Below are 56,142 nucleotides of genomic sequence, written 5' to 3' on the forward strand. Positions count from 1 at the left end.
GCCCCGTGCCGCTCTCAGCCCATGCGCTCGCTGGCGTAGCTGCCGGGCGAGGCGGGGAAGACCACGGTCTTGTTGCCGTTCAGGAACACCCGGCGATGGATATGGGCGTGGATGGCGCGGGCCAGAACCTGGCTCTCCACGTCGCGGCCCAGCGAGACGTAGTCCTCGGGCGATTGCGCATGCGTTACCCGGATGATGTCCTGCTCGATGATCGGGCCCTCGTCCAGGTCGGCGGTGACGTAATGGCTGGTCGCGCCGATCAGCTTCACCCCGCGCTCGAAGGCCTGCTTGTAGGGGTTGGCGCCCTTGAAGCTGGGCAGGAAGGAATGGTGGATATTGATGATCCGCCCCGACATCTTCCTGCACAGGGCATCCGACAGCACCTGCATGTAGCGCGCCAGAACCACCAGTTCGGCGCCCGAATCCTCGACCACCTGCATCAGCTGCGCCTCGGCCTGCGGCTTGTTCTCCCTCGTGACCTTGATGCAGTGGAAGGGGATGTCGTGGTTCACCACCACCTTCTGGTAGTCCATGTGGTTCGAGATCACCGCCACGATCTCGATCGGCAGCGCCCCGATGCGCCAGCGATACAGAAGGTCGTTCAGGCAATGGCCGAAGCGGCTGACCATGATCACCACCTTCATCTTCTCGGCCTCGTCATGGATGGCATAGTCCATGTCGAAGGGCTTGGCCGGCTCGGCCAGGCCCGCGCGCAACTCCTCGAGCCCCACGCCTTCCTCGGAGACGAAGCTGACGCGCATGAAGAAGCGCCCGGTCTCGATGTCGTCGAACTGGCTGGAATCGGTGATGTTGCAGCCGTGCTCGGCCAGGAAGCCGGCCACGGTGGCGACGATGCCGCGGGTCGAGGGGCAGGCGACCGTCAGCGTGTATTTCTTCATCTGGCTCTCCACTGAAAGGGCAAGGGCCCTGATTTCCTTCTTGTGCGCATATCCGGGGAACCGTCAGGCGGTCAGCCCCCCGCCTCTGCGAAATCGGGCTCGGGCAGGCCGTTGGCCCGGCAGCAGGCGGTCAGCGTATTCGCGAGCAGGCAGGCGATGGTCATCGGCCCGACGCCGCCCGGCACCGGGGTGATGGCGCCCGCCACCGGCGCGGCGCTGTCGAAGTCCACGTCGCCGACCAGGCGCGAGCGGCCCGCCTCCTCGATGCGGTTGATGCCCACGTCGATCACCGTGGCGCCCGGCTTGATCCAGTCGCCGCGGATCATCCGCGGCCGGCCCACCGCCGCGACCAGGATGTCGGCCGTCCGGCACAGCCCGGCCAGGTCGCGGGTGCGCGAATGCGCGATGGTCACCGTGCAGCTTTCGTTCAGGAGCAGCTGCGCCATCGGCTTGCCGACGATGTTCGAGCGCCCGACCACCACCGCGTTCAGCCCGGACAGATCGCCCAGCGTGTCGCGCAACAGCATCAGGCAGCCCAGCGGCGTGCAGGGCACCATGGCCTTCTGCCCGGTCCCCAGCAGGCCCACGTTCAGGACATGGAAGCCGTCCACGTCCTTCTTCGGGTCGATGGCGTTGATCACCGCCTCGGCATCCATGTGCCGGGGCAGCGGCAGCTGCACCAGGATGCCATGGACGGCCGGATCAGCGTTGAGCCGTTCAATCAGCGCCATGAGTTCGGCCTGCGCCGTCTCGGCCGGCAGCTTGTGCTCGAAGCTCGCCATGCCGGCCTCGCGGGTCTGGATGCCCTTGTTGCGGACATAGACCTGGCTCGCCGGATCCTCGCCCACCAGCACCACCGCCAGCCCCGGCACCACCCCGTGCGCGGCCTCCAGCCCGGCAACCGCCGACGCAACGCGGCCCCGGACACCAGAAGCAAAAGCCTTGCCGTCGATGATCGTGCCGCCGTTCCTTGCAGCCATGTTCACGCCCCTTCCCCCTTCAGGCGCCCGGCGGTTTCCTCGAGCGCGTGCCAGAGCGCGCCGGCCAGCGACCGCATGCCGATCACCGCCAGCCGGTCCTCGCCCCGGCGGATCAGGAAGACCCCCATGTGATGCAGGCCGGTGCGCGTGGCCGAGCCCGGCCCGAAGGCCGCGGCGTCGATATTCACCAGCTTTTCCATCAGCGCCCGGATCGGCGCCCCGCCTCGGTCCGAGACGACCTCGAAAGCGGTCCAGCCGTCGCTCTGCTCGGTGATCGAGCAGCCCGGTGCCTCGGCCGCCAGCGCGGCGGCAAAATCGCTTTCAGCGCGGTCCTCGGCCTCGATCATCCATTGACCGGGGCCGGTCCAGAAAGCGGCAACGCCTTGGCCCGCCTGCCATGCGCCCGGTCCCGGCAGGGCCAGGCCCAGGGGCGCGGGCTGCGTCGCACCCCTGCGCAGCGCCAGCGAGGCCAGCGCCAAGCCGGCATTCTCGGTGATGGTCAGGGCACCGAAGGCGTGCCGGGCGGGGGCGTGCGCGCCCAAGGCGGTAATGGGGGTCAGGTCAGTCACGCAGGCGCCCTCCTTCCGGGTCGATGAAATGCGGCGGGACGACGCGCAGCGCCACCTTTTGCCCCTGCAGCGGATTGGCGGCGATCACCGTCTCGCCCATGCGGGTGCCGCCATCGGCCAGGAAGCCCAGCCCGATGCTTGATCCGACATGCGGCGAATGACAGGCCGAGGTGATCCAGCCCTGGTCGGTCTCGGTCCGATGCTCGGCCCCCTCGGCGAAAAGATGCATGCCGGCAAGGACGGGCTGCGCCGGATCGACCGGTTGCAGCCCCACCAGCACCCGGGTTTCGGCCGCCAGCCCCTCGCGCCGGGACATCACGGCGCCGATGCCGTCTTTCTTGCTGCTGACCATGCGGCCCAGTCCCAGCATCTGCGCCGTGGTCTGCCCGTTCAGCTCGTTGCCGGCGGCATGGCCCTTTTCGATGCGCATCACGCCAAGCGCCTCGGTGCCGTAGGGGGTGGCGCCCAGATCGGCGCCTTTCTCCATCAGCCGCTCGACCAGCGCCTGGCCATAGCGGGCCGGCACCGCGATCTCATAGGCCAGCTCGCCCGAGAAGCTGATGCGGAAGAGCCGCGCCCGAAGCCCGCCGCAAACCATCAGGCCAGCGCAGGCCATGAAGGGAAAGGCCTCGTTCGACAGGTCGAACCCGTCCACGATCCGCTCCAGCAGCCGGCGTGCATTGGGACCGGCCACGGCGATCTGCGCCCAGGCGTCGGTGGTCGAGATCAGCTGCACGTCCAGCTCGGGCCAGAGGCATTGGCGGGCGAATTCCATCTGCCGATAGACCGGCCCCGCCTGGGCGGTGGTGGTGGTGGTGACGTAATGATCCTCGGCCAGCCGGGCGCAGGTGCCGTCGTCCCAGGCCATCCCGTCCTCGCGCAGCATGAGGCCATAGCGGACCATGCCGACCTTGAGGCTTTTCATGGCATTGGCATAGATCCGGTCGAGAAACTCGCCGGCATCCGCGCCCTGCACATCCACCTTGCCAAGCGTGGTCACGTCGCAGATGCCGACGCCCGCACGGGTGGCCAGGACCTCGCGGTCCACGGTCTGGCGCCAATGCGTCTCGCCCGGGCGGGGGAAGTATTGCGCCCGCACCCAGGGTCCGACCTCGACAAAGACGGCGCCCTGCGCACGCGCCCATTCATGCGTGGGCGTCAGGCGGCGCGGGCGGAAATGCGGCCCCGTGTCGCCGCCGCCCAGCACCGACAACGACACGCCGCTGTAAGGCGGGCGAAAGATCGTCGTGCCGGTTTCCGGGATCGGCTTGCCGGTCAGTTCCGACATGACCGCCAGGGCGGTGACATTCGCGGTCTTGCCCTGGTCTGTGGCCATGCCCAGCGTGGTCCAGCGCTTCAGGTGTTCGACCGGGCGCATGTTTTCCTGATGCGCCAGCTTGATGTCCTTGACGGTCACGTCGTTCTGGAAATCGACCCAGGCGCGACCCTTGCCCGGCACGTGCCAAAGCGGGCGCAGACCGGCCGGCGCATCCTCGGCCGCCGGCAGCTCGGCGGACCGGGCCTCGATGCCAAGCTGGGCCAGCGCCTCGACCGCCGCCCCGGCGCCCGAGCGCAGCGCGGCAGCGGTGCTGCCCTGCCCCTTCGCGGCACCGGCGGCGATCAGCCCGCACGGCCCGCCCTCGCCGGGGACGAAGGCCTGCAGCGCCGCGTCCCAGACCGGGCGGCCGCGATGGTGCGAGGCCAGATGCACGTTCGGGTTCCAGCCGCCCGCGACGCCGAGCGCGCCGCAATCCAGCCATTCCCTGCGGCCGTCGCTGTCGATCTGGACCCCGCGCAGGCCCAGGCGGCCCTTGGCATCGCAGACCATGCCGTGGACCAGCCGGTAGTGGCCCTGCGCCTGCGCGTCCGAACGGCTGTCGATCACCGCCGCGACCTCGATCCCCTTGGCGGCAAGGTCCAGCGCCGTGCGGTGGCCGTCGTCGTTATTGGTAAAGATCGCCACCCGCCTGGCCGGGCTGGCCGCCCAGCGGTTGGCATAGGCGCGCATGGCGCCGGCCAGCATGATGCCGGGACGGTCGTTGTTCCGGAACGGGATATGCCGTTCGATGGCACCGGCGGCCAGCACGGCGCGGCTGGCGGTGATCCGCCAAAGCGTCTGGCGCACCTGCCGCCCCGGCTCGGGCAGGTGATCGGCGACACGCTCGACCGCGCCATAGACGCCGTGGTCGAAGGCGCCGATCACCGTGGTCCGACACAGGATGCGGACATTGGGCAGCGCCGCAAGCTCGGCCTCGGCCTGCGCGACCCATTCGGTCGCCGGGGCATCGTCCAACAGATGGCTTTCGGCAAGCAGCCGACCGCCCAGGCGGAAATCCTCGTCGGCCAGGATGACCCGCGCCCCGGCCCGGCTAGCGGTCAGCGCCGCCGAAAGACCCGCCGCGCCGCCGCCGATGACCAGCAGGTCGCAATGCAAAAAGCCCTTGTCATAGGCATCGGGATCGGGCTGCATCGACAGGCTGCCCAAGCCCGCCGCCCGGCGGATCGCCGGCTCGTAAAGCTTTTCCCAGAAGGCGCGCGGCCACATGAAGGTCTTGTAATAGAAACCCGCCGCGAAGAAGGACGAGAACAGGTCGTTCACCGCCAGCAGGTCGAAGCCCAGCGGGCCGACATGGTTCTGGCTGGCGGCCTCAAGCCCATCGTAAAGCTCGGCCACGGTGGCACGGCTGTTGGGCTCTTTCCGGGCGCCGCTGCGCAGTTCCACCAGCGCATTCGGCTCCTCGGACCCGGCCGAAAAGACGCCGCGCGGCCGGTGATACTTGAAGCTGCGGCCCATCAGCCGCACGCCGTTCGCCAACAGCGCCGAGGCCAGCGTGTCGCCGGGATGGCCGGCATAGGTCCGGCCGTCGAAGGTGAAGCGCAGGTTGCGGGCGCGGTCGATCAGCCCTCCGGTCAGCCGGGTCATGCGGCACCGCCTTTCAGCTTGACGTCGCGCGCTAGCTCGGCGCCCAGGATCTCGTGCGTGGTGGTGTCGCGGGTCACGACCAGCCAGGAGCGGTCGCCCTGCTCGTGAAACCACAGCTCGCGATGCACACCGGCAGGGTTGTCGCGCAGATAGACGTATTCGGCAAAGGCGGCCTCGGCGCCCTCGGCCATGCCGTCGGGGCGGTTCAGCAGCACGGCATCGCCCAGATAGGTGAATTCCTGTGCGTCGCGCAGGCCAAGAAGGGGATGGGGGATCAGCATGGCGACCTCAATGCAGGTTCGGTTGGGCACCCACGCCCTTTTCGTCGATGACATAGCCGCGCGTGAAACGGTCCAGGCGATAGGCGCTTGCGGTTTCGTGCGGGCGGCCGGTGGCCAGCAGATGGGCAAAGGCATAGCCGCTGGCGGGCGTCGCCTTGAAGCCGCCATAGCACCAGCCGGCATTCAGATAGAGCCCCTCGACGGGCGTGCGGTCGATGATCGGGCTGCCGTCCATGGACATGTCCATGATGCCGCCCCAGACGCGCAGCAGCCGCGCCCGGCCGATCATCGGCATCAGCGCCATGCCGCCCTCGGCCACGTCCTCGATCACCGGCAGGTTGCCGCGTTGAGCATAGGAGTTGTAGCCGTCGATGTCGCCGCCAAAGACCAACCCGCCCTTGTCGGACTGGCTGACGTAGAAATGCCCGGCGCCGAAGGTGATGACGCCCGGGATGGTGGGCTTCAGCCCCTCGGAAACGAAGGCTTGCAACACATGGCTTTCGATGGGCAGCCGCATCCCCGCCATGGCCATGACCCGGCTGGACGAGCCCGCCACCGCCACGCCGACCGTGCCGGCGGCGATATAGCCGCGCGTCGTCTCGACCCCGCTGATCCGGCCGCCGTCGATGCGAAAGCCGGTGACCTCGCAGTTCTGGATCAAGTCGACGCCGCGCATGTCGGCGCCGCGGGCATAGCCCCAGGCCACGCCGTCATGGCGCGCGGTCCCCGCCCGGCGCTGCAACAACCCACCCTTGATCGGGAAGCGGGCATTGTCGAAGTTCAGGAACGGCGCCATGGCCCGGACCTGCTCGCGGTCCAGCAACTCGGCATCCGCGCCCGCCAGCAGCATGGCGTTGCCGCGCCGGCGGAAGGCATCGCGCTGCGCATCCGTATGGCACAGGTTCAGGATGCCGCGCTGGCTGACCATGGCGTTGAAGTTGAACTCCTGCTCCAACCCCTCCCAAAGCTTCATCGAGAACTCGTAGAAGGGCTCGTTGCCCGGCAGCAGGTAGTTCGAGCGGATGATCGTGGTGTTCCGCCCGATATTGCCCGAGCCGAGCCAGCTTTTCTCCAGCACGGCGATGCGCGCGCGGCCGAATGTCTTGGCGAGGTAATAGGCCGTCGCCAGCCCATGCCCGCCGCCGCCGACGATGATGTAGTCATAGGCCGGCTGCGGCTCGGGGTTGCGCCATAGCGGCTTCCACCCCTTGTGCCCGGTCAGCGCCTCTCTGATGACCCGCAAGCCCGAGAAATGCATGGCGATAATCTCCTTCTTCGACTCGAATCTGGCACAGCCTGGCATTAGCGATGCGCCAGAAAGGGACATTGCCTTGCCTGTTTCGGACATGGATGGCAGGCTGGCGGCGAAATCCAAGGTCCACCATGCGCCCCGATTCCCGCCCCCGCCGCTACGGCTTCCTGCTGCTGCCGGATTACGCGCTGATGTCCGCCGCCTCGGCGGTCGAGCCGCTGCGCGCGGCGAACCTGCTAAGCGGCCGTCCGCTCTACGACCTGCAATTCGTCTCGATCGAGGGGGGCTTCATGCCCAGTTCGGTCGCGGGCGGGTTCGAGACCATCGCACTGGCCGAGGCCGACGAGAACCTGGACATCCTGTTCGTGGTGGCGGGGGGCGATCCGTTGGCGCAGCGCGATCCCCGGGTGCTGGCCTTCGTGCGTCGGCTGGCGCGGCGCGGGGTGGCGCTTGGCGGCATTTCGGGCGGGGCGGCGATTCTTGCTGCGGCGGGGGTGATGGCGGCGCGGCGCTTTACCATCCACTGGCAGCATCTCGATGCCATGCGCGAGACCTGGCCCGATGCGCTGATCGAGCGACGCCTGTTCGTCATCGACCGCGACCGCTTCACCTGCGCCGGGGGCATGGCGCCCTTGGACATGATGCATGCGCTGATCGCTTCGGCGCATGGAGCCGCGCTGGCGCGGGCGGTCAGCGACTGGTTCATCCATACCGGCATCCGCGAAGCCGAGGCGCCACAGCAGCTTGATCCGGCACGTAAATACGACCTTCATCATCCGGCGCTGGTTGCCATGGTCGAGCTGATGACCAGCCATATCGCCGATCCGCTGGGGCTGGAGGACCTGGGCCAGCTTTGCGACATCACTCCGCGCCATCTGGAGCGGCTGGCCCAGGCGCAGCTCGGCGAAAGCGTGATGCAGTTCTATCGCCGACTGCGGCTGGACAAGGCCCGGGAACTGCTGACGCAATCCGGCCTGCCGCTGGCCGAGATCGCGTTGGCGACCGGCTTTGCCAGCCGCAGCCATTTCAGCCGCAGCTTTCGCGCGCAGTTCGGAATCAGCCCCTCATCGCGGCGTCAGAACCATGCGCGGCCCGAGGGTCAAGCATGCTCCGCAACACCGCCGAGCAGCATATCCCAGAAGGCATCGCCTATTTCGGCCGGGCGCAGCGCGCCTTGTTCGGACGACAAGGAGGCGCGGTGCGGATCGGATAACGGGTCCGCGGGTTTTCCGTGCCGCGCTCTGCACGGATCGGGTCCCGTGCGCCCTTCCATCGCTCCGCATGACCGGCTGGCGTGATGCAACGAATGCGCCCTGGCATTTTGATGCACCAGGAAAGCCGATGCCGAACGGGATCACAGCCTTAGGAAGCCTCCATCATCTCTGCGTGGGATTGGCGCCGATGCCCATCACAGCCAACAAACAGGCGAAAAGACTTCCCCCGTCACACCGCCCGGCACCAGGACCGGGCGGCATTTCGTCGCGAGCAGGGGCCGTCAGTTGGCGGATTGCAGATAGCCTTGCCAGCGCGCCAGGAATGCATCGCGCCCAGCTGCCGCCTCGGTCTCGTCGGTGGGAAAGACCTTGATATCTTCGATGGCGGGCAGGTCGGCATGGTCGCCCACCACGATGTCGCTGCGGCTGGGACGACGGAAGGTGCTTTCCAGCAGCGCGACCTGGGTTTCCTTCGACAGGATCGCGTCCATCGTCCGCTGCGCCAGTTCGGGGTTGGGCGCGCCCTTCACCAGCGCCATGAATTCGGTCGAGGCGAAGGTGCCTTCCTCGGGATAAACCAGCGAAATCTCGGACTGGCCGCCAGCGACATAGGCATAGGCATTGGCCTCGAAGGTCAGGCCGGCCACGAATTCGCCCTGCGCGACGCCGCGCAGGATGGACGAGGCCGAGCTGTTCACGGTCACGTTCTGCGCCAGCTTCTCAAGCGCCTCGGGGCCCATCAGCTGGTCGATCCCCCACAGGATCGTATAGGCGGTCGAGCTGTTGTTCGGATCGGCGATGGCCAGCTTGCCCTTCCAGGCGGGGTCCAGGAAATCCTCCCATTTCGTCGGGGCGGGAATGTCGCCAAGCTGGTCGGTGTTCACCATCGCGACGACGACATGGCTGAAGGTCGCAGTCCACAGGTCCTCGGGGTGGTGCAGCGCCTCGGGGATCGCGTCGAGCTGGGTCGAGCGATAGGGCTCGAACATCTCGCGGAAACCGCCCAGGGTGTTTTCGCTGGAACTCCAGAACAGGTCGGCCTGCGGGGCGGCCGCCTCGGCTTCCAGCCGGCGCAGGAGCTGGCCGCTGCCGCCGGTGATGGTGCTGAGCGAGATGTTCGGCTCAAGCTGGCGCAGGCTGTCGGTCGCCGCCTCGACCGCTTGCGCGGGCGAGGGCGTATAGACGACGACCGTGCCGCCGGCGTCCTGCGCGAAGCCGACTGTCGGCAGCAGCGTGGCGGCAAGGCCGCACAGCACGACGCGGCGGGTCAATCCAGGGTTCATGTCTTTCCTCCTCTGCATATCCGGGGCGATGTTTCGATGTGACGGCTGCCGGCCCTGCCCCGGACGGGCCGGCCCTGTTTGGGTGCCTAGCGGGACGAGAACAGCTCGACCCGGAACAGCTTGGTCGCGACGAAGATCGGCACCAGGATCACCGCCAGCAGCAGCACCCCCATCGCCGAGGCCTGCGCCATCAGGTTGCTGTCGATCAGCTTGTAGATCTGGATCGGCATGGTCTCGCGCCCGCCGGAATAGACGATGATCGAGGCGCTGAGTTCGGAAACCGTCACCGCCCAGGTCAGCACCATGGCCGAGGCGATGGCCGGCACCATCAGCGGCAGCACCACCTTGAAGAAGCTGGGCACCGGCGCCACGCCCAGGCTGATCGACGCCTCCTCGATGGAATCGGGGATGTTGTAGAGCGTGGACGAGGCGCTGCGCATCGAGAAGGGCAGCCGGCGGATGACATAGGCCAGCACGACGATGGCCCCGGTTCCGGTCAGGTGCAGCCAGCCGCTGTTGAAGGACATGGCCAGCCCGATCCCGATCGCCGTGCCCGAAAGCGCCAGCGGCAGGGTGCTGAGATAGTCCAGCGCCGGGGTGAACAGGTTCTTTTTCTTGACGATCATGTAGCTGACCAGCGTGCTGATCCCGATGCCGATCAGCGTGGCGACGGCGGAATAGATCAGCGTGTTGAGGATCGGCGTGGGATTGGTCAGCAGCAGCCGCTCGAAATTCGCCAGCGTCCACTCGCCCCAGCGCATCACCGGCCCGCGCGAGACGGTGAAGGCCCCGGTGACCAGCATGATCAGCGGCATCAGCGACACGATCACCACCGCGCCCGCCGCGCCGCCGATCAGCCAGCCCTGGCGACCCGACAGCGGCACCGGCCGGGCATTGCGGCCCTGCACCACCTGATAGCGCCCGCGCGACAGGATCCAGCGCTGAAGGAACAGCACGATCACGATCAGCCCGACCGCGACGCTGGCCAGCGTGCTTTGCATCACCGGGTCGGCCCCACCCTCGGCCACGGCGGCCTGGTAGGTCATCACCGACAGAAGCCGCACCTTGCCGCCAAGGATCGACGAGGTGCCGAAATTGCCCATGACCATGGTAAAGACCAGCAGCGCGCCGGCCATGACCGAGGGCATGATGACCGGCACCAGCACCTTGAGCCGCGACCTGACCGGCGAGGTTCCAAGGCTGCGCGCGGCTTCCTCAAGCTGCACGTCGAAGCCGCGGATCGCCGCCAGCGTGCTGATATAGACATAGGCGTAATAGGTGAAGGTCAGCGAGACGATCAGCCCCGGCCAGCCGTAGAAGCTGGGCAGGATGATGTCGACGCTGCGCAGCGCGCGGGTGACGACGCCGTTGTTGCCGACCAGCATCAGCCAGGTCTGCGCGGCGATGACCTCGGGGATCACCAGCGCGATCAGGGGCAAGAGCGCCAGCGCCGACTTGCCGGGAAATTCGTAACGCGAGGCCAGATAGGCCAGCGGCACGCCCAGGCAGACCGACAGCGACGTCACCGCCGCCGCAAGGACCAGCGTGTTGCGCACGGCCTCCAGATAGCGCGGATCGGCCAAGAGTTGCGCCCAGCCATTCCTGTCGCCGCCGCCCAGGCTGCCGGTCAGGATGGTCAGCAGCGGATAGAGCAGGAACACCACCATGACCACCATCGCGGCCAGCGAGATCCACCACCATACGGTGCGGTTGCCGATCCCCCTGCTCATGACGCCAGCACCAGGGTCTTCATCGGGTCGAAGGACAGGTCGACATCGGCGCCGGGCATATAGCGGTCATGGCCGTCGCCATGGGTCTCGACCGCCAGCGCGACATCGGCGCCGATCCCGATCAGGTAATGCGTCTTGCCGCCCAGGTATTGCCGGCGGCTGACGGTGCCCTGCACGCAGTTGGCGCCGCCCGTGCCTTGCGGGGACAAGGCGATATCCTCGGGACGCGCGATCAGCACGGCCCTGGACCCGGCCAGGGGGGCCGGAACGCGCGCCGAAATCGAATGCCCGCCCAGCCCGACGGTGACCATGCCCTGCGCCGCGCCGGGTGCGTCGATCTCGACCGTATTGGCCGCGCCGACGAAATCCGCGACATAGGACGAGACCGAGTCGCGATAGATCTCGGATGGCGTGCCGACCTGTTCCAGCCGGCCGCTTTTCATCACCCCGATCCGGTCGGACATGGCCAGCGCTTCCTCCTGGTCATGGGTCACGAAGACGGTGGTGATCCCCGCCTCGCGCTGCAATTCGGTGATGGTGTCGCGCACCTGCACCCGCAGCTTGGCGTCCAGGTTCGACAGCGGCTCGTCCATCAGCAGAACCGTCGGCTGGATCACCAGCGCCCGGGCCAGCGCGACCCGCTGGCGCTGGCCGCCCGACAGCGCCGCCGGATGCCGCTGGCCCAGGTGGCCCAGTCCCACGCGCTCCAGCGCCTCGCCGACCTTGCGCCGGATGGTCGCGCCGTCCTGACCACGCGCCCGCAGCCCGTAGGCCACGTTGTCGTTCACGGTCTTGTCGGGAAACAAGGCGTAATCCTGGAACACCATGCCGATGTCGCGCCGATGCGCCGGCAGCCCGGTCACATCCTTGTCGCCGAACAGGATCCGCCCCGCCGCCGCATCGATGAAGCCCGCGATGGTGCGCAGCAGCGTGGTCTTGCCGCAACCGGACGGGCCCAGCAGGGTGAAGAACGATCCGGGCTCGATCTTCAGCGAAAGCCCGTCGATGACACGGTGATCGCCATAGGCGACGCCCAGTTTCTGGATATCAATCCCCATTCGGTCTGTCTCCTCCCCCGAAAACCGCCTAGCGCATCGCGCGCTGGACCAGATCCAGCGCGTCGCGATGCCGTGCCGGATCGCCCGCCGCCAGGATGCGCGGGCCGCTTGACAGGGTCAGCGGCTGGCCGTCCCAGTCGGTGACCACGCCGCCCGCGCCCTCGATGATCGGGGTATAGGGGGCCAGGTCGTGGATCTTGAACTGCGTGTCGATATGGACATCCGTCCGGCCCGAGGCCAGCAGCCCGAAGCTGAGGCAGGCGCCGCCATAGATGCGCCATGCCGTCGCCTCGCGCAGCGCGTCCAGCGCGGGATATTCCGAAGGGTGGAAGAAATCCGGGTTGCAGACCGACAGGATCGCGCTGCCGATGTCGGCACAGCCCCGCGTGCGGCAAGGGTTGCCGTTCAGCAGCGTCGGCCGGCCCGCGATCCCGGTCCAGCGGTTGCTGCCCGACGGGTGGTCGATGATGCCGATCACCGGCTTGCCGCGATGCATCAGCGCGATCAGCGTGCCAAAGACCGGCATCCCGGCGATGAAGGGTGCGGTGCCGTCGATGGGGTCCAGCACCCAGACGAACTCCGCATCCGGGTCCGAGGCGTCCTGCTCTTCGCCCACGACGCCATGGTCGGGATGGGCGTCAGCGATCAGCTCGCGCAACCGCATCTCGATGGCCAGGTCCATGTCGGTGACGAAGCTGCGGTCGGCCTTCATCTCGATCGCGCGGTCCTGCGCGACCACGTCCAGAAGCATTCGGCGGCTTTCATCGGCCAGGACCGCGGCAAAGCTTGCAAGCCCATCAAGGATCGCGTCATTCGATTTGTTACTGTTCGTCAACACCTTGGTTCTTTCTCCAGATAGCCTGCACCGCATGGCGGACCGTGCATCGGTCGCGCACCGATAGCCCGTCGGAGAGCAAGGCCGATCAGGCACCCGATGCGGATGCCGGCCCGGTCCCGGTCGTGCCGGGGCATCTTGCCTTTTCCCGATTTGCTTGCGCCTTGCCGCGCGCCCGCCGTCAGACTGAGATTCGATCTTCGATACGGAAATGTTGCATTTTGTAGCAAATGCGTCAATCTGTAATTTGCATGGAACAGGTCGAGGAGAGTAAGGGACAGCAGACGACGTCTGTTCAGCGATTGGAGAAGCCATGTGGCAAGAAGAGCGCCATCAGAAAATACGGGCGATGCTGGCATCGTTCGGCCAGGTCTCCATCGACCGGATCGTCGAAAGCTTCGGCGTGTCGCGTCAAACCGTTCGGCGCGATCTGATCGAGATGGAACAATCTGGAATATTGCGCCGCGTCCGCGGGGGCGCCGTCCCGGTCGAAACCGAGGACATGGAGTTCAGCGTCCGCATCACCCAGCGCCTGCAGGAAAAGCGTGCGATCTGCGTGGCGGCGCTTCAGCTTCTGAGAAGCCACCAGACCATCTTCATGGATGCCGGCTCGACCATGACGATCATGGCCGAGGTGCTGGCAGGACCGACCAGCCTGACGGATCTGACCGTCGTCACCAATTCCCTCGAGGCGGCCATGCGGCTTGCACAAAGCCCGCAAGAGAGCGGCGTCCGGGTGCAGCTCCTGCGGGGTCCGGTAAGGCGCGACCCGCTGGAGACCTGGGGCGGCGCCACGGTTGCCGACATTTACAGCTATCATGCCGATGTCGCGCTTCTCTCGCCCCTTGGGATAGATGCCTCATTGGGCGCGACCTATCATCATCTCCACGGCGCCGAGATCGCCGAGGCGATGGCCCGCCAATCGACCAAGACCGCGATCCTTGCCGATCATGCGAAAATAGGCGTGACCAGCCGGAAATGTGTCTGCCCCACGGCCGAGATCGATTACCTGGTCGTCGATGCCAAGGCACGAGCCCGTTCCGGTTTTGCCGAGCTGGAAAACACGGTCGCCCAGTTGATCGTGGCGCAAGCCTGACTGCCGGTCGTTTGCCGATGCGCTCAGCCGCGCACCCGAGCCGACTTGGGATCGTAGAGGGGGGCAAGGCTGGCCTCGGCGGGGACGATGCGGCCGGCCACGTCGATGGCATAATCCGATGCAAGCATCTCGGCCGCAGTTTCATCGGTGCGGCAGGGCACATAGCCCAGCCCGATCGCGGCGCTGAGGGCATGGCCGTAATTGCCCGAGCTCAGGAAGCCGACGATCCTGCCGTCGCGCAGGATCGGTTCGTTATGGAACAACAGCGGCTCGGGATCGCGCAACCGGAACTGGACCAGGCGGCGTTCCAGCCCGGCCTCGCGTTTCTTCAGCACCGCCTCGCGACCGATGAAATCGCCCTTGCCGGTCTTGACCGCAAAGCCCAGGCCGGCCTCCAGCACATGATCCTCGTCGGTGATGTCATGGCCGAAATGGCGATAGGCCTTTTCGATCCGGCATGAATCCATGGCGTGCAGCCCGCATAGCTTCAGGCCCACCTGCTCACCCGCCTCGGCCAGGGCTTCGAAAACATGGGCGGCCTGGTCGGTCGGGACGTAAAGCTCCCATCCCAATTCTCCGACATAGGTGACGCGATGGGCGCGGGCGAGGCCCATGCCGATCTCGATCTCGCGCGCGGTGCCGAACGGATGCGCCTCGTTCGAGAAATCCCCGGGCGAGACCAGCGACAACAACTCGCGCGAGCGCGGGCCCATCAGCGGCAGCACGACCTCGGCCGCGGTGATGTCGGTGATCGTCACCCATTCGTCGCCCAGATGCCTGCGCAGCCAGGCCAGGTCGCGCTGCAAGGTCGCACCGGGCACGACGAGAAGGAAGGCGGTTTCCGAAAGCCGCGTCACCGTCAGGTCGGACTCAATGCCGCCGCGGGCGTTCAGCATCTGGGTATAGACGATGCGGCCCGCCGGCACGTCCATGTCATTCGCGCAAAGCCGCTGCAGGAAGGAAGCCGCATCGCGCCCCTCGACCCGGATCTTGCCGAAGCTGGTCATGTCCAGCAGTCCCACGCCCTCGCGCATGGCCATATGCTCGGCGCGCTGGTTGTCGAACCAGTTCTGGCGCTTCCAGCCATAGCGGTATTCGCGTTCTTGCCCGTCCGCGGCGAACCAGTTAGCGCGTTCCCAGCCCGCCACCTCGCCAAAGACCGCGCAGCGCGCCTTGAGGTGTTCGTGCAGGGGCGAACGGCGGATGCCGCGCGAGGTCGCCATCTGCCGATAAGGGAAATGGTCGGCATAAAGCAGGCCGAGCGTCTCGCTGACCCGTTCCTTCAGATAGCGGCGATTGCGCTGGAAGGGCTGGGCGCGGCGGATATCGACCTCCCACAAGTCGAAGGGCGGCTCGCCGTCCTCCATCCATTGCGCCAGCGCCATGCCGGCCCCGCCGGACGACACGATGCCGATGGAATTGTAGCCCGCCGCGACCCAGTAGCCCCTTAGCTCGGGCGCCTCGCCCAGGTAATAGCGGTCGTCGGGGGTAAAGCTTTCCGGGCCGTTGAAGAAGGTGTGGATGCCCGCCTGGCCCAGCAGCGGCATCCGTGCCACGGCTTTCTCCAGGATCGGCTCGAAATGGTCGAAATCCTCGGGCAACTGGTCGAAGCAGAAATCCTCGGGGATGCCCGCCATGCCCCAGGGCTTGGCCCTGGGCTCAAAGGCGCCGAGCAGGATCTTGCCGGCATCCTCCTTGTAATAGGCGCATTCGTCAGGGACGCGCAGCACCGGAAGCTGGGCCAGGTCGGGGATGTTCTCGGTGACGATGTAGAAATGCTCGCAGGCATGCAGCGGCAGGGTGACGCCATTATCGGCGGCAAGATCGCGGCCCCACATGCCGCCGCAGTTCACCACGTTTTCGGTGGCGATATGGCCCCGTTCGCCGCCGGCCTCCCACTCGACGCCGGTCACGCGGCCATTGGCAGTGACGATCCGCGCGACCTTGACCTGCTCGACGATCCTCGCGCCGCGCATCCGCGCGCCCTTGGCCAGCGCCAGCGCGATATTGCCCGGATCGGCCTGGCCGTCCAGCGGCAGGTGCACCCCGGCGACCACGTCGGAGATCTCCAGATGCGGATAAAGCTCCAGCACCTCGCGCGGGGAAAGCTCGTTCACGTCCACCCCGAAGGCGCGGGCCAGCGCGGCCTGGCGCAGGATCTCCTCGCGCCGCTCTTCTGTCAGGGCAACGGTGATCGAACCGCATTGCCGCAGGCCGGTCGCAAGCCCCGTCTCGGCCTCCAGCTTGGTGTAGAGGTCGGCTGAGTATTTCGCCAGCCGCGTCATGTTCTGGCTGGCGCGCAACTGGCCGATCAGCCCCGCTGCGTGCCATGTGGTGCCGGATGTCAGCTGCTTGCGTTCCAGCAGCACGATGTCGGTCCAGCCCAGCTTTGCAAGGTGATAGGCGACGGAACAGCCGGAAATGCCACCTCCGATGATGACGACGCGGGCTTGGCTGGGGAGTTCGACCATGATGGTTATCCGCTGTTGGACTGGGTGGGCTGCGCGCAGGGCCGGTGGGGACGGGATCGGGGCGGCCAGGCGATTCTGCTCTTCCGACAGGATGGAGCTACTCATGCCGTGAATGAAAATTCAACTATAATTTTCATTTTAACGCTGCGACTGGTAAAAATTTCATACACCCCGCTGCGAGCATGTTGAGATTTCAGCAGGATTGCTGCACCCTGTCGGCAGCCTCTGAAGGAGAGCCGATGGGCCATCACGTTGGTGAAGACATCCGGTCGCTGCGCAAGTCGCGGGGCATGACCCTGCTTGAGCTTGCGGGCGATGTCGGGCGTTCGGTCGGCTGGCTGAGCCAGGTCGAGCGAGGGCAGACGACGCCATCGGTCCACGACCTGGGGCAGATCTCGGATCGGCTGGGGGTGAACATCAGCTTCTTCTTCCGCTCCTCCAGCCGGGCGCCCGAGGAACGGGGGCTGGTCCTGCGCGCCGCGGACCGGACGCCCATCGGCTCGCAGGAAAGCGGTCTCGTCGAGGAGCTGCTGTCCCCGACGCTCAGCGGCTCGTTCGAGATGATCAAGTCGACCTTCGCGCCCGGCGCGTCCAGCGGCGGACGGCGAAAGGCGCGGCCCAAGGAGGATGGCGGCGTCCTGATCTCGGGCCGCCTGACCCTGATCATAGGCGACCGCGAGATCCAGCTGGAGCCCGGCGACAGCTTCCAGTTCCGCGAGACCGACTATGCCTGGCGCAACGATGGCAAGGAACCTGCCGTCGCCATCTGGATCGTCTCGCCGCCGATTTACTAGCGGCATGCCCGTCAAGGTGTTGTAATTCCCCGGATGGCCTGAGGGCATGATCGGGCGGCTTTCATGGTTATGCCGCAAATGGAGTCGATCGCTTCCTTGTCGATCTGGGCGAAGGCTTCGACCATCATGCAGCGGCTGGCGGTCTGTCATTCGTCGTTCTGTTCGAACAGCACCGCGCCGATCAGACGCATGATGGAAGGCTCATTGCGGAGGATCCCGACGATGTCGGCTCGCCGCTTGACCTCCTTGTTCTGACGCTCGATGGGGTTGGAATGCAGTTTGGTGCGTGCTGGCGCGGGAAGGGCATGCAAGCCAGCACGTCGTGCTTGCTGGTGCCCATGAGGTCGGCGAGCCTGGGCCAGCGCGGGCGCAACTGCTTGGAGACCTCGCGCCAGGGCGCTCCTCCTCCGGTGAATGCGGCGTCGCCGATCACCAGCCTGACCCCGCCCAGGCCCCGTATCCAGCCACGGATGTTTTCCTGCACCAACCTGATGGTGAACGTCTGCGCGCCATGACATGACCCAATCCGGCGGCGCAATGTCGGCATGGCAGACAGGCGGGTGATTCAGACGGCGCCGGCGCCGACCAGCCCCACGCCCGATGGTACCGGCAATACGGGACATCGTGATCGCTTTCTGCTAGCTTGGCCAATCCATCCGCTGCTTCAGGGAAACCGGGAATGACGATCACCAACCAGGATGAGCTTGACGGACTGAAGGATATCGGCCGGATCGTCGCCAACACCATGCAATCCATGGCCAGGGCGATGGAGCCCGGCATGACCACCCGCGAGCTGGACCAGATCGGCCGTGCGTTGCTGGAGCGCGAGGGCGCCGTCTCGGCGCCGCAATCCACCTATGACTTTCCCGCAGCGACCTGCATCAGCGTGAACGAGGAAATCGCCCATGGCATTCCCGGCGACAAGGTGATCGCGCCGGGGGATCTGGTCAATATCGACGTATCGGCCTCGAAGAACGGTTATTTCGCCGATACCGGGGCGACGTATCGCACAGCACCCGTGCGGCCCTCGCTGGATCGGCTGTGCCGCGACGGCAGGCGTGCCATGCAGATCGGCATCGCACAGGTCGGCAGCGGCAGGCCGCTTGCCGGCATCGGACGTGCCATTGGCCGCTTCGCCGCGGGGCGCGGCTATACGCTGATCCGCAACCTTGCCAGCCACGGCGTCGGGCGGGCACTGCACGAATATCCCGAGGAAATCCCGACCTGGCCCAGCCGCAGCGAAAAGCGCCGCATCGACAAGGGGCTGGTGCTGACGGTCGAGCCGTTCCTTTCGGCCGGTGGCCTCTGGGCGGTCGAAGGGGATGACGGCTGGACGCTTTACAGCCAACCCTCGGCCCCGGTCGTGCAATATGAGCATACGGTCGTCGCGACGGATCGCGGGGCCATCACCGTCACCCTGCCGGGCTGAGCGTGCCAGCCGTCCCTTGGACCCGGACCGGCGAATCCCTCTCCGCTTGTCCGAATGCTCGCGCCCGGGCACGAGAGCGATTACACCTCGGGATCATGCCGTGTCACGGATCGCGGCTGTCCAAACCGGCCGGCTTTCCCCAAGCAGGCCCGCGCGGGTCGCGGTCATGTCCGACGAGCGCGGTTTTCCCGCCCTTCCTGCCGGAACCGGGAACGTGACTTGTGCATGCTGGCGGGCATCATTAGCTAGACCCATCATGCCCCATGGCTCAGGAGGACCCGCCCGGTGGAGGCCCTTATCGAACAATATCTGGGCAATCCGCTGATATTGGCCGTCCTGCTGTTTCTTGCGAATTTCGTCATGGAGGAAGGGGCGATCATCGCCGGTGCGGCGCTGGCCGCCGCAGGAGAGATCGGCACCGGGCTGGCTCTGGTGGCGCTGGTAACCGGGAACATCGTCAGCGACTGGGCGCTTTACGGAATCGGCGCGCTGGCCGGAAGCAGCCCTCTCGTCCGTCGCTGGGTCGACGGGAAGATGCTGGAGCGGGGGCGGCGGCTGCTGGACCGCGGCGTCCTGCCGGCGGCGTTGCTGGCACGGCTGTTGCCTCCGGTCTTCATGGCCAGCGGTTTCGTGCGCGTCGACTTTCGCCGCTTCGCGATCGTGAACGGCGTGGTCGCGGCAGTTTATACGGCGGCACTGTTCTTCGGCGCGTTCGGCCTCAACCTGGTCCTGTTCGATCTGCTGGGCAACTGGGCCTGGCCGGTCATGGTCGGGCTGGTCATCGGCGTGGTCTGGCTGAGCCATCGATTCACGGTCTATTATTTCGCCTCGGACAAGGACGAAGGGGGCAACTCGGGCGACTGAGACGGCAGCTTTCCGTCACCGATGACGCAACCCAGGGCCGCACGCAGCAGGTCGGCATGCGTCCAGGGCAGGAAATGGTCGGCCTCTTCGATCAGGATCACCCGCGGGCCGGGACTGGCGGGCAGATGCGCCTGCAGGAAACCCACGTTTTCCGGCGGCACCAATGTATCGGCCAGCCCCTGGACGATGGTGACGGGGGCGGTGATACGCGCCAGGTCGGGGGTCAGCTCCTCAAGCCCCGGCCGGAGATTCATCAGCTCGGCATTGGCGTTGGCCAGTTCCGTGGGCAGAAGCCCGGCAAAGAAATCAAGCGCCGCCAGTTGCTGCAGGGGATGGGTTTCCTCCAGCGCCGGATCGGCGGCGGCGCCGATCAGCAGAACCCCCGCGATCCGGTCGGGATAATCGGCGGCAAGTCGCAACGCGACCGGGCCGCCATAGGAATAGCCGACCAAGACCGCGGCTCCGGTCCCGCCCGCCGTCAGAAGCGGCGCGACGGCCGCGGCCTGGCCGGCCAGGTCGATCTCGGGCTCTTCCCCGCTGGCGCCGAAGCCGGGGCGATCCACGGCCAGGTGATATTGCCCGACCGGAACGTCCAGCAGGAAGCGGTCCCATTCCTCGGCAGTGCCGGGACTGCCATGCAGGAAGATCACCCGCCGCCCGCCGGGCTGGCCCGCCGCCAGATAGCCCAGTTGGGCCTGCCCGTCTCCGCGCGCCAGCCGCATTTGCCGGACCGTGCGGCCCTGCTCCCCGGGCCAGGCGTCGTCGGGCTCCAGCCCGATGCCGGTGATCGCCGAGAACTGTTCGCGCAACGGCTGGAACGGCTCGAGCACGAAACCCAGCGCCCCTTCGGCCAGCGTCTGTTCCGGCGCGGGGATCACGATGGTTTCGCCGGGGGGCGGGCAGATGGGCAGGTCGGGGATCATGCAAGACTCCTTTGCGGAGGACCAAGGCCGCCGCACCGCTCGACGGCGGGATTGTCTCGCCCGGCGCGAGGCTGCGCAAGGGGTGTTCACGAGCTTTGGGGATAGACGCGCCGCAGCGCCTCTTGCTGTCGCTGCAACCGGATCATGCCGCTCAGGCCGACGGGCCGCGCCCCGCGCTTTCGCATGACATCGCCGATGGCGAAAAGCCAGCGATACTGCCGCCACAACGCACGGTATGCCTGTCGCAGCGTGCTGCCGCCGGCCCAGAAATGCAGCATCTCGGCACCGGCGCCGTTCAGCTCCAATATCCTGAAATCGCTGGCCGCGCCCAGATCCTCGACGCTGCGAAAGCGGATGTCGAAGCGCCCGAAATGGAAATCCGGTATCTCCCGCGAGATCTCGTCGATCAGCGCTTCCAGTTGCGGCGTCACCAGGGACTGCGCGTCGCGATAGACCGCGCCGAGCCTTGCGCTGCGGGCATTGGTCAGGACATGGAAGGCACCCGGGCCGGGCACGGTCTCCCAGCTTTCGGGATGGCGGTCGCGATAGATGGCGCCGTTCGGACGCAGGACCTTGTCGGCCCGGACCAGTTCGGCCACGCTTCGGCAGCCGTCGCCGATCACATGCGGCGGATAGACGAAGGCCATCGAGACGATGCGGCCCCGCACCTGGTCGGGATGGCGCAGATAGAATATCCCCGCCTCGCCGGGCAAGTCGACCAGTTCCTGCAACAGGATCATGGTGCCCGGAGGCTGCACCGCCAGATAATCCGCCAGATCCTCGGCCCGCTGGATCAGCCTGACGCCCCAGCCCTGATAGCCGCGGTCGGGCTTGGCGACGACCGGGAAATCCAGCCCGGCCTCGGCCATCGCGGCCAGCGCGCAATCGACGGGGGTATCCGCTCCGGTGTCGCAACGAAGGCGGGCAAAGCGGGCCAGCCGCGCCCTGCCCTGCGGCCCGAACAGGTCCAGCCCCTGCGATTTGCTTTCGCCCCACAGCCCGCCGGCCTCCATCGCGGGATTGGCGGCGCTGGGAAGCGTCAGGCTGCGATAACGGATCGCCAGCGCCAGCCACATCAGCGCGGGGACGACATAGAACAGCCGTTCGGGGATGTGGCGCTTGAAGGCGGGATAACGCTCTCCCTCCGGCGGACGGAACTGGAGAGAGGCGGCTTTAGGCGTGCAGGTCAATGGTTCGGGTCGTCCTTTGCCGGGGTCTCGGATGGTGCTCCGGTCACGGCCGAGCCACCTTGTGCAGGCGATGCGTCCCGGCTTCCGACGCGCCACCCGGAAGAAGCGACCATGGCGCAATTCAGCCAAAAGGTCCAGATTCGCCCAACCTCCGCGCGGCCACGCTACCCGATGCGCGGGCCGGATCCGCGTATTCGTCCACGCATCCGGGCCGGCCGCAAAGTGCGCGACCGCCGCGGTCGTCCGCTTGCCTTGCGCCGCAGGCTTCGCTTCGTCAGACGGGCCTGCACCACCCAAGCTCCGCGGAAATCGCCTCGGCGCAGCGCATCACAGGGGCGACGAGTGTCCCAAGCCGTTCCTCGGACATGTAATGGACGGAACTTGCGACGCTGACGCCGGCCACGACCTTTCCCCTGGCATCGCGGATCGGCGCCGCCACACAGCAGATCCCGACTTCGTTTTCCTCGCGCTCGATCGCGAAGCCCTTGTCCCGGAACTCGGCCAGCTTCGCTCTGAAGACGTCCCACTCCAGAAAGCCCGTGGGGGTCATCTCGTTCGCCAGGGCGTCCGCCCGCGCCAGTTCGTAAAGCCGCAACCACTCCTGTTCGGGCAGATCGAAGAGCTGGACCTTTCCCGTCCCCGTCGTCGCCATGGGTTTTTGCAGGCCGATGCGCGACCGCATCTCAAGCCCCTTCGTCCCGGGGATCTTGTCCACATAGATGATGTTGTCGCCCTCGCGGATGCTCAGGTGGATAGAGTCGCCGGTTTCGTGGGCGAGCTGCTCGATATGCGGACGCGCGCAACTGGTCAGGGGCATCTGCTCCAATGCGGCACTGCCCAGGCTGATGAGCGCCGGACCCAGGACATAGCCCCTTCCATCGATATGACGAAGGTAGCTGTGCTGCACGAGAAAGCTTACAAGGCGATGTGTCGTGCTTCTGCCGGTTCCCACATGACGGCCGATGGAGGCGAGATCGGCACAGCCGGATCTCACCGCCTCCAGGACTGTGAATACTCGCGACAGAGATTGCGTGCCCGGTTTGGTGCTGTCGGCGTCCATTTCTACCCCATCCATCCTGTTGTCCCATATTATGGCACATAAAACCATAATTTAAAAGATTTTTATGATTCTCGCTTGACATGGGATTTGTTCCCATAATATGAAACGCTGACTGCGCCGGGAGGACGCAGCGAACAATCGGATATGGGAGGCGACCGTGATTCCGTTGCCAGCAATGAACCCGGCGAGGCCGGGGCCGGATAAGTCATGCTTGTCCGCACAGCCAGGCATTCCACATTTGATCCGCCCGGCCTCACGGGATGTGCAGGTGCCTTGCGCATGACCTACACATTCGATTTCAGCTTTCTCGCGGAATACTGGCCCCAGTTGCTCAAGGGCCTGGTCCAGACCGCGCAGCTTTCGCTCCTGTCGATCATCTTCGGCTTCCTGCTTGGAACCCTGCTGGCGATCGGCCGCACGGCGCAAAGCAAGCTGCTGCGCCGGATCTGCGCCATCTATGTCGAGGCGATCCGCAACACGCCGCTGCTGGTGCAGATGTTCATGATCTATTTCGGGCTGGCCTCGGTGGGCTTCAAGCTGTCGGCCGAGTTCTGCGCCGTGCTGGCCATCGTCATCAATGTCAGCTCCTATACCTGCGAGATCATGCGCGCCGGCATCGAATCGGTGAGAAAGGGCCAGCGCGAGGCTTCGGACTGCCTTGGCCTCACCTGGCTTCAGTCCCTGTTCCTCGTCGTGCTGCCGCCCGCGACCGAGCGCGTCTATCCGGCGCTGGTCAGCCAGTTCATCCTGATCATGCTCGCCACCAGCCTTGTCTCGCAGATCTCGGCCGAGGAACTGACCTCGACCGCGGCGCGCATCGACTCGATGACCTTCCGCTCCTTCGAGATCTACACGGTGGTCGCCCTGATCTACATCGGCCTGGCCTTCGTGTTCCGGCTGGGGTTCTGGGCGCTGTCGCGGCTGGTCTTCCCGCGCCTGCGCCGCCTCGGCACGCCGCTTTAGGAGGCAAACGATGCTCACGACTTTCCAAATGCAGGCGCTGCTGACCGCCGCCGTCTGGACGGCCGGGCTGTCGCTGATCGCCTTCGTCCTGGGCGGCGCGGTCGGCCTGCTCATCGCTGTGATGCGGGTCTCGGCCAACCGGGTGCTGCGCGGCATCGCCTTCACATACATCCAGATCGTGCAGGGCACGCCGCTGCTGGTGATGATGATGCTGGCCTTCTTCGGCCTATCCATCCTGGGCTTCGACCTTACGCCCTTCGCCGCCGCAAGCTTCGCGATGGTGATCTATTCCAGCGCCTATTTCGGAGAGATCTGGCGCGGCGGCATCCTTGCGGTTCCGAAAACCCAGTGGGAGGCGGCCGAGTGCCTGGCCCTGCATCCGGTCCAGAGGTTCTGGCTGGTCATCATCCCGCAGGGGTTGCGCATCTCGACGCCACCGACGGTCGGCTTCATGGTCCAGATCGTCAAGAACACCTCGCTGGCCTCGGTGATCGGCGTCGCCGAGCTGACCTATACCAGCAAGCTCATCAACAATTCGACGTTCCAGCCCTTCATCATCTTCAGCGTCGTCGCCGTGCTCTACTTCTGCATGTGCTACCCGCTGGCCTGGTGGAGCCGCAAACTCGAGGACAAACTGAATGTCGCCCATCGTTAAACTGAACAACGTCTCCAAAAGCTTCGGCAGCCTGCATGTCCTGCAAGGCGTGTCCTTCGACGTCGCGGCAGGCAGCGTGGTCGCCATCATCGGTCGCAGCGGCTCGGGGAAAAGCACCGCGCTGCGCTGCATCAACGGGCTGGAAAAGATCAACAGCGGCGAGATCACCGTCTGCAACCACCACCTGCATCACGACGTGACCCGGGCCCAGTTGCGCGCCCTGCATCTGGACGTGGGCATCGTCTTCCAAAGCTACAACCTTTTCCCGCACCTGACCGTCGGCCAGAACATCATGCTGGCACCGCGCTGGGTTCGGAAGCAGTCGAAATCCGAGGCCCACGAACATGCCGCCGAGGTGCTGCGCAAGGTCGGGCTGGCCGAAAAGTTCGACGCCTATCCCGAGCAGCTTTCCGGCGGCCAGCAGCAGCGGGTGGCCATCGCGCGCTCGCTGGCGATGGAGCCCAAGCTGATGCTCTTCGACGAAGTGACCTCGGCGCTCGATCCAGAACTGACGGGCGAGGTGCTGAAGGTGATGGAAAGCCTTGCCAGGGACGGCATGACGATGGTCCTCGTCACGCACGAAATGGCCTTCGCCAAGGGCGTGGCCGACAAGATCGTCTTCATGCACCAGGGCCGGGTCTGGGAGGAAGGCGGCGGAGAGATGCTGTCCGCGCCGCAGACCCCGGAACTGCGCCAGTTCGTCGGCAACGGCCTGTGACATTCGCCGACCGCCGGCGGCGGCCGGCGCTTACCCCAACTTGCACTCATGGGAGGAACATCATGACCATTCGCAACCTGACGCTTGCCGCGCTGACCGCGGTCGGCCTGGCCGCGGCCCTGCCTGCCGGCGCGGATACGCTGAGCGATATCCGCGACCGCGGCACCATCAATATCGGCGTCGATATCGGCCAGGCGCCGTTCGGCATGGTGGACGGGTCGATGAACCAGACCGGCTCGGACGTGGACACCGCCCGCAAGCTGGCCGAGGATCTGGGCGTCAAGCTGAACGTCGTCTCGGTCGCTCCGGCGAACCGCATCCCCTTCCTGCTGACCGGCAAGGTGGATGTCGTCGTCGCCAGCTTCTCGATCACCGAAGAGCGCAAGAAACAGGTCGATTTCTCGAAACCCTACGCGGTCAGCGAAGTCGTCGTGGCGACCACCGGCGGGCTGGAACTGTCCGGTCCGGCCGATCTGGAAGGCCGTCAGATCGCGGTTACCCGCGCATCCACCAACGACACGCTGATCACCGATGCGATCGCCGCAAACGACGTGAAGGCCACCATCGTCCGCTACGACGACAACGCCATGACCACCAATGCCGTGCTCAGCGGCCAGCACGACGTCTATGTCGTGGCGCAATCGCTGCTGGTGCCGATCAACGAGGCCAATCCGTCGCGCAAGATCGAGCCGCAATTCGTGCTGCGCACCTATCCGCTGGCCATCGGCCTGCGCAAGAACGAGCCGGAACTGAAGGACTGGCTGGACAACTGGGTCGACGAGAACCTCGCCAACGGCAAGCTGAACGAGATCTACCAGACCTATCACCTGTCGCCCCTGCCCGACGTGATCCCCGAGGAATGATCGGGAACGGGCGATGACGACCTTCATACCAAGCCACAGGAAACATGGTGATGAAAGCTAAGACGATCCGGCTGCATCCCGACGACGACGTCGTTATCGCCCTTGAACCCCTTGATCCGGGTTCGCGCATCGAGGCCGAAGGTCTGGACGTGCGCGAGCCCGTGCCGGCGGGCCACAAGCTCGCCACCCGCGACATTCCGGCCCAGGGTCCGATCCGGCGCTACAACCAGGTGATCGGCCTGGCGACGCAGCCGATCCGGGCCGGGCAGCATGTGCATGTCCAGAATGTCATGATGGCCAGCGTCGAGAACGACTATGCCGTCGGCACCGACGCCGCGCCGACCGAATACGTCACCCCGCCGGCCACATTCATGGGGATCCGGCGCCCGGATGGGCGCGTGGCGACGCGGAACTACATCGGCATCATGACCAGCGTGAACTGCTCGGCCCGGGTCGCCCGCGCCATCGCCGACCATTTCCGCCGCGACCTGCGGCCCGAGGCGCTGGGGGATTATCCGAACATCGACGGCGTCGTCGCGCTGACCCATGGCTTCGGCTGCGGCATCGACGTGAAAAGCGAAGGCATGGCGATCATCCGCCGGACGCTGTCGGGCTATGCCGTGCATCCCAATTTCGCCGCCGTTATCTTTGTCGGCCTGGGCTGCGAGGCGAACCAGATCGGCGACATCCTCGCCTCGCGCGGGCTGGCGGAAAGCCCGACCCTGCACAGCTACACGATCCAGGATGTCGGCGGCACCACCAATGCCATCCGGCAGGGGATCGAGCTGGTGAAGTCCCTGCTGCCCGGCCTGAACGACGTGAAACGCGAGCCGGTGCCCGCCTCCTATCTGACCGTCGGCCTGCAATGCGGCGGCTCGGACGGCTATTCGGGCATTTCGGCCAACCCGGCACTTGGCGCGGCGGTCGATCTGCTGGTCAGGAACGGCGGCACCGCCATCCTGTCCGAAACACCCGAGGTCTACGGCGCCGAGCATCTGCTGACCCGCCGCGCGGTCTCGCCCGAGGTGGCGCAGAAGCTGATCTCGCGCATCGACTGGTGGAAATCCTATTGCGCCAAGAACGGCGCCGAGATGAACAACAACCCCTCGGCCGGCAACAAGGCCGGAGGATTGACCACCATCCTGGAAAAATCCCTGGGCGCGGTGGCCAAGGCCGGGACCACGAACCTGACCGAGGTCTACGAATATGCCGAGCCGGTGACGCAGCGCGGCTTCGTGTTCATGGACTCCCCCGGCTTCGACCCGATCTCGGCCACCGGGCAGGTCGCGTCCGGGGCGAACCTGATCTGCTTCACCACCGGGCGCGGCTCGGCCTTCGGCTGCATGCCCACGCCTTCGCTGAAGCTGGCCACGAACTCGGCGACATGGCGCCGGCAGCAGGACGACATGGACATCGATTGCGGCGTGATCCTGGAGGGCGATGCCACCATCGAACAGGTCGGCCGGCAGATCTTTGACAGGATGCTGTCCTGCGCCTCGGGCGTGCCCTCGAAAAGCGAGATCCACGGCTATGGCCAGGACGAATTCGTGCCCTGGCAGATCGCCGTCGTCACCTGACCCCAACGCAGCAAGCAGGGCTTACACATGGCCACTCACAGCACCCCCCGCTTCGCGGCGGTCGATTGGGGCACCAGCAGCTTCAGGATCTGGCTTGTCGATGCAAGGGGACAAATCCTTGCCGAACGCCGCAGCGCCGAGGGCATGACCGTGGCCCGCGAGACGGGCTTTCGCAAGATCCTCGACGGCCACCTTGCCGCGATGCAGGCCCCCCAGGACCTGGGCGTCGTCATCTGCGGCATGGCCGGCGCGCGGCAGGGCTGGGTCGAGGCCGGCTATCTCGACTGCCCCGCGCCGCTGGACGCTCTGGCGGCGCGGGCCATCCGCGTCGGGCACGAAACCCGGGACATCCGCATCCTGCCCGGCGTGGCGCAGCGCGATGCCGATCATCCCGACGTCATCCGGGGCGAGGAAACCCAGCTTCTGGGCCTCGCGCATGGTGAGGGCGCGCTGACGGTGGTGATGCCCGGGACGCATTCGAAATGGGTGCGGCTGGAGGGGACCACCCTGGCCGGTTTCGCAACCCACATGACCGGCGAGATCTTCCAGGCGCTGACCAGTGCGACCCTGCTGAAGCACGCGGTCGAGGGCGCCACGGGCCGGCGCGACCACGCCGCGTTCCGTGCCGGGGTCCGCGAGACGTTCGCCGCGCCGGCCGGCTGGTCCAGCCGGTTGTTCGAGGTGCGCGGCCGCCAGCTCCTGTTCGGGGCGGATGCCGATGCCGCAAGGGACCGGATTTCCGGCATCCTGATCGGCGCCGAGATCGCCGCGGGGCTGGCGCAGGGTGCGGGCGGATCGCCCCTCCGCATCCTCGCCTCGGGCCGGCTCGCCGATCTTTATATCGAAGCCTTCGAACTGCTCGGCATCGCCTTCGCCGTCGAGGATGCCGACCGCGCGACCCTTGCCGGCCTGACCTTCGCCGCCGGCCGGATCTGGCCATGACCACGCAAACCGGAGTGCCGCATATGTCCTTCCCTGCCCTGAACCTGCCCATCGTCGCCATCCTGCGCGGCATCCGGCCCGACGAGGCCGAGGCGGTCACCCACGAACTGCTCGACGCCGGGTTGCAGGCCATCGAGGTTCCGCTGAACTCGCCCGACGCCTTTCGCTCGATCGAGATCGCGGCGAAACTTGCGCCCGAGGGCGTGCTGATCGGCGCCGGAACCGTCACCCGCGCCGAAGAGGTCGCGAGCCTGCATGATGCGGGCGGGAGGCTGCTGGTCTCGCCCAATATCGACGATGCGGTGATGGAGGCCGCGCGCGGCCTCGGCATGGTGACGATGCCCGGTGTCCTGACGCCCACCGAGGCACTGAGGGCGCTGCGGCTTGGCGCCTCGGCGCTGAAGTTCTTCCCGGCCAGCGTGCTGGGTCCCTCCGGCATCTCGGCGATCCGCACCATCCTGCCGCCCGATGCCACCATCGCGGCGGTCGGCGGCGTCGGAGAAGAGAATTTCGCCAGCTATCTGGCCGCGGGCGTCTCGGCCTTCGGGATCGGCTCGAACCTTTTCCGCCCCGGCCTGTCGGCCAGCGAGGTCGGCGCCCGGGCGCGCAGCATCGTCGCGGCCTACACGGCTGCCGCGCGCTCGGTGCAAAAGGGCTGACGTGGCGCTTCGCCCACCCGGCACGTTCAATTCAGCTTCTACCCAGATGGAGGGGTGCATGAAGGCGCTTATCATCGAAAAGGAAGGCCACACGGTCATCGGCGACATCGCGGAGCCCCGGATGGGCCCGGGTGACGTCCGGGTCCGGGTGTGCCATGTCGGGCTTTGCGGCACCGACTTCAACTCGTATCGCGGGCTCAATCCGCTCGTCACGCTGCCGCGCGTGCCCGGGCACGAGATCGGCGGCGAGATCATCGAGGCAGGCGCATCCGTTCCCGCCGAGTTCGCGCCCGGCCGCCGGGTGGTCGTGGTTCCCTATACCAATTGCGGCGAATGTTCCTCGTGCCGCAAGGGCCGGCTGAACGCCTGCCGCTACAACAAGACCCTGGGCGTCCAGCAGCAGGGCGGCCTGACGCGCGAGATCGTCGTGCCGGCGGAAAAGCTTATCCCGAACGACACGCTGCCGCCCCAGCACCTGGCGCTTGTCGAGCCGCTGGCCGTCGGCTTCCATGCCGTCGCGCGCGGCAAGGTCGGCGCGGGCGATACGGTCGTGGTGCTGGGGTGCGGCATGATCGGCATGGGCGTCCTGATCGGCGCGGCGGCGCGGGGCGCCCGGATCGTGGCCGTGGACATGAGCGCGCAGAAGCTGGACCTGGCCCGCCGTTTCGGCGCGGCGGTCACGCTGAACCCCTCCGAACAGGATGTCGAGCAAACCGTCGCGGAACTGACCGGCGACCTGGGCGCGGACGTGGTCTTCGAGGCGGTGGGCACGCCCGCGACCTTCACCCAATGCATCGCGCTGGCGGGCTATGCGGGACGCGTGGTCTATGTCGGCTATTCCAAGGCGCCTGTCAGCTACGACACGGCCTTCTTCAACCTCAAGGAACTGGACATCCTGGGCTCGCGCAATGCGACGATGCAGGATTTCAGGGACGTCATCGCCCATCTGGAAAAGATCGGCGACATGGCGGACCTGCTGATCTCGAAGGTCTTCCCCTTCTCGCAGGCGGATCAGGCATTCCCCTATTGGAACGACAATCGCGACAATCTCAAGGTGATGGTGGCACTATGAACGACAGCTTCAAGCGGGCTTTCAGCCTGGAAGGCAAGCGTGCGCTGGTGACCGGCGGCGGTTCCGGGCTGGGCGAGGCGATGGCCGCCGCCATGGCCGCCGCCGGCGCCAAGGTCATCCTGGTCGGACGCCGCAAGGACATGCTGGAACAGGCGGCCGGCCGCATCCCCGGCGCCAAGGTCGAAACCGTGGACCTGGCCGACATCGCCGCGCTCGACGCGGCCGCGAAAGCCATCCTGGAGCGGCATGGCAAGATCGACATCCTCGTGAACAATGCCGGGAACACGATCCGCAAGCCGTTCCTTGAGACGACATACGAGGATATAGACGCTGTGGTCGACGTGCATCTGCGCGGTGCGCTGGAGTTCTCGCGCCCGATCATCGCGCGGCAGGCGGAAACCGGCGGCGGCTGTGTCATCTTCACCGCATCGATGGCCTCCTACATGGGCCTGCCCTATGTGATGGGATATACCGTCGCCAAGACCGCCCTGCTGGGTGTCGTGCGCGCCCTTTCCGCCGAGTTCGCCGGCCAGAACGTCCGGGTGAACGGCATCGCGCCGGGCTGGATCGACACGCCGCTTTATCGCGGGGCCACGGGTGCCGATCCCGCGCGCAAGGCCAAGGCCCTTGGCCGAATCCAGATGGGACGCATCGGCGAGGTCGAGGATGTCGGCTGGACCAGCGTATTCCTGGCCTCGGACGCGGCCGCCTATATCACGGGACAGACAGTGGCCGTGGATGGCGGAGCCCTGGCGGGTTTCTGACCTTCGCCGGGCGCGCCTTTGCTCCGAGATGCCAGCCGTTGGGGGCCGGTTTGCAAGGATGCCGCAGCTTGGCTCAGGTCGATGCGCATCCTTTCTCCAGCCCCGCCAGGGCTTCGCAAACATGCCGGGCATCTTCGGGCAGCAGCGCGGCACGGTCCGGGGCTTGAAGGTCCAGCACAAGGCTTGCCGCTTCCTCCAGGGGTTTCTCGCCGCCAGGCCCCGCCGTTGGCGGAAGCGACCGGATCAGGGCATCCAGCACCTCGGCCTCGATCCGCTCGGCCGTGAGCTCCTGCGCCTTGATCGCCTCGCGCAGGGCGGGCACGCGCGGGTTCCAGGCCAGGCTGGCGTCGGATTTCATCGCCGTCCTGATGCGGCGCAGCGGACGGATCACGTCTTGCCGCCATTGCGCGCATGAGGCGTCCAGTGCCCGGATGGCGGCGGCATCCAGCGCCTTGCCCAGAACTGCGCCGTGAAGGACGGCGAGAAACAGCGGGATGTCCAGCCCATATGTCTCCTGCAGGCGCAGGCAGGCCGGAGCCACGCCCGGCGCGGCATAGATCTTCAGCATGAAGGGCCAGAGTGCCGTCGCCTCGTCTTTCTCGGCGGCGCATTTCCCTTTGGGGCCGGCTTGCATCGTCATGGCTCCTCGCTCGCCAGCGCGGCGATCTCGCCCACACTCACCGGCCGAAGCGGCGGCCGGACGGTCAGCCAGCCCGCCTCCTCCATGGTCACGCCGCGTATCCGGGCCGTCAACTGGGCCAGGGTCGGGCCGCAGATCCGGCCCTGGCAGGGGCCCATGCCGCAGCGCAGGAACGCCTTGAGCTGGTTCGGCCCGGCAGCGCCAGCGGCAAGGCTTGCCCGGATCTCGCCGCAGCGCACCTCTTCGCAGCGGCAGGCGACCACCTCGTCCGGGGGCGTCAGCAATTCCGGCGCAGGCCGGTAAAGGCGCTCGATCAGCGGGCGCGCGGCAAGATGGGCGCGACGCGCGCGGCGCGTGGCCGAAACAAGCAGCGGATCGACCTGATGGCCAAGCCGTTCCAGAATGGCCATGGCGGCGATGCGCCCTTCGAGCAAGGCCACCATGGCACCGCCGACCCCGCCGGCATCGCCCGCGACATGGACATGGCCGAGCGAGCTGCACAGATCGCGGTCCCGCGCCGGATGGAAGGCGACCGCAGCCGCGGACCAGAGCATCCGGCATCCCAGGCTGCGCAGCAGATGGGTTTCAGGGATGACGCCTTCGTGCAGGCCGATGCGGGACAGCCGCAGCCTGTGCCGGCCGCGGCCGAGAAAGCGCAGAACAAGGCCGCCGTCCCCATCGGGCTCGATTCCGATCTGACGGGCATTGGTATGGACGGCGATCCCCGCCCGGCGCAGCTGCCACAAGAGCCCCGCGCCCTTGGCCAGATAGGCCGGACCGTGCCCCAGCAACGCGCGCGGCAGGTGCGGCAGCGCCGCAAGCATGGCCCCCGGTCGGGCGGTATCGACCAGCACCAGATCGCGCTTGCCCGCCGTCAGGCATTGCGCGGCATAAAGATAGACAAGCGGCCCCGTCCCCACCAGCGCAAGCGGCCCCCGGGGCAGCAGCCCCTCGCGCTTGAGCAGGATCTGCAGGCCGCCGATGGTGGTCACCCCGGGCAGCGTCCAGCCGGGCAGCGGGACCGGCCGCTCCATCGCGCCGGTCGCGACCAGCAGGTGCCGCGCGGCTTCGCGGCGCAGGCCGCCCGCATCCCTGAGCCAGACCGTGCCGTCCGGTTCGACCCGCCACGCCTCGGTCGAGAAGGCGAGCGTGGCGCCGCTGGCCCGCAGCCGCGCCACCTCGGCCGCACCGGCCCGATAGTCGGGACCAAGGATGGCGGCCCGGCTTTCGGGAACGGTCTCGATACCGCGCCAGATCTGGCCGCCGGGACCGGGCGTCTCGTCGACAAGCAGGACCCGCGCGCCGCGTTCGGCCAACAGGCTGGCGCCGCCGATCCCGGCCGGGCCGGCACCGATGACGATCGCGTCCCAGCGGCTCATTTCCCCGCCCCCGCCGCATCGCGCCGCGCGCCGATCTGGCGGCGCACCTTCATCCCGGCTCGTGCGGCCACCATGCAGGCACGCTGGTTGTCCTGGCCGTCTATGCTCACGAGGCAATCGAAACAGGCGCCCATCAGGCACCATGGCCCGCGCGCGGCGCCGGAAACCGGGGTTTCGCGGAAAGCCGTGACGCCAGCGGCCATCAACGCGCCGGCCACCGTCTCTCCGGGCCGGAAGCGCAGCGGACGGCCTTCGAAGAACAGTTCGGGACCCGCCTCGGGGGTGGGGGGGTCAAGTCGGATGAACGGCAAGGCGCGCACTCCGCATGGATCGGGGGGCGGGGCCAAGATCGCCCCGGGCCAAGGCGGGGCCGAGGTCGAGCGCATGCAGGCTCGCCAGCGTGACCCCGCTGTGACAGGTGACGAGGAATGCCCCCGGCATCTCGGGCGATTCGTCATAGATCGGCAGGCCGTCCGGCGTCATGATCCTGAGCGCGGCCCAGGCCCGGACCAGACGCGCCGAGCGCAGGGCCGGGAACAGCCGCGTGCCGATGCGGCAAAGCCGGGCGATGGCCTCGACCTCGGTCGCGGTCGAAAAGCCGGCATCCTCATGCGTGCTGCCCAGCAGCACCGTGCCCTCGCGGCTTTGGCGGATGGCGCTGGCAGGATGGTGCAGGAAGGGCGCCACCCGGTCTGTCACCACAATCTGGCCGCGCTCGGGCATCAGACGCGGCTCCAGCCCGATCTGGCGCGCCAGCGCATCGGCGCCAAGGCCGGCCGCGATGACGATCCGGCGGCCCGTCACCTCGGCCCCCGAGGCATCGCGGATCGCAAAGCCCCGATGCGGATCCCGCCGGATCTCGCGCGCCGAGAAATTCGTCCGCAGCCGGCCGCCGTGCCGGACCAGCCCTTCGTGAAAGGCGCGCAAGGCGAACAGCGGGCTGACCTCGCCATCGAGGTCGGAAAGCGAGGCGCCAAGCACCTGCGGACCGATGCCCGGCGCCCTCTCGCGCAGGGCTTCGCGGTCAAGCAACTCGATGCTGATATCGGCGGCTTCAGCACGGGTGCGGGCGATCAGCGCCCGGCGCTGTTCCATCTCTTCTGCCGAGCAGCAGAAATGCAGCCCGCCGCCGCCGCGCCAGCCGATGTCGATCCCGCTTTCCTCGCCCAGGATGCGGGCAAGCTCGGGCCATCGCCTGCCGGCACGGATCGACCAATGCATGTAGTCGGGATGGCCAAGCCCCTTGCCCTGCAGCCAGACCAGGCCGAAATTCCCGCGCGAGGCGCGAAAGGCGATGTCGCCCTCGTCCAGCAGGGTCACGTCGGCACCCGCCCGCGCAGCACCCCAGGCAAGCGCCGCGCCGATCAGGCCACCGCCGATGACGACCAGTTCGCCGGCCACGCTCATCCCGGCCAATCCGGCGGTTGCAGGGACAGGTGCATCCAGCGCAGGAGCGTGACGATATCGAAGACCGGAAGACCGAACCGACGCGAGACCGCCGCCGAATAGGGCGGCAGGTTGGCGCATTCGAAGACCAGCGCGCCGACCTCGGGGTGACGGTCCAGCAGTTCCGCCACCGTGGCCATCACGTCGGCCTCTTGCGCGGCGCGGTCGACCTCGGGCGCCTGCTCGCGCATGTTGCGCAGCAACGGCCCGTCGAAGGGCAGCGCCGCGATGGGCAGCCCGGCTTGCGCACCCACGCCGCGGAAATGCCGCTCGTCCAGCGCAGAAAGGTCCGAGACGATCAGCCCCGGCACCCGCCCTGCGGGCAGGATGCGCCGGATCATCGGGATCTGCAGCAACGCCGAGGACAGGAAGGGCACCGGCGAATGCCGGACCAGCTCGTCCTGGAGCGCGGCGAGGAAACCGCAACTGGTGGTGATCGCCGAACAGCCCAGCCCGGCCAGGTCGTCTATCGCGGCGCGAAAGGCGTCCAGGGCATGGCGCGGATCGCCCTCGATCACGTCGCGCGGCCTGACGCCACGCACCACGCGGAACTGCACCGCAAAGGGCCAGGTGCCGGCATGGGCGATGTCGCCGGGCAGGCGGCGAAACCCGGTATCCAGCACGATGATGCCCAGCATAACCCCGTGAACCGTGCGGCGCGCGGGGGTCATGGCATCTCTCCGGCAAGGGCGTCCTTCAACCCGCTCCAGCGCCGCACCGCCCCGGTGTCGATATCGAAAAGGTCCAGCGCCCGCGCGGTGGAATGGGCCACCACCTCGTCCAGATCCCGCGGCCTGGCGTAAAAGGCCGGCACGGGCGGCATGATGATCGCGCCCATCTGCGTCAGCCGCGTCATCGTCTCCAGATGGCCCAGGTGCAGCGGCGTCTCGCGCAGCATCAGCACCAGCCGGCGGCGTTCCTTGAGCACGACATCCGCGGCACGGCTCATCAGGGTCGAGGTGACGCCGGTGGCGATCTCGGACATGGTTCTGACCGAACAGGGCGCGACCAGCATGCCCACGGTGCGAAACGAGCCCGAGGCGATGCTGGCGCCGATATCGGCCACCGGATGGATCACGTCCGCGCGGCCCTCCAGGTCCGCGCCTCTAAGGCCAAGCTCCTGGTTCAGCGTCAGCAGGGCCGAGCGGGACACCACCAGATGGGTTTCCACGCCCGCCTGCCGCGCCAATGCCAGGGCCGCGATGCCATAGGCGGCACCCGAAGCGCCGGAGATGCCGATGACCAGCCGCCGTGCGCCCATGTCAGTGCCCCGGGAACCAGTCTTCGGCGCGGACCTGTTCTCCAAGGCGCAGGCGCTTGCGCTCGAACTCGGCCTCGCGGCCCCATGGCTTGGTGGCATCGACCAGAAGCCGGCCCCAGTGGTCCTTTTGCTCGTCGCGATAGAAGGACGGGGTTTCGGGGATGATCATCATGTCCTTGTCGGGTCGGCAGCGGGTCAGGATCGCCCATTGCACGTCGTCCATGTCGTAGATGTCCACGTCGGTATCGACCACGGTGATCTGCTTGGCCCAGATCGGCTCGGCGCCGATGGTGGCCAGCATGACCTGGCGGGCATGGCCCTCGAACTGCGGCTCGATCTGCACGACGGCATGGTTCACGAAGGGCTGGCAGGTGACGTTGACGATCCCCGGCAAGGCCGCGGAAAGCCGCTGGTAGATGTTGGCCGAAACCGAAAGCTCCAGCGTCAGCACCTCTTCGGGCGAGCCGCAAAGGATGGAATGGAACATCGCATCCTTGCGCACAGTGACGCCCAGCACCTGGAAGACCGCATTGGGGGCCTCAGCCACGTAATAGCCCATGAATTCGCCGAATGGCCCTTCGGGCAGGCGGACGTTGGGCAGGAAGCGGCCCTCGATCACCACCTCGGTCTCGGCCGGCACCTCGAGGCCGATATGGTTGCACTTGCGCATGGCGACGGGCTTGCCGCGCAGCCGGGCCGCTACCTCGAGCTCGTCCACGTCATAGGGCAAGGGCGCGGCCGCGGTCAGGAAGGCATGGGCCGGTGGTCCGATAAGCATCGCGGCTTCCAGCGGCCGGCCCATCTTTTCGGCTTTCTCGTGATAGATCGTCAGATGGTGGCGCGGCGCAAGGCGGCAGCGCAACTCGCCGTCGTCGATATACATCGAGCGGTGATAGGACAGGTTGCCCACCCCCGTCTCGGGATCCTTCGCGATGAACATGGCCGAGGTGAAATAGGCCCCGCCATCGCGGTCGGAATAGGTGATGAGGGGCAGGTCGGAGAGCCTGACCTCTTCATATTCCGGCAGATTGGCCGGGGCGGCGGCAACAAGCGGCTGCTTCATGTCTGCCGCGCCCAGCGATGAGAGCCTGCTCCATTGCCGGCAGAAATCGGCGGCGTCGATGCCGATCACCTCGCCCAGCCGCTCGCGCGTGCTGTAGACGTTGCTCACGACAGGAAAGCGGGTGCCCTTCACATTGGTGAACATCACCGGCCTGGCCCATTTCTTCTGCGCAAGCTGGGTGACGGCGGCAAGCTCATGCGCGGGATCGATCTCGCGATCGACGACCAGCAGGTCGCCACGGGCCTCGAGCTTGCGGACGAACTCTCTCATGTCGGACTCCTTGGGGTGTTTCCCTGCACGGGATCAGCGGGTCTTTCCGCCCTGAAGCGTGGGCACGATGCGGTTGGAGCGCGCCTCATGGGTCGAGCGCAGGCGATAACGGTCGCCGGGATAGATGAAGCGGCTGCGCGTGACGGGAATGCCGTCCCGCCAGGTCGAACGGTCCAGCAGCAGGCAGGGCTGGTTCTCGTCGATCTGCAGATGCTTGCGCACCTCTTCGTCGGCACGGATGGCGCGGATCGTGTTGTCCACGGTCGTCACGCTGGTCTCGCGCAAAAGCCAGTTATGCGGCGTGATGCGCGAGAAATCCTGCTCAAGATAGGCCGGTGCCTCGGCAGCGTTCACATAGCGATCCTCAAGCTGGATCGGCGTGCCGTCCTCAAGATGCAGCAGGCGCGAGTGAAAGACGGTGTCGTCCGGCGAAAGCTGAAGCATGTTGCGCCCCGGACTGTCGCGCCCCAGGATCGCATGCTGAAGCACCCGGCAGGAATGCGCGCCGCCCGAGAAGGCGATCTCCTCGGAGATGTCGGGCAGGTTGAAGACCGCGCATTGCATCCGCGGCCCGATGACGAAGGTGCCCCGCCCCTGGATGCGCAGCAGCACGCCATCGGTCTGCAACTCTCGCAGCGCCCGGCGCACGGTCAGCCGCGAGGCGCCGAATTCGCCCGCCAGATCCTCTTCCGAAGGCACCTGGAAGTTCGCCGGCCATTCCTCGGTCTCGATCCTGCGATCGATCGCGCTCTTGATCTGTTCGTAAAGGGGCTGATCCGTATTCACTGCACCGTCCAAAGTAATATCATTATTGATCCGTTATCATCCCACACTTCCCGGCATTGCAAGTGGAATCTGGTCATTTCATCCGTTTCATGGACCGAAAATCGCCCAAAAGAAGCCTTTTCTTGCATACTTGCCTAAATTATAGGCAAATAACGCTATGATTTACCATCGAAGATTCTGTTGTTGACAGACAATAACAATATCATTTTCTATGATAAGGCATATGGTAGCCGAGTCGATTTCAGGACTTTAGGTCGCGACACGGCAAGCAGCAGCCCTGCAAGAATGGAGTGACCATGCCCGCCGAAAGCCTGCCGAAACTGTCCATGTATATCGACGGCCAATGGGTCGCTCCGGCGTCGGGGGAATATCTCGAGACGGTGGACCCCTATACGGCCAAGCCCTGGGCGCTGGTTCCGCGCGGCAATGCCCAGGACGCCGACCGGGCCATCCAGGCCGCGCACCGCGCCTTCAGGGAGGGGCCCTGGGGCAGGATGCATCCCAGCGCGCGCGGCCGCATCATCTCGAAATTCGGCGATCTGATCGAGGCGAATGCCGATGCGCTGGCCGAGATCGAGGTGCGCGACAACGGCCGGCTGCTGGCCGAGATGCGCCACCAGATCCGCTATATCCCGCGCTGGTATCACTATTACGCCGGCCTGGCCGACAAGATCGAGGGGGCGGTCCATCCCTGCGACAAGGAGGCGCTGAGCTTTTCGCGCCACGAGCCGCTGGGCGTCTGCGTCGGCATCGTGCCCTGGAACGCGCCGCTGTTCCTGTTCTCGCTCAAGGCCGCGCCGGCGCTGGCGGCGGGCTGCACCCTGGTGATGAAGCCGGCCGAACATACCTCGGCCACGGCGCTCAAGCTGATGGAACTGGTCGAGGAGGCGGGGTTTCCACCGGGCGTCATCAACGTCGTCACGGGCTACGGCCCCGAGGTGGGCGAGCCCCTGGTCACCCATCCGCTGACGCGCCATGTCGGCTTTACCGGCTCGACCAAGACCGGCGCGCATCTTTACTCGCTGGCGGCCAGGGACATCAAGCGCGTCAGCCTGGAACTGGGCGGCAAGTCCCCCAACATCGTCTTCGACGATGCCGACCTGGACAATGCCGTGCGCGGCGTGGTGGGCGGCATCTTCGGCGCCGTGGGCCAGACCTGCATCGCCGGCTCGCGGCTTCTGGTGCATCGCAAGGTGCATGACCAGTTCCTGGAAAAGCTGGCCGCATTCACCAGGACCGCCCGCATCGGCGACCCCAGGCACATGGACACCCGGATCGGCCCCATCGCCAACGCAATGCAATATCAAAAGGTGCTGGGCTATATCGACATCGCCCGCGATGAGGGTGCCGAACTGGTCCTGGGCGGCAAGCGCCCCGACATCGAGGAATGCGCAAGCGGCTTCTTCATCGAGCCGACGATCTTTGCCGGCGTGAACAACGACATGCGCATCGCCCGGGAGGAGGTCTTCGGCCCCGTTCTGGCGGCCATCCCCTTCGACGAGCCCGAAGAGGCCGTCGCCATCGCCAACGACAGCGAATTCGGGTTGGCTGCCGGGGTCTGGACCGCCGACATGCGCCGCGCGCTGCTGATGTCCCAGCGGATCGAGGCTGGCAGCGTCTGGGTCAACACCTATCGCGACGTCTCCTACACCACGCCCTTCGGCGGCTACAAGAAAAGCGGCATCGGCCGCGAGAACGGCATCGAGGGCATCCGCGAGTTCCTCCAGACCAAGGCCGTCTGGCTTTCGACCGCCGAGGAAATCGCCAACCCCTTCGTCATCGGATGAGCGTCATGAGAAAAGGTGCCGAAATCCTTGCCGACGAACTGGCGCTGAACGGCGCGCGGATCGTCTATCATGTGCCGGGCGAAAGCTTTCTGGTCGCGCTCGACGCGCTGGCGACACGACATCCCGACATCCGCGCGATCAGCTGCCGCCACGAAAACGGCGCGGCGCAGATGGCCGAGGCGCATGGCAAGCTGACGGGCCAGCCGGGCGTGGCCTTCGTCACCCGCAGCCCCGGCGCGACCAATGCGGTCAATGGCGTCCACACCGCCTTTCAGGACGGCTCGCCCATGATCCTGATCGTGGGCCAGGTGAAACGCGCGATCCTGGAGCGCGAAGCCTTCATGTCCTACGACTTCCGCACGATGTTCGCGCCCATGGCGAAATGGGTGGCGCAGATCGACGACCCCGCCCGCATTCCCGAATTCGTCCAGCGCGCCTGGGCCACAGCCCTGTCCGGCCGGCGCGGTCCGGTGGTGCTGGTCGTGCCCGAGGACGTGCTGGAAGAGATGAGCGACGTTCCCCCCTCGGCCCGCCCGGCGCAGCCGTCGCGCGCCGGGGCACCCCGGGACGAGGACATGGCGCAGATCTTCGGCATGCTCGCCCAGGCCCAGCGCCCGCTGGTCGTCGTCGGCGGCTCGGACTGGAGCGAGGCCGCGCGCGAGGATATCCAGGACTTCGCCGGCCGGCTGGGCCTGCCGGTGGTGACGACGTTCCGGCGCCGCGACATCATCGACCACCGCCTGGATTGCTATGCGGGCGAGATCGGCATCGGCGCCAATCCCGCGCTGCTTGCCCATATCAAGGAGGCGGATTTCGTGCTGATGCTCAACGATGCGTTGAGCGACGTGAACACCATCGGCGCGGGCTACATGGAGGGGTTCACGCTTTTCTCGATCCCGCATCCAAAGCAGAAAATCGTCCATGTCATGGCCGACCACGGCGATCTGAACCGGGTGTTCCAGGTCGACCTGGCACTGGCGGCCGACAACGACGCCACCACCCGCGCCCTGGCCAGCCGGGATGCCCGCCCCCTGCCGGCACATGCGGAATGGACCGCAAGGCTGCGGGCGACCCTGCTGGCCGAGCGCGAGCCCCAGCCCTGCCCCGGCGCGATCGACCTGCCCCGCGTGATGGGCTGGCTGCGCGAACGCCTGCCCGAAGATGCCATCGTCACCAATGGCGTCGGCGCCTATGCCACCTGGAGCCAGCGCTATTTCCCGCATTACCGCCTGCATACCCAGCTTGGCCCCATCAGCGGCAGCATGGGCTATTCCCTGCCGGCCGCCATCGCGGCCAAGCTGGCCCATCCCGAGCGGGTCGTGGTGGATTTCGTCGGGGACGGCTGCTTCCAGATGAGCAGCGAGGAACTGGCGACGGCGGTGCAATATGGCGCCAATATCGTCATCCTGCTCTACAATAACGGGCTTTACGGCACGATCCGCATCCATGAGGAAAACCGCCTCGACGGGCGGACCAACGGCACCGACCTGACCAATCCCGACTTCGTGCTGCTGGCAAAAGCCTATGGCGCCCATGGCGAACGCGTGACCACGACAGAGGAGTTCGCCCCGGCCTTCGAACGCGCCCTGGCAGCCGGAAGGCCCGCCCTGATCGAGATGGTGATCGACCCCGAAGCCATCCATTGCCGCTATTCGCTCAGCGATCTTCGTGCCCGGCGTGCGGCGCGGGCGCAGGGCTGAGCATCGCAAACCCGCCGCGCCCGCCGCAGAAGCGGGCCGGCAGAACCCCCGGGGGCGACGCTCCAGCCGCCCCTTCATCCCCAACAGGAGTCCCCCCATGAACACCAAGCTTCTTTTCGCCGGCCTCGCCCTTTCGGCCTCCTGGGCCGGCGCGGCCTCGGCCCAGGATTGCATGCTGCGCGTCACCACCTGGGGCGGCAGCTACCAGGCTACCTATGAATCCGTGGCCGAAGCCTTTGAAAAGGCCAACAACTGCCGCATCGAATGGGTCGTGGGCTCAAGCCCGGATCACCTGATCAAGGCCCGGCTTGGGCAGGTGGACGTCGTGACCAACACGCTGCTCAACTCCATCGCCGGCGAGAAAGAGGGGCTCTGGGCGCCGCTCGATCCCCAGAAGATCCCGAACATGGCCAATCTCTACGACAATGCCGTCTATTCGGATCATACGATCTTCGCCAATGTCGGCGATTACGTGCTGGCCTATAACACCGAGCAGATTTCCGAGCCGCCCACCAGTTGGGACGCGCTGTGGAATCCCGACTACAGAAGCGCGGCGGTGATCTATGGCATCGACCACATCCCGACGCTGAGCCTGACGGTGATGGAGGCCGAACAGAACGGCGGCGGCATCGACAATATCGAGCCGGGCCTGGACCGCATGGCCGAGCTGTTCAAGAGCGGCAACCTGATCGGGGCGCTGGATGTGGAAAGCCAGATGGTGTCGCTGTTCGAGACGGGCGATGCCTGGATCGGGATGCTGGCCACCGGGCGGATGCGCGACCTGCTGTCGAAGGGGGCGGAGAACATCGCCTTCGTGCGGCCCGAGGAGGGCACCTTCCCGCTGATCTCGACCATCAACATCCACAAGGACGCGACCGATCCCGACATGGCGGCGAAATTCGTGGACTACGTCCTCAGCCCCGAGGTCCAGGTGGCCTTTGCCACGCGCAACCTCTATGCGCCCACGGTGAAGAATGCCGAGGTGCCCGAGGACACCCCCTATCGCGACCTGCTGGTGATGGGCGACGCCTTCGAGCGCCTCTACCTGCCGGATCAGGAAAAGATCACCGCCAACAAGGCCGACTGGCAGCAGCAGCTGAACCAGAAGATCGGGCGCTGAGCGGTTCGATCCCCGTGGCGACCGGACCAGGTCGCCATGACCCGCAGGGCCGGCGACGGCCGCAAGAACCAGGATGAAATGCAGCCCATGTCCGATGATGCCATTCAAGTCCGGCGAGTCATGAAAAGCTACGGCACCATGCTGGCCGTGGACGATGTCTCGTTCAACGTCGCCGAGGGCGAGTTCGTCTCGCTCCTCGGCCCAAGCGGCTGCGGCAAGACCACCACGCTGCGCATGATCGCCGGTTTCACCGACACCTCGGGCGGTGCGATCCGCGTGCATGGCCGCGAGGTCACCCACCTGCCGCCCGAAAAGCGCGACCTGGGCTTCGTGTTCCAGAACTATGCGCTGTGGCCGCATATGACGGTCGCCGAGAACGTGGCCTTCGGGCTGAAGCTGCGCCGCAAGCCGCGGGATGTCATCCGCAACAAGATCGAAGAGGCGCTGTCCGTCACCGGCCTCTCGGGTTACGAGGACCGGCTGCCGCGCCAGCTTTCGGGCGGGCAGCAACAGCGGGTGGCGCTGGCCCGCGCGCTGGCGCTTGAGCCGCAGGTGCTGCTGATGGACGAGCCGCTGTCGAACCTCGACCGCGCGCTGCGGGTGGTCATGCGCCGTGAACTCAAGGAGTTGCAGGCGCGCATGAAGATGACCACGCTTTATGTGACCCATGACCAGGAAGAGGCGCTTTCGATGTCGAACCGGGTCGTGATCATGAACGGCGGCCGCGTCGAGCAGATCGCGGCGCCCTACGAGCTTTACGAAAATCCGGCCACGCGCTTCGTCGCGGATTTCGTGGGCATCACCAATTTCCTGGAAGGCACCGCCAGCGACATGGGCGGCGGCATGGTCGGGGTGCGGCTGCCCTCGGGCCAGGTGCTGCACGCCCAGGCGCGGGTGCCGGTCGCGCAAGGAGGCGCCGTGCGCGCATTGATCCGCCCCGAGCGGGTGACGATTTCCCCGGCCGAGCTTTCGGGGCCGAACGTGCTGGCCGGCCGGGTCGAGCTTTCGGAATATTTCGGCGCCGTGCTGCGCTATACCGTCCGGCTCGACAGCGGCGAGATCCTGCGCGCGGAAGTGCATAACTTCGACGAATTCATCGCCGGCGGCAGCAGGGTCTGGATCTGCACGCTGCCCGAACACCTGCGGGTGATCCCGCATGACCCGCGGGGCTGAGCGATGATCCGACGCCTGCTTCCCCCGCTTGCCCCCGCGCTGGTCGCGCTGCTGATCTTCGTCGCGCTGCCCATGTTCTGGGTGCTGCGCACCAGCTTCAACGAACTGGCCGACGGCGCCTATGTCGTCGAGGCGATGACGCTCGACAACTACGCCCGCTTCCTGGGCGATCCCTGGTATCTGGTAAACACGCTGTGGTTCTCGATCCGCATCGCGCTGGTGGCGACGGCGATCTCGGTCATATGCGGCTATCCAGTCGCGCTCTACATCGTGAAGACGACGGGATTGCAGCGCAACATCCTGATGGCGCTGGTCATGGCGCCGCTGCTGATCGGCCTGGTAACCCTGGTCTATGGCTGGATCGTGATCTTTCGCGGCGGCGGGCTGCTCAATTCGCTGATGATCGCGCTGCATGTCTATGACCGCCCGGTGCGCTACATGTGGGACATCAAGGGCGTGGTGATCCTGCTGGTCTATATCGGCGCGCCCTATGTGGTGCTGTCGCTGCTCGACAGCCTGGAACGCATCAGCCCCTATCTGGTCGAGGCCGCGCGCAATGTCGGCGCCAGCCGCTGGACCGCCTTCTGGAAGGTGGTCTTCCCGATGACCATGCCGGGGCTCTATGCCGGTCTCGTCATCGTCTTTTCGCTGAACTTCTCGGCCTTCGCGGTGCCGCTTATGATCGGCGACAGCAATACGCAGATGATCGGCCTGATCATCTATCGCGAGGCGCTGCTGAACAACGACCTGCCCTTTGCCTCGGCGCTGTCGGTGATCATGGTGGCGGTGAATGCGCTGATCCTTGTGGGCATGGCCGCGTTTTTCGGCCGTATCATCCTCAACCGGCTGGAGGCAAAGCGATGACGCGGCCTGATCTTGGCACGATTGCCCTGCGGTTCTTCACGCTGCTGATGATGGCCTTCCTGATCTTCCCGATCGCGGTGACGCTGGTCGTGGCGGTCAACCCGCGCGAGTTCATCCTGCCGCCGAACGGCTTCACGCTGGACTGGTTCAAGGCAGCCTGGAGTTCCAAGACCTTCCTGCGCGGCATGGGCGTCAGCCTGGTGCTTGGCCTTGTCGCCGCCACCCTGGCGAATGCGCTGGCGCTGCCGGCCGCCATGGCGCTGGTGCGGAACGATTTCCGCGGCAAGGGCGCCGTCAATCTTGTCCTGATGTCGCCGCTGCTGATCCCGACCACCATCTTCAGCCTGGCGCTCTATATCTGGTTCGTGCGGGTGGGCTACGGCTCGGGCCTGGTGCCGCTGCTGGTGGGGCATACGATCCACGTCATGCCCTATGCGCTGCGCATCCTGACGGCCAGCCTGCACAATCTCGATCCCAGCTACGAAGAGGCCGCGCGCAACGTGGGCGCCGGGCGGACCCGCACGCTGTTCTCGATCACGCTGCCGGTCATCCGCACCGGGCTGATCTCCAGCTTCGCGCTGTGTTTCATCCTGTCCTGGAACGATTTCCCGATCTCGGTCTTCCTGGCGCCGCCGGGCTGGACGCCGCTTCCGGTCGAGCTCTTTTCCTACATCAAGTTCCAGTATGACGCGGTGGCCGCGGCGCTGGCCGGATCGCTTATCCTGCTGTCGGCGCTGGCCATGGTGATCATCGACCGGCTGGCGGGCCTGCGCCGCGTCCTGCGCTCCTGACCTGCGCAGCCCCAGAAGGGCGGCGATCACCGCATCCAGAAGCATCGCCTGGCGCTCGACGGCAAGCGCCCTGAACGGCATCCGCCGCGACTCCCGGCCCGTGCCGGGAGGGTGCCGTTCCCGGCGCCATGCCCGAAGGGCTTGCCGGAACGCACCGCCCGATCATCCTGCACCTGCCCGGTCCTGGCATGGGTGGATCCCGCTTCATGCTGCAGCGCGGAATGCATGGCTGGTTTGCCGGGATCGCGACTACTTCCCACCCGGTGCCCGGACTATATCCGCCTTGTCCGAAACATGCCCGCCGAATGGGCAAGATGAAAAAGGTGCCGAGATGTCCGCTGTCGAAATGAGCCATAGCCGTGTTGCTGCCGGTGGCCTGGGTCAGGTCTTTGCCCGCGTGACCGCGATGGTCACCGCCTGGAACGATGCCCGCATCACCCGCCGCGAGCTGAGCGCGCTGACGGATCGCGAACTGACCGATATCGGCCTGACCCGCGGCGATATCGAGCGCGTCGCCCGCGGCCTCTGAGCCCATCCCGATCGATGAACGGACCCCGTGGCGGTGGCTGCGGGGTTTTTTCATGCGCGGACGCCTGGAACCTCGGTGCCGGGGCGCAGGAGATAGGGCTTCATGCCGGTTCCCTCCCGGAATGTGAATGCCGAAGGGCGGTCGCGCCCCCCTACCAGTCGGCGCCGCAATCGCATTCTTTCGGCGGCCGCCAGTCGGCCGAAAGCCGAACCCCAGCCAGGGGCTTTTCCAGCATCGCCCATGTCGGTAGGCCCAGCAGGAAGGCCGGCATCACGTCCTGACCGGCGATGCCGTTCTCAGTGCTCAGCTTCAGGTGCATCACCCCCTTGGGATGCGGCAAGGTGTCCACCATCGCCGCCATGGCCGCGCGGCTGTCCTGCGTCACCAGGTAATCGGGCATGCCGCCGATCTGTTCGGCAAGCCATGCCCTGGCATTGCCGACCGCAACCTCCGGCGTGTCGCCGAATTGCGGCTGGATCGCGCTCAGCCACAGCATCGCCATGCCCTCGAACAGGCCGGCATTGCGCAGCCTGAGGTCCAGATCCGTCAGCCGGAACTGCATCACCTTGTCCAGTTGCGGCGGTTGCGCCATCAGGGCCGCCAGGTCGAAATTCTCGACCGTGCCGCTCAGGGCCAGCCGGTTGCCGCCGGTCTGCGCCACATCCAGGCTGGTCAGGACCAGCCGTTTCGCCGCCGGATCGATGGCATAGTCGAGATGCAGGTCGGCGCTGCTCAGTTCGGCGGTCAGCCGCATCTGATAGGCGACCTCCTCCATGCCGTCGAATTGCGGCACCATTCGCGCGCCGCTGATGTCCAGGACCAGGCTTTGCGGCACCCCGCCCGGCGCCTCGTCGGGCCATGTCGAGCGCCAGGCGATTTCCTGTGCCTCCAGCAACCCCGCGGCGCCGCCGTCAGGTGTCGGCACCGCCAGATCGCGCAGCACGCAGCGGCCGCCCTCGTCGACGGGCTCCAAAGCGGCGAAAGGGTTCGCGTCGTCGGGGGCGAACGCATCGCCAAGCGCGGCGCGCAGGGCATCCAGATCGGCATCGCAGCCCGCCTGATCGGAAAAGGCGGGTGCGGCTGTTGCGCAAAGCAACAGTCCGGCGGCCAGCAAAGCTTTCATGATCGTCCCGTCCGGTTGTCGTTTTCAGGGTGTTAGCCGGGCTGGCCGGGGCCGGCAACGATAGGCGACAGTTTCCGGCAAGGGGACGGAAGGCGTAGCGACGGTTCGCCCAAGCGCGTGATGCGGTGTCGCAGCGCCCTCAGCCCAGCCGTTCGATCAGCGCCATGGCCGCATGCGGATTCCTGACCTTGTGGCCGCTGATGACGTAAAGATAGACATCGCGCGGCCCCGACCCGGCGGCGTTTCCGACATGGTCCAGCCCCTCGGGCGCACCGCCCGCAGCCCAGGTCCGGGCCCGTTGCGCCCAGAGGTCCAGCATCTCGGGGCTGTAGCCCAGGGCTTCGTCCTCGGCCGTGCCCATGATGCGCGCATAGACGAAATCGGCGGTCGGATCGGCGATCTGGGGAAACTCTCCGTCCGCCGACAGCACCGCCGCCACATGATGGGCGCGGATCAGCTCGATGAATTCGGGCACGCGGAAGCTGTCGTGCCGGACCTCGACCACATGGCGAAGCGCGCGGCCCTCATGCGACGGCGGCAAGAGCTTCAGGAAAGCCTCGAAATCGACCGGGTCGAATTTCTTCGTCGCCATGAACTGCCAATTGATCGGACCAAGCTTGTCGCCAAGCAAGGTCACGCCGCTGTTCAGGAACCGCTCAATGGTCTCGCCCGCATCGGCCAGCACCTTGCGGTTGGTGGCATAACGCGGAGCCTTCAGCGAGAAGACGAACCCTTCGGGCGTCTCGTCATGCCATTTCTGAAAGCTCTCGGGCTTCTGGCTGCCGTAATAGGTGCCGTTCACCTCGATCGAGCTGAGCTGGCGGCTGGCATATTCCAGCTCCCGCTTCTGGGCGAGTTTTTCGGGATAGAAGCTGCCCCGCCAGGGCTCATAGGTCCAGCCGCCGATACCGATGCGGATCTTTCCGGTCGCCATGAAGATGTGCCTCGCTTTCTGCCTGACCCATGAATGGCGCAGCGGGACAGGGTGGTCACTCCGTTCCTTGCTCTGCTACCCGCACCAGGAGCGGTCCCCGACATGCCAGCGCCGCGAACCGCCTTGCCCTCAGGATGCCATGTTTCCGTCGGATCGCCATACCCAAGCAGTCACCTTTCCGCGCGATCCAGACAGGGATTGGGCAAGCGCCAGACCCCTGCCTGCAAAGCCACGCGCGGCGGGCCGTCCTCATGCAAGACGGCCCGCGTGAAGGCAGGCTGCGCTGGTATTTTCAGATCCGCACGCAAATCCGATAGGCGTCGTAGATGGCCGAATGGATGTCTCTGCTTGCGACCGAATCGCCGATGCGGTGCAGGACAGGGCCGTTGCCGGCCGGGCCGGTCATATCGGGCCTGTCATCCGCAGCGATCATATCGGCAATATCGGTCACCCCCAGATTCGCCGCCCGGTCACGCAGCTCATGATAAAGGTCGTCCACAGGGATCGTGCCGCTCTCTATGACCACTTGCGCCGCGCCGATCTCGCAGGCGCGATCCGTCAGCTCGTGGCGGAACTGCGCAAGCAGCCTGTCGCCCCGGCGCTCGACGCCGACAAGCCTGGCCTCGACCATGACGCCGATCCCAAGCTCTGAGACGCGTTTGCGAAAGCCGGTCCGGTCCTGATAGGGCATTTCCAGCGCCAGCGCCTCGTCCGGGGTGGCAATGGTCACCGACTTGCCCTTTCGCGCCAGGTCGAGCGCGCAGGACAGGGCCGCCGCCCGGCCGGTGCCGTCATAGATCAGGACGTCCTCGCGGGGGGCGGCGGCGCCCGTCAGGATGTCCCAGACCGTATCGCAAAGACCACCGCCCCGAAGCCAGTCCATGTCGGGGACGCCGCCGGTCGCCGCAATCACCACATCCGGCCCCTCGGCCAGCACGGCCGCGGCGTCCGCATAGGTGTTCATGCGCAGCTCGACCCCCAGCCGCGCCAGCTCCGCCTCGCGCCATTGGACGATCCCCAGCAGGTCGCGGCGTTCCGGTGCCGCAGCCGCGACCAGGACCTGCCCGCCCAGCCTGGGCGCGGCCTCGAACAGCGTGACCCGATGGCCGCGTTCGGCGCAGATGCGGGCCGCCTCCAGCCCGCCCGGCCCGCCGCCGATCACCACCACCTTCTTGCGGGCGGGCGCCTTGTCGATCCTGTGGCTCAGCATCGTCTCGCGCCCGCTGGCCGGGTTATGGATGCAATTGACCTTCTTGTAGAGGCAATAGGAGGCCCCGACGCAGGGACGGATGCGCGCCTCTTCGCCCCGCACGATCTTGTTCACCAGATCCGGGTCGGCGATATGGGCGCGCGTCATGCCCACCAGATCGACGATATTCTCGCGGAGCGCATGGCGGGCGGTGGCAACGTCGCGGATGCCGGCGGCATGCATGACGGGCAGCCGGACCTCGCGCCGAAAGGCGGCGACTTGGGGCAGGAAAGGCGCGCTGCGCTGGAACAGGCCGGGCATGTTGTGTTCGGACAGCACGAGGTCGTTGTCCATGCGGCCGTAAATGCAGTTGAAGAAATCGACATGGCCCTCGCGCTCGAAAAGCTGCGCCAGCGCCACGGCGTCGTCGAAGCCCAGCCCGTCCTCCACCCCCTCGTCGATGACGAAGCGGATGCCGACGATGGCCTTGTCGCCCACCGCCTTGCGGATCGCCTCATGCACCATCAGCCCGAAACGCGCGCGGTTTTCCAGCGAACCGCCAAAGGCATCCGTTCGCTTGTTGGTGCGCGGCGACAGGAACTGGCCGATCAGGTGACCGCCGGTCAGCGTCTCGATCCCGTCCATGCCGCCCGCGAAATAGCGGCGGGCCGCCTGGGCATAGTCGCCGATGATGCGGGCGATGTCGGCGGCGTCCATTTCCTTCGGAAAGGCGCGTCCGCGGGATTCGCGCACCCGCGAGGGCGCCAGCACGGGCAGCCAGTTGCCGCCGAACGCCGTCGCGCGCCGCCCCAGATGCGACAGCTGGCCCATGACCGCCGCGCCGCGGCCGTGAATGCGTTCGGAAAGCTGCTGGAGATGGGGGATGATCCGGTCGCTTGTCAGGTCCAGCTGCCCGCCGCCCCAGCTTGAATCGGACGAGGTCATGGCCGATCCGCCGATCATCGTCATGGCCAGCCCGCCGCGCGCCTTTTCCTCATGATAGCGCTGGTAGCGTTCCAGCGGCAGGCCACCCGCGTCCAGCATCGAGGCATGGCTGGTGCTGATGACGCGGTTCCGCAGCACGAGATGCTTCAGACGGAACGGCTGCAAGAGCGGATCGGACGCGCTTGGCTGGCGGCGGACTTCTGTCCCGGACACGGGGGTTCCTCCTGTCGGCTGATGGGGCTTGCCGGGACATCCCGGCATGACGGCCCGCCATCAGCATCGGCGATCCCCGCCAGCGCCGGAAGGTCGAATAAACGCAGGGGGGTATTCGTCCTGCGTATGGGGCTGCCCAACTCCGCCCCGATCAGCCGGGCGGAGCCTTGGGAAAATCGGGCAGGATCTGCGCAAGCGCGGCCAGGCTTCGGCCCATCTCGGCGGTCATCCAGGCCCTGATCTCATCGACGACGCGCGAGGCCGGGCGCCCCTTGGGGCGGACCAGCTGGTGCTGCTTGCCGGTGCGGATCACGCAATCCGAGGCAGAGACAAGAACCCCCCGGACCAGCGCATCGGCGATCACGCTGACCCAGCCAAGCGCGATGCCTTCGCCGTTCATCGCGGCTTGCAGGATGACCGCGTAATCGGAAAACTCCAGCCAGCTTCCCCCGCCCGCCGCGCGGTCGGAAACCCCGCCCCAGACCCGGCCCCATGCCGCCATGTCGTGGTCGGTCAGATGCAGGAAGACATGGCCCCGGCCGTCCCCGTCAGGATCCAGCCGGCCGTGGCGGCGCAGATAGGCGGGGCTGCAGACCGGCAGGATGATCTCGGGGGCGAAATCCCATGCCGGGCAGTCCAAACCCTGGTCGGGCAGGATCCGCGTCGCCAGGTCGACATTGTCGGGAATGCCGCGCAAGACGCCGGCGGCCAGGTCGAAACGCAGGTCCACGCCGGGAAAGCTGGCCTGGAATGCCGCCAGCCGCGGCACCAGCCAATGCATCGCGAAGGAACTGGACAGCGACAGGGTGACGACGGGGCGCGCGGTTTTCCTGCGCTCTTGCAGCGAGCGGATGACGGCGCCGATCCGCTCGAGGCTGCCATGGACGACGGCATGCAACTCGCGCCCCTCGGGCGTCAGTGCAAGCCCGGCGGGGCCCCGCTCGAACAGGGCCATGCCAAGGCTGTCCTCAAGCTGCGCGATGCTGCGACTGACCGAGGGCTGGGTCAGGTTGAACTCGCGCGCCGCAGCGGTAAAGCTGCCGGTGCGCGCCGCGGCCTCGAAGACCAGCAGCTTGCGGCCCGACGGGATCAGTCTGGAAAACGAAGTCATACGCCAAGCGTATAGGAGAAGGGCGGCATTTCAAGGCCCGGTCGGGATCGCGGCTCACATCCTGCCGCGCCTTTCCCCATGGCGTCGCAGCATCCGCGCCAGCCCGGTGGCGATCAGCGGGCCGAAGATCACCACGGCGAACAGCCGGACGGTCTGCAACGTCATGACGAAGGCAACGTCGGCGCCCGTCCCGATGGCAAGGATGGCGATCGAGTCGATGCTGCCCGGCACGGTGGCCAGCATGCCACTCATCAGGCTGACGCCGGCGATCCAGGACAAGGCCACCCCGGTCACGCCGCAAAGCAGGATCAGCAGCAGGCAAGCGGCGGCCAGCCCGGGCAGGGCCGAAACGCCCCGCCGCAAGAGCTCGGGCGTGAAGCGCAGCCCGACCTGCAATCCGATGGCAAGGAACGCCAGCGACACCAGCCAGCCTGGCATGGACAGGTCGAACCCGCTCAGCGTCAGCGCGGTTGCAAGGCTCAGCGGCACCAGCGAAGCCGCGGCGGGAATGACCGGCAGCCAGCGCGCCACCGCCGTGCCGACCACGCAAAGCAGCACCGCCGTCGCGGTCGACTGCAGGGTGGCGCCGGCGCCGCTGCCGGTATGGGGCATGGCCGGGCCGCTGACGATCATCGCCACCATGACCATGGCCGCGATGACCAGCATCAGCCGCAGGATCTGGATCAGCGCGATCATCCGGCTGTCCAGCCCACGCTCATGCGCGACGGCGATGACGGTGCTCATCATGCCGGGCAGAAACCCCCACAGCGTGGCCTCGCGGTCCAGACCCGTCCAGTCCGAGGCGACAAGCCCGGTCAGGCAGGCCACGGCAAAGGTCAGGGCCACGAAAACCAGCGCCACCGGCCAGATGGCGATGGTCTGGCTCAACGCGGGGGCGTCAAGGTTCAGCGCGATCAGGCAGCCGGCGACGCCCTGCCCCATCTGGCCGACGCCGGCGGCGACGCGCAGGTTGCCACCCATGAGCGCCATGCCCACGCCCGCGATCATCGGCCCGACCATGGCCGCGGCGGGCAGGTGCAGCCCACCCAGAACGCCCCCAAGCAACAGCCCGGCAGAGACGACGACCAGCCATCTGAGGCCAAGAGGCCACCGCGTCAGTCCCATCCGAAGGCTCCTTTCCCAAGGGCGGGATCCGTCCCCGCATCGCCGCTGCCCGTCCGGAAGGCAGTTCCTGCCAACCGGACAAGGCAATGAAGTAGAAAATTTTCCAGGGCGCACGGTAAGATAAGCCGCAAGCAAGAGCAGGTGATCGCATGCAGGCCAATCCCACCAAGACGGTCGAGACCTTTGCGCTGGTCGCACAACCCATGACCAGGGCCGATATTCCCCGGCTGCACGAGCTTTCGGTCGGCGTCGGCTGGATGCACCGCCCCGAGGATTGGGAGGCGGTGCTTGGCCTGGGCAAGGGGCTTTTCGTCGTGGACGAGATCGGCCGCGCCGTCGCCTCGGCCATGTGGTTCCCGATGGGGGACGAACTCGCCTCGATCGGCATGGTCATCACGGCGCCACGGTTGCAGGAATACGGCACCGGCCGCTGGCTGATGGAACAGATCCTGGGCCAGACCACGGGGCGCGACCTCATGCTCAGCGCCACGCATGCGGCCTACAAGCTTTACTGTTCGCTGGGCCTGCAACCGGGTCCGACGATCTTTCAGCACAACGGCTTCGTGACCGATGCGCCGCCCGGAACCGCGCCGCCGGAGGCCGAGGTGCGCCCGCTGCACCCCGAGGACGAGGCCGCGATCCGTGCGCTGGATGCCCGCGCCTTCACCGCCCAGCGGCAAGCCGTCCTCGACCATCTGCTGTCCGTCGGCCAGGGAACCGTCCTGCTGCGTCAGGGCCACATCGCCGGCTTCGCCTTTTGCCGCCGCTTCGGACGCGGCCATGTCATCGGCCCGGTCGTCGCCGATACCGAGGCCGAGGCCATCGCGCTGATCTCGCCCCATATCCGCGCCCATGCCGGAGGCTTCGTGCGGATGGATACGCGCCAGGCCGAAGGGCCGCTGCGCGACCACCTGACCGCCTGCGGAATGAAGCTGCACGAGACGGCGACCTCGATGTCCAGGGGCGCCGAGCGGTTCCAGCAGCAAACCCCGCGCATCTTCGGCCTGTTCAGCCAGGCGCTGGGATAGCCGCACCCGATGCGGGCGGGCCGCCGGCAGACGCATGCCGGCCCCGGCGGTCACATCATCCCCATTTCGCCAAGGTCGCTGCCGTCGATCATCCGCCCATGCCGGAACGGCGCGGGATCGACCGAAGGCGTCACGCCGCGGATCAGCTCGGCGGCGAGCCGCCCCGCGGCGGGGCCGATGCCGAACCCATGCCCGCTATGGCCGGCCGAGACGAACAGCCCAGGCCGCGACGCAACCGGCCCGATCACCGCGATGGCGTCGGGCGTGCAATCGACCATGCCGCCCCATGAATGCGCCACCTGCGCGCCCGCAAGCGCAGGAAAGGTCCTGGCCAGGTCGGCCAGCCCGCGTTTCAGCAGCCGCGGCTCGGGCCTCGGGTCGAGGATCCTGACCCGCTCGAAGGGCGAGGGACCGGCGGCGTTCCAGCGTTGCAGCGAATCCGGCCCGGTGAAGAAGCTGCTGCCGATGGCATAGCTGAGCTTGGCGCGGCGCTTCACGAAGGTCTTCCAGAACGGCCGCATCTGCATGATCCCGCGCGGCGAGACATGCAGCCGACCGAAGCCCGAGGTGCCGACCGTATAGCCGCCGTCCAGCCGGCGCCGGACGGTGATGTCCTGCGCCGAAAAGCCGCCTGCCGTGATCTCGGGCATCGGGCCGGTCGCAAACGAGGTGGACTGGATCGAGGTTTGCAGGAAAGGCACTCCATGGTGACGCAGCAGCATCCCGGCCCATGCGCCCCCTGCGACCAGCACTGCATCGCAGCCGATCCGCCCGCGCTCGGTCAGCACGCCGCTGACCCGGCCGGCCGAGAACTCGATCTCGCGCACCGCGCAGGACTGGTGAACGGTCGCGCCATGGCTCCGCGCGGCCTCGGCCATCAGCGGAGCGGCCAGCGCCGGCTCGGCACGGCCGTCGGTCGGCGAATGCACCCCGCCCCGCCAGCGCGGCGCAGCGCCGGGGACCATCCCGGCAACCTCGGCGCCCGAGATCATCCGGGTATCGACGCCATAGCCGCGCGCCATCCGGCCCCATTCCTCCCATTGCGCCAGTTCGGCCTCGTCATTGCTGGCATAGACCAGCCCGGCGCGGCGAAAGCCGGTATCGCCGCCCAGATCATGCGACAGGGTTTCCCACATCCGCAGCGCCAGCATCGCCAGCGGCAATTCGCGCTCGTCGCGGTTCTGCTGGCGGCACCAGCCCCAGTTGCGGCAGGACTGCTCGGCCCCGATCCGGCCCTTTTCCAGCAGCGCGACCCGCAGGCCGGCCCGTGCCAGTTCCCAGGCGGTCGAGGCGCCGGCGATGCCGCCCCCGACGATCGCCACATCGACGCGGGCGGGCAGTTGCGCATCCGATGGCACGGCACGGACGGGAGGAGTCATGGGTCTGCTTTCCGTTCAGAAATCCGAAACCTTGCCCCAGCTTCCCTGCCGGAAGCGCGAGGGGTGGTAGGGCGCGGGATCAAGGATGGGCGTGGCGCCGGTCACCATATCGGCGATCATATGGCCCGCACCGGGACCGATGCCGAAACCGTGGCCGCTGAAGCCCGCGGCCAGAATCAGGCCCGGCACCTCGGTTTCGCCGATGGCCGGAACACCGTCGGGGGTCGAATCGATATAGCCCGCCCATTGCGCCGTCACCGGAATATCCGCAAGCCCCGGCAGCAGCACGCGGGCACGGGCCAGCGTCTCGCGGATCATCGCGGCGTCGGGCCTGGGGTCCAGGATACGCATCCGCTCCATCGGGGTCGGGCGGTCCAGCCGCCAGCGGGCCAGCGTCTCGTGGCCCGAGCGCCAGCCCTCTGCCCCGCCCGGACGCAGCACGCGCCAGCGCCGGGCGAACATCGGCAGGAAATGCCTGGCAAAGCGCAATTGCTGCCGCGTCGGATCGACGCGCGCATAGCCCGAGACCGCCAGCGTATAGCCGCCATCGCCCCGCCGGGTGACCGAGACGCGGGCGGTATGCAGCGCGTCCGGCCCCTCGACCCCCGGCCCCACGGCAAGGATCGAGGACCGCACCGCCGCTTGCGGGAACGCCACCCCGTATTGCCGGCAGAAGGACGAGGCCCAGGCCCCGCCGGCCAGGATCACGATCCGGGTGCGGATCACGCCCTTTTCGGTGACGACGCCCGCGACCCGGCCTGCCTCGAGCTCCAGCCCGCGCGCGGCGCAGGACTGATGGACCGAGCCGCCGAATTTCTCGACCCCGCGCGCGATGACGGGGGCCGCGCGTTCCGGGTCGGCGATGCCGTCGCTGGGCGAGAACACGCCGCCCTTCCACGCCTTGCCCGTGGCGCGGCCGCGCCCGGCGGCCTCGGCGGGCGTCAGCATATGGGTCACGACCCCTTGCCCGCGCGCGAAATCGCGCCAGCGCGCCCAGCCCGCGATCTCGGCCTCGTCGTCGGAAAGATACAGCAGCCCGCAGCGGCGGAACCCCACGCTTTCGCCGATATCGGCGGCCAGCGCGTCCCACAGGTCCAGGCTTTTCGTCGCCATCGGCAATTCGCGCGCATCGCGGTTCTGCTGGCGGCACCAGCCCCAGTTGCGGCTGGACTGCTCGGCCCCGATCCAGCCCTTTTCGACCAGCGCCACCCGGACGCCGCGA

General features: G+C 67.0%; 51 protein-coding genes and 1 pseudogene (1 of these 52 only partly in view). 22 read left to right on the forward strand and 30 right to left on the reverse strand.

The genetic code is table 11. The annotated features are described in order from the left end of the window. Nucleotides 1-14 precede the first annotated feature (14 nt). The 6 genes from purU to BLT64_RS14285 form a co-directional block, all read right to left on the reverse strand. Complete coding sequence (gene purU / locus BLT64_RS14260; RefSeq protein WP_011748893.1) at nucleotides 15-899, reverse strand: formyltetrahydrofolate deformylase; 885 nt, start codon at nucleotides 897-899, stop codon at nucleotides 15-17. A 71-nt stretch (nucleotides 900-970) separates the two neighbouring features. Beyond that, a complete protein-coding gene (folD, locus tag BLT64_RS14265; protein WP_011751123.1) occupies nucleotides 971-1,879 on the reverse strand; it encodes a bifunctional methylenetetrahydrofolate dehydrogenase/methenyltetrahydrofolate cyclohydrolase FolD in 909 nt (302 codons plus the stop codon). A gap of 2 nt (nucleotides 1,880-1,881) precedes the next feature. Next, nucleotides 1,882-2,448: a sarcosine oxidase subunit gamma gene (locus BLT64_RS14270; RefSeq protein ID WP_011751124.1), complete on the reverse strand. Its 567-nt coding sequence runs from the start codon at nucleotides 2,446-2,448 to the stop codon at nucleotides 1,882-1,884. After that, nucleotides 2,441-5,371, reverse strand: coding sequence for a sarcosine oxidase subunit alpha family protein (locus BLT64_RS14275; protein ID WP_011751125.1), 2,931 nt, complete (start codon nucleotides 5,369-5,371; stop codon nucleotides 2,441-2,443). Before BLT64_RS14275 ends, BLT64_RS14270 begins: the two co-directional genes overlap by 8 nt. Next, entirely contained in the window at nucleotides 5,368-5,652 is a 285-nt protein-coding gene (locus tag BLT64_RS14280) for a sarcosine oxidase subunit delta (RefSeq protein WP_041530728.1), read from the reverse strand. The genes BLT64_RS14275 and BLT64_RS14280 overlap by 4 nt, the downstream gene beginning before the upstream one ends. Nucleotides 5,653-5,659: 7 nt before the next feature. Further along, nucleotides 5,660-6,910, reverse strand: coding sequence for a sarcosine oxidase subunit beta family protein (locus BLT64_RS14285; RefSeq protein ID WP_011751127.1), 1,251 nt, complete (start codon nucleotides 6,908-6,910; stop codon nucleotides 5,660-5,662). A 125-nt stretch (nucleotides 6,911-7,035) separates the two neighbouring features. Between BLT64_RS14285 and BLT64_RS14290 the strand changes: the two genes are divergently transcribed. Next, nucleotides 7,036-8,202, forward strand: a complete 1,167-nt coding sequence (locus BLT64_RS14290; protein ID WP_011751128.1) for a GlxA family transcriptional regulator — start codon at nucleotides 7,036-7,038, stop codon at nucleotides 8,200-8,202. A 197-nt stretch (nucleotides 8,203-8,399) separates the two neighbouring features. On the opposite strand, the gene BLT64_RS14295 is transcribed toward BLT64_RS14290, so the two are convergent. The 4 genes from BLT64_RS14295 to BLT64_RS14310 all read right to left on the reverse strand — a co-directional run bounded on the left by BLT64_RS14295 (nucleotide 8,400) and on the right by BLT64_RS14310 (nucleotide 13,027). After that, complete coding sequence (locus BLT64_RS14295; RefSeq protein ID WP_011751129.1) at nucleotides 8,400-9,401, reverse strand: ABC transporter substrate-binding protein; 1,002 nt, start codon at nucleotides 9,399-9,401, stop codon at nucleotides 8,400-8,402. An 86-nt stretch (nucleotides 9,402-9,487) separates the two neighbouring features. Further along, complete coding sequence (locus BLT64_RS14300) at nucleotides 9,488-11,131, reverse strand: ABC transporter permease (protein ID WP_011751130.1); 1,644 nt, start codon at nucleotides 11,129-11,131, stop codon at nucleotides 9,488-9,490. Then, nucleotides 11,128-12,189 carry an ABC transporter ATP-binding protein gene (locus BLT64_RS14305; protein ID WP_011751131.1) on the reverse strand — a complete coding sequence of 354 codons (1,062 nt, stop codon included), beginning with the start codon at nucleotides 12,187-12,189 and terminating at the stop codon, nucleotides 11,128-11,130. Before BLT64_RS14305 ends, BLT64_RS14300 begins: the two co-directional genes overlap by 4 nt. Nucleotides 12,190-12,217: 28 nt before the next feature. Continuing rightward, entirely contained in the window at nucleotides 12,218-13,027 is an 810-nt protein-coding gene (locus tag BLT64_RS14310; protein WP_011751132.1) for an inositol monophosphatase family protein, read from the reverse strand. Nucleotides 13,028-13,337: 310 nt separating this feature from the next. Between BLT64_RS14310 and BLT64_RS14315 the strand changes: the two genes are divergently transcribed. Then, entirely contained in the window at nucleotides 13,338-14,120 is a 783-nt protein-coding gene (locus BLT64_RS14315; protein ID WP_011751133.1) for a DeoR/GlpR family DNA-binding transcription regulator, read from the forward strand. A gap of 23 nt (nucleotides 14,121-14,143) precedes the next feature. Here BLT64_RS14315 and BLT64_RS14320 read toward each other — a convergent pair whose 3' ends face one another. Next, nucleotides 14,144-16,591: a GcvT family protein gene (locus BLT64_RS14320; RefSeq protein WP_011751134.1), complete on the reverse strand. Its 2,448-nt coding sequence runs from the start codon at nucleotides 16,589-16,591 to the stop codon at nucleotides 14,144-14,146. 239 nt (nucleotides 16,592-16,830) lie between these two features. On the opposite strand from BLT64_RS14320, the gene BLT64_RS14325 reads away from it, so the two are divergent. Continuing rightward, a complete protein-coding gene (locus tag BLT64_RS14325) occupies nucleotides 16,831-17,385 on the forward strand; it encodes a helix-turn-helix domain-containing protein (protein WP_011751135.1) in 555 nt (184 codons plus the stop codon). 11 nt (nucleotides 17,386-17,396) lie between these two features. Here the strand turns inward: BLT64_RS14325 and BLT64_RS27825 are convergent. Next, a pseudogene (locus BLT64_RS27825) lies at nucleotides 17,397-17,785 on the reverse strand (transposase); the annotation flags it as partial. A 279-nt stretch (nucleotides 17,786-18,064) separates the two neighbouring features. Here BLT64_RS27825 and map point away from each other — a divergent pair. Both map and BLT64_RS14340 read left to right on the forward strand, forming a co-directional pair. Next, on the forward strand, nucleotides 18,065-18,814 hold the full coding sequence (map, locus tag BLT64_RS14335) for a type I methionyl aminopeptidase (RefSeq protein ID WP_011751137.1): 750 nt from the start codon (nucleotides 18,065-18,067) through the stop codon (nucleotides 18,812-18,814). 285 nt (nucleotides 18,815-19,099) lie between these two features. Then, nucleotides 19,100-19,678 (forward strand): VTT domain-containing protein, encoded by a 579-nt coding sequence (locus tag BLT64_RS14340; protein ID WP_011751138.1) that lies wholly within the window; start codon nucleotides 19,100-19,102, stop codon nucleotides 19,676-19,678. Here BLT64_RS14340 and BLT64_RS14345 read toward each other — a convergent pair. The 3 genes from BLT64_RS14345 to BLT64_RS14355 form a co-directional block, all read right to left on the reverse strand. After that, nucleotides 19,633-20,601, reverse strand: coding sequence for an alpha/beta fold hydrolase (locus BLT64_RS14345; RefSeq protein WP_011751139.1), 969 nt, complete (start codon nucleotides 20,599-20,601; stop codon nucleotides 19,633-19,635). The genes BLT64_RS14340 and BLT64_RS14345 overlap by 46 nt on opposite strands. A gap of 86 nt (nucleotides 20,602-20,687) precedes the next feature. Beyond that, on the reverse strand, nucleotides 20,688-21,791 hold the full coding sequence (locus BLT64_RS14350) for a hypothetical protein (protein WP_011751140.1): 1,104 nt from the start codon (nucleotides 21,789-21,791) through the stop codon (nucleotides 20,688-20,690). A gap of 274 nt (nucleotides 21,792-22,065) precedes the next feature. Next, nucleotides 22,066-22,851 (reverse strand): IclR family transcriptional regulator, encoded by a 786-nt coding sequence (locus BLT64_RS14355; protein WP_232290629.1) that lies wholly within the window; start codon nucleotides 22,849-22,851, stop codon nucleotides 22,066-22,068. Between the two features lie 279 nt (nucleotides 22,852-23,130). Here BLT64_RS14355 and BLT64_RS14360 point away from each other — a divergent pair, with 279 nt between their 5' ends. The 9 genes from BLT64_RS14360 to BLT64_RS14400 all read left to right on the forward strand — a co-directional run bounded on the left by BLT64_RS14360 (nucleotide 23,131) and on the right by BLT64_RS14400 (nucleotide 31,064). Further along, a complete protein-coding gene (locus tag BLT64_RS14360; RefSeq protein ID WP_041530730.1) occupies nucleotides 23,131-23,814 on the forward strand; it encodes an amino acid ABC transporter permease in 684 nt (227 codons plus the stop codon). Between the two features lie 10 nt (nucleotides 23,815-23,824). Further along, a complete protein-coding gene (locus BLT64_RS14365) occupies nucleotides 23,825-24,469 on the forward strand; it encodes an amino acid ABC transporter permease (protein ID WP_011751143.1) in 645 nt (214 codons plus the stop codon). Beyond that, nucleotides 24,453-25,187 (forward strand): amino acid ABC transporter ATP-binding protein, encoded by a 735-nt coding sequence (locus BLT64_RS14370; RefSeq protein WP_011751144.1) that lies wholly within the window; start codon nucleotides 24,453-24,455, stop codon nucleotides 25,185-25,187. The genes BLT64_RS14365 and BLT64_RS14370 overlap by 17 nt, the downstream gene beginning before the upstream one ends. A 62-nt stretch (nucleotides 25,188-25,249) precedes the next feature. Then, a complete protein-coding gene (locus tag BLT64_RS14375; RefSeq protein WP_011751145.1) occupies nucleotides 25,250-26,050 on the forward strand; it encodes a transporter substrate-binding domain-containing protein in 801 nt (266 codons plus the stop codon). 50 nt (nucleotides 26,051-26,100) lie between these two features. Continuing rightward, the gene (locus BLT64_RS14380) at nucleotides 26,101-27,627 is read left to right on the forward strand and encodes a UxaA family hydrolase (RefSeq protein ID WP_011751146.1); all 1,527 of its coding nucleotides are present in this window, start codon (nucleotides 26,101-26,103) and stop codon (nucleotides 27,625-27,627) included. 27 nt (nucleotides 27,628-27,654) lie between these two features. Beyond that, nucleotides 27,655-28,569 carry a 2-dehydro-3-deoxygalactonokinase gene (locus BLT64_RS14385; RefSeq protein WP_011751147.1) on the forward strand — a complete coding sequence of 305 codons (915 nt, stop codon included), beginning with the start codon at nucleotides 27,655-27,657 and terminating at the stop codon, nucleotides 28,567-28,569. After that, the gene (locus BLT64_RS14390; RefSeq protein WP_011751148.1) at nucleotides 28,566-29,228 is read left to right on the forward strand and encodes a 2-dehydro-3-deoxy-6-phosphogalactonate aldolase; all 663 of its coding nucleotides are present in this window, start codon (nucleotides 28,566-28,568) and stop codon (nucleotides 29,226-29,228) included. The genes BLT64_RS14385 and BLT64_RS14390 overlap by 4 nt, the downstream gene beginning before the upstream one ends. Before the next feature lie 58 nt (nucleotides 29,229-29,286). Then, nucleotides 29,287-30,300 carry a zinc-binding alcohol dehydrogenase family protein gene (locus tag BLT64_RS14395; protein ID WP_011751149.1) on the forward strand — a complete coding sequence of 338 codons (1,014 nt, stop codon included), beginning with the start codon at nucleotides 29,287-29,289 and terminating at the stop codon, nucleotides 30,298-30,300. Then, nucleotides 30,297-31,064 (forward strand): SDR family NAD(P)-dependent oxidoreductase, encoded by a 768-nt coding sequence (locus tag BLT64_RS14400; protein ID WP_011751150.1) that lies wholly within the window; start codon nucleotides 30,297-30,299, stop codon nucleotides 31,062-31,064. Before BLT64_RS14395 ends, BLT64_RS14400 begins: the two co-directional genes overlap by 4 nt. Nucleotides 31,065-31,137: 73 nt before the next feature. Here BLT64_RS14400 and BLT64_RS14405 read toward each other — a convergent pair whose 3' ends face one another. The 8 genes from BLT64_RS14405 to hutC are packed head-to-tail and all read right to left on the reverse strand — an operon-like array spanning nucleotide 31,138 to nucleotide 37,909. Then, entirely contained in the window at nucleotides 31,138-31,704 is a 567-nt protein-coding gene (locus BLT64_RS14405) for a TIGR02444 family protein (protein WP_128493105.1), read from the reverse strand. Further along, nucleotides 31,701-33,083 carry an FAD/NAD(P)-dependent oxidoreductase gene (locus tag BLT64_RS14410; RefSeq protein WP_011751152.1) on the reverse strand — a complete coding sequence of 461 codons (1,383 nt, stop codon included), beginning with the start codon at nucleotides 33,081-33,083 and terminating at the stop codon, nucleotides 31,701-31,703. Before BLT64_RS14410 ends, BLT64_RS14405 begins: the two co-directional genes overlap by 4 nt. Beyond that, nucleotides 33,080-33,403 carry a (2Fe-2S)-binding protein gene (locus tag BLT64_RS14415; RefSeq protein ID WP_307724455.1) on the reverse strand — a complete coding sequence of 108 codons (324 nt, stop codon included), beginning with the start codon at nucleotides 33,401-33,403 and terminating at the stop codon, nucleotides 33,080-33,082. Before BLT64_RS14415 ends, BLT64_RS14410 begins: the two co-directional genes overlap by 4 nt. Then, entirely contained in the window at nucleotides 33,375-34,490 is a 1,116-nt protein-coding gene (locus BLT64_RS14420; RefSeq protein WP_011751154.1) for an NAD(P)/FAD-dependent oxidoreductase, read from the reverse strand. Before BLT64_RS14420 ends, BLT64_RS14415 begins: the two co-directional genes overlap by 29 nt. After that, nucleotides 34,487-35,200, reverse strand: coding sequence for an aspartate/glutamate racemase family protein (locus BLT64_RS14425; protein ID WP_011751155.1), 714 nt, complete (start codon nucleotides 35,198-35,200; stop codon nucleotides 34,487-34,489). The genes BLT64_RS14420 and BLT64_RS14425 overlap by 4 nt, the downstream gene beginning before the upstream one ends. Continuing rightward, entirely contained in the window at nucleotides 35,197-35,790 is a 594-nt protein-coding gene (locus BLT64_RS14430; RefSeq protein WP_011751156.1) for a UbiX family flavin prenyltransferase, read from the reverse strand. The genes BLT64_RS14425 and BLT64_RS14430 overlap by 4 nt, the downstream gene beginning before the upstream one ends. Nucleotide 35,791: 1 nt before the next feature. Next, nucleotides 35,792-37,123, reverse strand: coding sequence for a UbiD family decarboxylase (locus tag BLT64_RS14435; RefSeq protein ID WP_011751157.1), 1,332 nt, complete (start codon nucleotides 37,121-37,123; stop codon nucleotides 35,792-35,794). Nucleotides 37,124-37,156: 33 nt separating this feature from the next. Next, entirely contained in the window at nucleotides 37,157-37,909 is a 753-nt protein-coding gene (gene hutC / locus BLT64_RS14440; RefSeq protein WP_041530732.1) for a histidine utilization transcriptional repressor HutC, read from the reverse strand. A 296-nt stretch (nucleotides 37,910-38,205) separates the two neighbouring features. Here hutC and BLT64_RS14445 point away from each other — a divergent pair, with 296 nt between their 5' ends. The 7 genes from BLT64_RS14445 (at nucleotide 38,206) to BLT64_RS14475 (ending at nucleotide 45,873) form a co-directional block, all read left to right on the forward strand. Then, nucleotides 38,206-39,696 (forward strand): aldehyde dehydrogenase, encoded by a 1,491-nt coding sequence (locus BLT64_RS14445; RefSeq protein WP_041530829.1) that lies wholly within the window; start codon nucleotides 38,206-38,208, stop codon nucleotides 39,694-39,696. 5 nt (nucleotides 39,697-39,701) lie between these two features. After that, nucleotides 39,702-41,396 carry a thiamine pyrophosphate-binding protein gene (locus BLT64_RS14450; RefSeq protein ID WP_041530733.1) on the forward strand — a complete coding sequence of 565 codons (1,695 nt, stop codon included), beginning with the start codon at nucleotides 39,702-39,704 and terminating at the stop codon, nucleotides 41,394-41,396. A gap of 97 nt (nucleotides 41,397-41,493) precedes the next feature. Then, on the forward strand, nucleotides 41,494-42,516 hold the full coding sequence (locus tag BLT64_RS14455; protein ID WP_011751161.1) for an ABC transporter substrate-binding protein: 1,023 nt from the start codon (nucleotides 41,494-41,496) through the stop codon (nucleotides 42,514-42,516). Between the two features lie 36 nt (nucleotides 42,517-42,552). Continuing rightward, entirely contained in the window at nucleotides 42,553-43,689 is a 1,137-nt protein-coding gene (locus BLT64_RS14460) for an ABC transporter ATP-binding protein (protein ID WP_199766651.1), read from the forward strand. Between the two features lie 3 nt (nucleotides 43,690-43,692). Continuing rightward, complete coding sequence (locus tag BLT64_RS14465; RefSeq protein WP_011751163.1) at nucleotides 43,693-44,553, forward strand: ABC transporter permease; 861 nt, start codon at nucleotides 43,693-43,695, stop codon at nucleotides 44,551-44,553. Continuing rightward, nucleotides 44,550-45,344, forward strand: a complete 795-nt coding sequence (locus tag BLT64_RS14470; protein ID WP_011751164.1) for an ABC transporter permease — start codon at nucleotides 44,550-44,552, stop codon at nucleotides 45,342-45,344. Before BLT64_RS14465 ends, BLT64_RS14470 begins: the two co-directional genes overlap by 4 nt. A gap of 331 nt (nucleotides 45,345-45,675) precedes the next feature. Then, on the forward strand, nucleotides 45,676-45,873 hold the full coding sequence (locus BLT64_RS14475; RefSeq protein ID WP_011751165.1) for a DUF1127 domain-containing protein: 198 nt from the start codon (nucleotides 45,676-45,678) through the stop codon (nucleotides 45,871-45,873). Between the two features lie 151 nt (nucleotides 45,874-46,024). On the opposite strand, the gene BLT64_RS14480 is transcribed toward BLT64_RS14475, so the two are convergent. The 5 genes from BLT64_RS14480 to BLT64_RS14505 all read right to left on the reverse strand — a co-directional run bounded on the left by BLT64_RS14480 (nucleotide 46,025) and on the right by BLT64_RS14505 (nucleotide 52,513). Further along, nucleotides 46,025-46,996, reverse strand: a complete 972-nt coding sequence (locus BLT64_RS14480; protein ID WP_011751166.1) for a hypothetical protein — start codon at nucleotides 46,994-46,996, stop codon at nucleotides 46,025-46,027. Nucleotides 46,997-47,135: 139 nt separating this feature from the next. Then, nucleotides 47,136-47,930, reverse strand: coding sequence for a DUF72 domain-containing protein (locus BLT64_RS14485; RefSeq protein WP_011751167.1), 795 nt, complete (start codon nucleotides 47,928-47,930; stop codon nucleotides 47,136-47,138). A gap of 292 nt (nucleotides 47,931-48,222) precedes the next feature. Beyond that, complete coding sequence (locus BLT64_RS14495; protein WP_011751169.1) at nucleotides 48,223-50,277, reverse strand: oxidoreductase; 2,055 nt, start codon at nucleotides 50,275-50,277, stop codon at nucleotides 48,223-48,225. Nucleotides 50,278-50,428: 151 nt separating this feature from the next. Beyond that, nucleotides 50,429-51,388: a LysR family transcriptional regulator gene (locus tag BLT64_RS14500; protein ID WP_011751170.1), complete on the reverse strand. Its 960-nt coding sequence runs from the start codon at nucleotides 51,386-51,388 to the stop codon at nucleotides 50,429-50,431. Between the two features lie 54 nt (nucleotides 51,389-51,442). After that, on the reverse strand, nucleotides 51,443-52,513 hold the full coding sequence (locus tag BLT64_RS14505) for an AbrB family transcriptional regulator (protein WP_011751171.1): 1,071 nt from the start codon (nucleotides 52,511-52,513) through the stop codon (nucleotides 51,443-51,445). Between the two features lie 149 nt (nucleotides 52,514-52,662). Here BLT64_RS14505 and BLT64_RS14510 point away from each other — a divergent pair, with 149 nt between their 5' ends. Further along, nucleotides 52,663-53,541: an N-acetyltransferase gene (locus BLT64_RS14510; RefSeq protein WP_011751172.1), complete on the forward strand. Its 879-nt coding sequence runs from the start codon at nucleotides 52,663-52,665 to the stop codon at nucleotides 53,539-53,541. Between the two features lie 50 nt (nucleotides 53,542-53,591). Here the strand turns inward: BLT64_RS14510 and BLT64_RS14515 are convergent, their stop codons facing one another. Beyond that, nucleotides 53,592-54,920, reverse strand: a complete 1,329-nt coding sequence (locus BLT64_RS14515) for an NAD(P)/FAD-dependent oxidoreductase (protein WP_011751173.1) — start codon at nucleotides 54,918-54,920, stop codon at nucleotides 53,592-53,594. 15 nt (nucleotides 54,921-54,935) lie between these two features. After that, nucleotides 54,936-56,142, reverse strand: the 3' portion of a protein-coding gene (locus BLT64_RS14520; protein WP_011751174.1) for an NAD(P)/FAD-dependent oxidoreductase. It continues 113 nt past the right edge of the window; only the last 1,207 of its 1,320 coding nucleotides appear in the window; the start codon falls outside the window, past its right edge; its stop codon occupies nucleotides 54,936-54,938.

The sequence above is a fragment of the Paracoccus denitrificans genome (assembly GCF_900100045.1).
In the GTDB taxonomy this organism is placed as follows: Bacteria; Pseudomonadota; Alphaproteobacteria; order Rhodobacterales; family Rhodobacteraceae; genus Paracoccus; species Paracoccus denitrificans.

Excerpts from the sequence above, each read along its gene's own strand:
- purU (WP_011748893.1), bottom strand. The coding sequence starts at position 899 with ATGAAGAAATACACGCTGACGGTCGCCTGCCCCTCGACCCGCGGCATC.
- folD (WP_011751123.1), bottom strand. The coding sequence starts at position 1,879 with ATGGCTGCAAGGAACGGCGGCACGATCATCGACGGCAAGGCTTTTGCT.
- BLT64_RS14275 (WP_011751125.1), bottom strand. The coding sequence starts at position 5,371 with ATGACCCGGCTGACCGGAGGGCTGATCGACCGCGCCCGCAACCTGCGC.
- BLT64_RS14280 (WP_041530728.1), bottom strand. The coding sequence starts at position 5,652 with ATGCTGATCCCCCATCCCCTTCTTGGCCTGCGCGACGCACAGGAATTC.
- BLT64_RS14285 (WP_011751127.1), bottom strand. The coding sequence starts at position 6,910 with ATGCATTTCTCGGGCTTGCGGGTCATCAGAGAGGCGCTGACCGGGCAC.
- BLT64_RS14290 (WP_011751128.1), top strand. The coding sequence starts at position 7,036 with ATGCGCCCCGATTCCCGCCCCCGCCGCTACGGCTTCCTGCTGCTGCCG.
- BLT64_RS14295 (WP_011751129.1), bottom strand. The coding sequence starts at position 9,401 with ATGAACCCTGGATTGACCCGCCGCGTCGTGCTGTGCGGCCTTGCCGCC.
- BLT64_RS14300 (WP_011751130.1), bottom strand. The coding sequence starts at position 11,131 with ATGAGCAGGGGGATCGGCAACCGCACCGTATGGTGGTGGATCTCGCTG.
- BLT64_RS14305 (WP_011751131.1), bottom strand. The coding sequence starts at position 12,189 with ATGGGGATTGATATCCAGAAACTGGGCGTCGCCTATGGCGATCACCGT.
- BLT64_RS14315 (WP_011751133.1), top strand. The coding sequence starts at position 13,338 with ATGTGGCAAGAAGAGCGCCATCAGAAAATACGGGCGATGCTGGCATCG.
- BLT64_RS14320 (WP_011751134.1), bottom strand. The coding sequence starts at position 16,591 with ATGGTCGAACTCCCCAGCCAAGCCCGCGTCGTCATCATCGGAGGTGGC.
- BLT64_RS14325 (WP_011751135.1), top strand. The coding sequence starts at position 16,831 with ATGGGCCATCACGTTGGTGAAGACATCCGGTCGCTGCGCAAGTCGCGG.
- map (WP_011751137.1), top strand. The coding sequence starts at position 18,065 with ATGACGATCACCAACCAGGATGAGCTTGACGGACTGAAGGATATCGGC.
- BLT64_RS14345 (WP_011751139.1), bottom strand. The coding sequence starts at position 20,601 with ATGATCCCCGACCTGCCCATCTGCCCGCCCCCCGGCGAAACCATCGTG.
- BLT64_RS14355 (WP_232290629.1), bottom strand. The coding sequence starts at position 22,851 with ATGGACGCCGACAGCACCAAACCGGGCACGCAATCTCTGTCGCGAGTA.
- BLT64_RS14360 (WP_041530730.1), top strand. The coding sequence starts at position 23,131 with ATGACCTACACATTCGATTTCAGCTTTCTCGCGGAATACTGGCCCCAG.
- BLT64_RS14365 (WP_011751143.1), top strand. The coding sequence starts at position 23,825 with ATGCTCACGACTTTCCAAATGCAGGCGCTGCTGACCGCCGCCGTCTGG.
- BLT64_RS14370 (WP_011751144.1), top strand. The coding sequence starts at position 24,453 with ATGTCGCCCATCGTTAAACTGAACAACGTCTCCAAAAGCTTCGGCAGC.
- BLT64_RS14375 (WP_011751145.1), top strand. The coding sequence starts at position 25,250 with ATGACCATTCGCAACCTGACGCTTGCCGCGCTGACCGCGGTCGGCCTG.
- BLT64_RS14380 (WP_011751146.1), top strand. The coding sequence starts at position 26,101 with ATGAAAGCTAAGACGATCCGGCTGCATCCCGACGACGACGTCGTTATC.
- BLT64_RS14385 (WP_011751147.1), top strand. The coding sequence starts at position 27,655 with ATGGCCACTCACAGCACCCCCCGCTTCGCGGCGGTCGATTGGGGCACC.
- BLT64_RS14390 (WP_011751148.1), top strand. The coding sequence starts at position 28,566 with ATGACCACGCAAACCGGAGTGCCGCATATGTCCTTCCCTGCCCTGAAC.
- BLT64_RS14395 (WP_011751149.1), top strand. The coding sequence starts at position 29,287 with ATGAAGGCGCTTATCATCGAAAAGGAAGGCCACACGGTCATCGGCGAC.
- BLT64_RS14400 (WP_011751150.1), top strand. The coding sequence starts at position 30,297 with ATGAACGACAGCTTCAAGCGGGCTTTCAGCCTGGAAGGCAAGCGTGCG.
- BLT64_RS14405 (WP_128493105.1), bottom strand. The coding sequence starts at position 31,704 with ATGACGATGCAAGCCGGCCCCAAAGGGAAATGCGCCGCCGAGAAAGAC.
- BLT64_RS14410 (WP_011751152.1), bottom strand. The coding sequence starts at position 33,083 with ATGAGCCGCTGGGACGCGATCGTCATCGGTGCCGGCCCGGCCGGGATC.
- BLT64_RS14420 (WP_011751154.1), bottom strand. The coding sequence starts at position 34,490 with ATGAGCGTGGCCGGCGAACTGGTCGTCATCGGCGGTGGCCTGATCGGC.
- BLT64_RS14425 (WP_011751155.1), bottom strand. The coding sequence starts at position 35,200 with ATGACCCCCGCGCGCCGCACGGTTCACGGGGTTATGCTGGGCATCATC.
- BLT64_RS14430 (WP_011751156.1), bottom strand. The coding sequence starts at position 35,790 with ATGGGCGCACGGCGGCTGGTCATCGGCATCTCCGGCGCTTCGGGTGCC.
- BLT64_RS14435 (WP_011751157.1), bottom strand. The coding sequence starts at position 37,123 with ATGAGAGAGTTCGTCCGCAAGCTCGAGGCCCGTGGCGACCTGCTGGTC.
- BLT64_RS14445 (WP_041530829.1), top strand. The coding sequence starts at position 38,206 with ATGCCCGCCGAAAGCCTGCCGAAACTGTCCATGTATATCGACGGCCAA.
- BLT64_RS14450 (WP_041530733.1), top strand. The coding sequence starts at position 39,702 with ATGAGAAAAGGTGCCGAAATCCTTGCCGACGAACTGGCGCTGAACGGC.
- BLT64_RS14455 (WP_011751161.1), top strand. The coding sequence starts at position 41,494 with ATGAACACCAAGCTTCTTTTCGCCGGCCTCGCCCTTTCGGCCTCCTGG.
- BLT64_RS14460 (WP_199766651.1), top strand. The coding sequence starts at position 42,553 with ATGACCCGCAGGGCCGGCGACGGCCGCAAGAACCAGGATGAAATGCAG.
- BLT64_RS14465 (WP_011751163.1), top strand. The coding sequence starts at position 43,693 with ATGATCCGACGCCTGCTTCCCCCGCTTGCCCCCGCGCTGGTCGCGCTG.
- BLT64_RS14470 (WP_011751164.1), top strand. The coding sequence starts at position 44,550 with ATGACGCGGCCTGATCTTGGCACGATTGCCCTGCGGTTCTTCACGCTG.
- BLT64_RS14475 (WP_011751165.1), top strand. The coding sequence starts at position 45,676 with ATGTCCGCTGTCGAAATGAGCCATAGCCGTGTTGCTGCCGGTGGCCTG.
- BLT64_RS14480 (WP_011751166.1), bottom strand. The coding sequence starts at position 46,996 with ATGAAAGCTTTGCTGGCCGCCGGACTGTTGCTTTGCGCAACAGCCGCA.
- BLT64_RS14485 (WP_011751167.1), bottom strand. The coding sequence starts at position 47,930 with ATGGCGACCGGAAAGATCCGCATCGGTATCGGCGGCTGGACCTATGAG.
- BLT64_RS14500 (WP_011751170.1), bottom strand. The coding sequence starts at position 51,388 with ATGACTTCGTTTTCCAGACTGATCCCGTCGGGCCGCAAGCTGCTGGTC.
- BLT64_RS14505 (WP_011751171.1), bottom strand. The coding sequence starts at position 52,513 with ATGGGACTGACGCGGTGGCCTCTTGGCCTCAGATGGCTGGTCGTCGTC.
- BLT64_RS14510 (WP_011751172.1), top strand. The coding sequence starts at position 52,663 with ATGCAGGCCAATCCCACCAAGACGGTCGAGACCTTTGCGCTGGTCGCA.
- BLT64_RS14515 (WP_011751173.1), bottom strand. The coding sequence starts at position 54,920 with ATGACTCCTCCCGTCCGTGCCGTGCCATCGGATGCGCAACTGCCCGCC.